Genomic DNA, 57,671 nt, shown 5'->3' with positions numbered 1-57,671 from the left:
TTTTTAATTTATTTAAAAAGTTTTTTAATTTATTGCTCATAAAACCTCCTACTTTAAGAATGTTGGAAAATCATTATCCAATTCTTCTTCTTGTTGTTCTTCATTGTTTAACAGTGAAGAACTTTGCATAGTTTGATGTGCATTAAATATTTCCTCTTCAAATGTGGTGGTTTTTAATGTTTCGATTGATTTTTGTGCCTGTTTTGTTAAATTTGAAGATCTAAGATTTGCAAAACTTGAAACAGTTGTTGGTTTAACAGAAGGTTTAATAATATTTTGTTCAATATCTTTGTTTTCATCAAATCCAGTTGCAATAACAGTTACAACTAATTCATCTTTTTCAGTTAATTCTTTATTAATAGCTACCCCAAAAACAATATTAACTTCAGGGTTATCAATTGCTTGGTTAACAACATCAACAACATCATATGCATCATTTAATGAAATACCTTCTCCACCAGTTACATTAACAATAACATCTCTAGCTCCATTAATTGAGGCTTCAAGTAGTGTTGAAGATATGGCATCATTTGCTGCTAAATTCGCTTTATCAGGCCCAGTACCTAAACCAATACCAAATAAAGCATTTCCTTTTTTAGACATAACTGTTTTAACATCAGCAAAGTCTAAGTTAATTAATGCTGGTACTGCAATCAGATCAGTAATTGTTTGTACTCCTTGTTTTAAAATTGCATCCGCTTCACCAAAAGCTTCTTGAATTGGTTTAGCCCCGATAAATTCTAAAAGTCTATCGTTTGAAATAACAATAGTAGAATCAACGTATTTTTTTAATTCAATAATTCCTTCTTCAGCAAATTGATTTCTATATTTACCTTCAAACCTAAATGGTTTAGTTACAATGGCTACAACTAAAGCTCCAGTTTCTTGTGCAATTCTAGCAATAACAGGAGCAGCACCAGTTCCAGTACCACCACCCATTCCAGCTGTTATAAAAATTAAATCAGCATCTTTTAAAGATTCTTTTAATTCAGCTTCACTCTCAATAGCTGCAGCTTTACCAACTTCTGGATTAGCTCCTGCACCTAATCCTTTTGTAGATTTTTCACCTAAAATTAATTTATTAGGTACACTTGAACCTGCTAAAACTTGAGCATCAGTGTTAGCTATATAAAAATCAACGCCATGTGCTCCATATTCAAACATTCTTGTGATAGCATTATTTCCTCCACCACCAACACCAATAACTTTTATCTTTGCTCTTTGACTAAAGTCTTGTTTACTACTCATACTTTTGCTCTCCTTCATTAGGCTTAACTTTATCTATTATTATACCATCTTGTTTTAAAAATAAAGCTTGCATATATCCATTTTCAGAAGGGTGATTGAAAAAATCAAATGACAAGTTTGCCTCTACTTTTTTAGGTTGTAATTTATCAAATGATTTTTCATTTTTAATTAAGGTATCAATTGTATTTCAAACACCATATGTTGTTGCTAATATACATTCATTAAGTGTCCCAATTAAAGAAAAAGAACCAAAAAAATTATTTGTTGTGGTTTTAGTTTTGAAGAATTTACTAATGTTTGTTATTTGGGTTAATATGCCATAATGATAAATAGGAAATCTAAATAATTCATTACCTAAACTTTGTGAAATAATTTCAGTTATTTTTTTTAAAACTTCATCGATTTGTTTAATAAACTCTTTTTTAAATATATAACCATTAAATTCATATTCATTTTTAAAGTTTTTAACTTTTAGAATTATATTTGATAAAAAGTTATTTGAGTTTAAGTCTAATGATTCAAATAAATATTTTCGACATAAATTTTCATCAATATTAAATTTTTTAGCCATTTTTTCAATTACTTTATCAAAACCTTGATTTAAAGTTTTAAAAGTTTGAATGCTATTTTTTTTGAAAACACCAAATTCAACTTTGTTATTTTCTCAATTAATAATAATTGCATTTTCTGGTGTTTTTATGCCAGAATTTGGTATGTTAAATAAAGCTTGAATATTGGGAACAATTTTGCTTATTTGTTTACCAAAACTTTTAACAATACTTGTGTGTGATTTATATACAGCTTTGTCAATAGTTTCATAGTTATAAATGAAAGTAACTAATGAGCCATTAATTTCTTCAAAGTTTTCTCATTTTTTATCATTTACTAGAATGTTTTCAAAATTTAAATTGAAAATTTCATTATGATCATTTTCTTTTAATTTCTTTTCAATTGATAACTTCAATTTATCAATCATTTCTTTATTAATTGGTTGATCTGCAGATAATCTAAAAGAATTTTTTATTGGTGTTTTAATATAAGTTTGACTTGGTAAAATGCAAATGACTTCTTTTAAGTATTCTTTAGAAAATTCAAGAGAACATTGATTAAAAATATTTCCAAGAGCTTTTTTCACCATAATTGGTTCTATAACAAGACCATTTGAGTTTAAAACAGGGATATCAAAAAATTTAGTTTCATTAAAAATACTAATTGGTTTATTTTTAAAAGTTTTAGTTGTTGCAATTGTAATACTTCATTCTTTTATTTCAATTGTTGTTAATGGTTTATTTTTCATAATATCTCCTTATTTTTTTTCTATAACTCATAGTTTTGCACTGTGGCTTCTTTTATTTTTTTCTAATTCAGTTTTACTTGGTTTTAATGGTTTAGTTATCACTAACTTAAATTGCTTATCTGATTCAAATGCAAATGGCAAGTTATTTAAAAAGTATTTTTGTTCATCTAATGTTTCTTTTTTAAAAACTTCTTTAATTATTTTTTCTTCCAATGAATGAAAAGTTATTACCACTATTCTTCCTTTTTGTTTTAATAAGACCAAACTTTGTTGAAGAGATTGTTTAAGAGATTCGAATTCATCATTTACAGCAATTCTTAAAGCTTGAAAAGTTTTTTTTGCTGGGTGTTTTGGAGAATTAAGCACTTTTGCAGGTAGTGATTTTTTAACAATGTCCACTAGTTCAAAAGTTGTTGATATTGGCCTTGCTTGAATAATGTTTTTTACAATTGATCTTGCAAATTTTTCATCAGCGTAATTTCATAAAATTTTTTCAAGTTCTTCTTGTGAATAAGTATTTAATATAGTTTCAGCTGTGACAGGATTGTTCACAATATCCATTCTCATGTCTAGCGGCCCATTAAACCTATAACTAAAACCTCTTTTTGGGATGTCAAATTGAGGTGAAGATACTCCCAAGTCATATAAAATGCCATCAACTTTCAAAACATTATTTAAAGCTAACATCATTGCTATGTCTTTAAAGTTAGATTGCAATATTTTAAACCTGCTACTAATTTTTGATAGATTATTTTCACCATCTTCAATAGCAGTAGCATCTTGGTCAATACAATATAACATCCCAGAAGTTAACTTTTTGAGAATCTCACTAGAATGACCACCTCTGCCTAATGTGCAGTCAACATAAACTCCGTCTTTTTTTATATTTAAATAATCAATTGATTCTTTTAATAAAACTGGTATATGCTTATTCATTAGTTATTTATTCCTTGATAAATTTTTTCTGATATCTCTTCAAGTTTATTTTCATTTGCTTTTTGATAGTTATTAAAGGTTTGACTATCTCATATTTCTATACGATCACCCATCCCCAAGATAAAAACAGACTTATTAATATTTGCTAGTTTTAAAAGGTTAGCGGGTATATTAATTCTTCCACTTTTATCTAATTCGACTTCGTGGGTGTTAGCGATAACTTCACGAGTCAACATTCGAGTGTCTTTATTAAAACTTGATAGACTTAATATTTGATTGCTTCACTTTTGAAATTCAGTTTCAGTTCTCATTTCTAAACTTCCTTCAAAACCTTTAGAAACGTATAGTATAGTTCCTTGAACTTTTCCACGTATCTTAGAAGGAATGGTAAGTCTTTGTTTTTCATCTAAATTATGTTCATATGTTCCATAAAATAACATACCACTTTCCCCCATTTCTTCCCACTATCATGTTAATATTATAAAACTTATTAATAAAAATGTGTAAAAAATAGAAAAAAAATGAGCTCAAAGCTCATTTTATTATTATTTTAAATTAATCTTCAATAGATTTAACTTCTTTACCTTTATAAAATCCACAGTCTCTACATACTCTATGAGATTTTATCATTGCTCCGCAATTTTCACAAGAAACTAAATTAGATGCTACTAAAGCTAAATGACTTCTTCTTTTATTCTTAACGGATTTACTAGTCTTTCTAAATGGTACAGCCATTTGGTACCTCCTTTTTACTTTTTCTTGTTAAACTGGTCCAATTGATTTCATCTTGGGTCCAGTTTATTTTGTTCATTTTTATTATACTCTTCTTCTGTAAAAAAAACATCATTAGAGCATACTTTTTTTATTATATCATTATTGTTATTGGATAAGTTATATGGCAAATTTATGTTTATTTGTTCTATAGCGTAATTTAATACATTAAACCTATCACCCAAAATAATATTAGAATTTGAACTTGCGTTTGAAGAAAAACAATATTCTTCACTTCAATCAATAGAATTTGAGTATTCTTCTTCTTTATTAGTGAATTCATTTACAAAAAGTAAACTAAAATTAATTATGCCATTAACACTTAAAATAGAAAGCGATTTACTTCAATCTAAATCAACATCAATTTCAAATTTAGATAATTTAGTAACTGAAGGATGAAATATTTTAAAATCCTCAAGTGTTTTAATTTCTTTAATTATTTCAGTATGTAAATTATTTTCAAAATAATTAATATCCATATTATCTTATTTTAACCTTAGCATCTTTTACTCTATTTAAAATAATATTAAATTGAGAAGAAATTTCTTGTTCAGTTAGTTGTTTATCAATGCTGTTAAATTCAAATTTAAAAGTTATTGAGTATTTTTTCTCATTTTTCATTTGATCATCTGCATAAATATCAACTATTTCATAAGAAACCAAATGTTTAACACCATCAACTATTGATTTAACAATATCTTGGTAACTTTGCTCTCTAGATAATTCCATTGAAATATTTCTGTAAGATTTTTGAAATTTAGATAATTCATTAGTTTTATGAATTTTTTCAGAAACATCATAAATGGCATTAATGTTTATTTCACAAACAAAAGTTTCACCAATTTTATTTGCCTTTTCAAAAGCGGGGTTCAATTTAAATATGTAAGCTAAAGTTTTATTTTTATATTTAACTTCAATATTAATAAAAGGGTGGATATCTGAAGTTGTTGGTTCTTTATTAATAAAAGAAACTTCTTTTAAATTAACTTTATAAAAATTTAAAATAGCAATTAAATAAGATTGAATATAAGCATAACTTGATTTAATATCAACTTTTGTGATTGGATCTTTAACAATTTGATTACTAACAGCAAAACATAAATGATTTTCTCTAAATTCATTTAGTCCAAAAATATCTCCAACTTCAAATAATTTTAAGTTCTTATTTCCATTATTTGCATTAAAAATAATAGTTTCAACCATTGTTTTAGATAAATTAGTTCTATAACTTTCCCTTTGAATTGAAAGAGGACTCATTACATTAATAATCCCTTTAACATCAAACATGTTTCAAGCTTTATTAGTTGTCTTTTCAGTTAAAGAATATGATTTTATATTATTAAAACCATTACCTACAAAATATGAAACAACTTTATTTTTTAATTTTCTTTCAAGGTTGTTTGTCTTATTAAACATTGTAAATTCTAATGGTTTTTCATCAAAGTTGTCATAACCATAAATTCTTGCAACTTCTTCACATAAATCAAATTCACCGTAAATATCAGTTCTATTTTCATCAATATCAAAAGTTATTTCATCTTTTTTTGATGTGACTTTAATGTCTAAATGTTTGAATAAATCTATTATTTGAGGAACAGTAAATTCCATACCTAAAATTTGATTTATTCTTGATAATGTAGTTTTATATACATTTAAAGGTTGTTCGCCTTTTAATACAACTTCAATATTTTCAACAAAATCTAAAATTTTATATTTACTAAACACATTTAGTAAAGCTATTAGCCCTTGATTAAATAAATTTTTATTTAGCGGCTTAGCATATCTTTGCAAATCAATATTATTTATATTTAATTTTTTTAATTGTCCTCGCATTATAATTTGATCTATATTTAACATTAGAACTAATATTCTTTGTGTTTGATTAGTTACTGCAAATTCTTTTTCGGTTTTTAGACCAATAATGTTTACTAATCTTTTGTTATTTTTTAAAACTAGAATCTCTTTGTCATCAAATTTTTGATTAGTTATTTCAAAATCATTTGTAACTTTGTCAGCATCCATTAAAATAAAAGGTTGACCGGTTTTAAAAGTTGCTATATTGGCTAATTGTTCAAATTTATTATCATTAGATTTAATTTTTGATATTTTTAGTAAAATATCATCGTGAGTTGTTAAATTAAATTCATTTTCATTCAAGTGAACTAAACTGTATGATATGGTATTAATATTTTGTTCTACTTTTTTATTTATATTAATATTAAATTTTTGAGTTTGCTTACTATACTTAAACTCATTTTTATATTCAATTGGTTCTAAATCAAAATAGTTAGCTAGTTCTTTAACCAATTGATAGCCAGCTAAAGCATCGCTTCTATTAAGTGTTAAATCTAGATCAAAAGCATAATCATCAAGTCCAATTATTTCACCAATTGGATTACCTAATTGTTTTTCTAAATCTTTTGATAACGATGTTACAAAAACAATTTCCACAATTTCTGCTTCAGTTAAGTTATTATTTGAAAATGCTATTTCGTTATATGCACAAAACATCCCTTCTGAAACTATGCCTAACATTTTACGGTTATCTAATATGTTTCCATTAAACAAAGTTGCCCCAGGCAAAGCAACCACAACATAATTATTTGCAATAATATTTCTTGCAGTTGATAAAATAGTAACTTTTTTGTTAGCGCCAATTTTTGTGACAGTTTTTTTCAAATTTGTTTCAGGAATTTGTTCTACAGATTCTATGTATCCCAAAACTATTTTATTATTGCTAAACTTTGAATAGTCAATTTCTTCTTCTACTTCAAAGCCTAGTGAGTTGAAAGCAATAGCAATTTGTGCATTTGTAACATTTGTTAAGTCTAAGTATTTATTTAATCATTTTCTTGTAATTATCATATTTATCCTTATTCCCCATAGAACTTAAATTGTTCTAAAAATTTAATGTTATTTTCATATAAGCTTCTGATATTAGAAATACCAAATTTCAACATAGCTATTCTTTCAATACCCACTCCAAAAGCAAGAGCAGTATTTTTTGAAGGATCCATTCCATTTAATTTCATAACTTGCTCATTAATAATTCCTGATCCTAAAATTTCTATTCACCCTGAATATTTACAAATTGAACAACCTTTTCCTTTACATTTAAAACAACTTACATCAACTTCAACACTTGGTTCAGTAAAAGGAAACAAACTTGGTCTGAGTCTAATTTTTGCATCTTCGCCAAACAATCTTTTACACATATATTTTAAAATTCATTTTAAATTAGTAAAGTTAATTTTTTTAGATACGGCCAAAACATCCATTTGCATAAATTGGTGAGAGTGAGTAGCATCATCATCATCTCTACGATAAACATTCCCAATTGAAATATTTGCATAACTTCCTTCAAAATTTTTTTCTTCAGCCATTTTAAATAACATTCTAGCAGACATGTTTGTATTATGAGTACTTAGCACTAACTCTTCATTAATATAAAACGAATCTTGCATGTCTCTTGCAGGATGACCAACTGGTAAATTTAAATTTTGAAAGCAAAATTTATCAAACTCAACATCACGATTTGGTAATACATCAAAACCAATTTCGCTAAATATATCAGTTAATTCTTCCACAACAATATTTAAAGGGTGAATTGTTCCAAGTCTAATTAAAGAACTTGGAATTGAAGGGTCAAATTTCTCATTTTGTAATTTTATATTATTTTCAATTTTACTCAATTCATTTATTTTATTTGTTGTTTGTTCATTAATAAAATTTCTTAATTCATTACCTTTCATTCCAACTTCAGTTTTATTTTCTATTTCAGAGCTTCTTAATGATTTTAAAATTGCATTCAATTCGGAATCTTTTGATAGATTTTTTTTCTTAATTGCTTCTATTTCTGAAACAGTTTTAGCCACTGCTAATTCTTTTATTACTAAGGTTTTAATTGCTTCTATTTTATTTAACATGTTTCCCCTTTTATATTATTTCTAATTGTTCTTCATAAGCACTAATAATTAATTGCAATATTTTTATACCTGGATAGTTCTTATTTATAGATTTTAACCTTTTTAAAATAAATTTTTGAAAACATATTTTAAAATCTTGAAATATTGTATCAAAACTCTCAATAACTGGGTGATTTTCATGATTTAAAGTATATTCAATACCTTCGTTCATACAAATAATCATGCTTATAAAATGATTGTTCACTAATTTTTTGGATTTAGAATATATTTCTCTTAAAAATTCTTCATACATATTTAAGATTAATTTTGAATCATTTGTTAAGCATATGTAATCTCAAAAAGCACAATCTATAGATTTCAAAAAGATTCTTATTTGATCAATGCTTTCATTAACAAAATTGTTTGTTTTTCAGTTTATATCTTTTTTATATATTTTTTTTATATAAGCTAATAATTTAGGTTTTGAACATAACTCAAAAAGTGAGAGATACTCTCACTTAAAGTTGATATTAAAAATTTCACTTGATTGTTCTTTTTTAATATGCTTTTTTTCAAAGTCATTTATGATTTTTATTTTAATCGATTCCATAATATAAATATTATATATTGGTTATTTGTGATAGTGATAATTTTTCTACTTGTTTATTAGCTACAAATCAACCAAATATTAAAACAACAAAAACAATTGGTGCTGTAATTAAAGCCGACCTATAATCCACTCCTAAGAATATATAAACAGAAAATTTAACTGATACTCAATATAAAAGAACTTGCCAAATGATAATTGATAAAATAAAAGCTATTGCAAACGAAATTAGTAGACCTATAATATAACTTCCCATAATAGTCCAATTAACTCGCATTTTTTTATATCCTAAAGCTTTCATTGTTAATATTGTAGCTTTTGATTCATCAACTATTATGCCTATTACCACTAATAAAATAATAGATAAAATAATAGTTGATAGTAAAACAAACACAAACATAATTTTATTGGAAATTTCGATCGCAAAGTTTGCAGCTGATTTCATGATGTTAAATGGAACAGACTTATTTCAATATTTAGTTAAAAATGACGAATTGGTTAATAAAAAAGTATTTTGTGTTTTTGAAACATTTGTTGTTGTTGAAGATATTACTTTTGAAGGTTTTTCTTTAGTTTCATCAAATACACCATAAATCATTTCATAAAATACATTTGATTGCTTATCACTAGTTATTGTGATATTTTCTTCTTTATTTATTGTTTTTAAAAAGGAAGTGATAATATTTGAAAAAGACATTTCAGTTGATAACATTTCTTTATAAGAAAATAATTGATTAAACACTGGTTTGTCCAATAAATCACTATTAAAATACTGATTTTCAAAACTCTCTTTATTTAACATGATTGAATCTTGACCTAATGAAATTGTTTCAGCTTGATTTATGCCAACGACTTTAACTTTTATTTCTAACTTTTCAGAAGTATTGCTATGTAATGTTAGAACATCACCAATATTAATATTTTTATCTCGGTGCAAGAAATAAGGAATAATTGCGGGAATAACACCATCAGAAGGTTCTAAAAATTCATTCATTTGATTATTATTTATACCATAAAAATTAAATGTTTTTCTAAAGTCACCGTACTTTGATGTTTGATCAGACAATAAATAGGTTTGAATAAGACTTTCATCAGACTTATCACCTACATTCAAATATATTTTCGATGTCAAAGTTTCTTTATTTTTATCAAACATTATGCTATTAAAGTTTATCATTTTGTCAGTTAAAGTATTTTCGTTTGCATCACTTATTAATAAATTTGAAGATAAAGTAGAAGGTAATAAATCCAAACTTCCTTTGTACAATAGCGAAATTATTTGAGAATCATCAAACTGCTTTGTGTCGCTTAAAATTGATGATGTATGTTTAAACATCTCATTATTATCACCAGTTTTTCAAAAAACTGATTTAGCTGGATTATAATTTTTTAATAATGGCAAATTGCTTGTTATATTAATGAACTGATGATAGTTAAAATTAATTTTTTCATTTGATGCAAAAGCAGAAACTAATTCTTCAGTTGTAAACTTACTATTTGGTTTATTTAGCATTACAGGTAAATACTCATAAATAGCAGCTATTTGAAACATTTTTATAGCAAATAGTTGAGTTAATTCATTATAAAAAATGTTTTTAAGCTTAGCTTCTGTAATGTTTTTAAGAGTTACAGTATTTTCATTTTTTGAAGATTCTAAAGATTCTAAAGTAATTTTTTTATTAGTTTTTCCAGTTGTTTTAATCTCGAAAATGCCTTCTTTTAATGAATCACTGTTTAAGTCAAAATTTAAAATCGTTGATAAAAAATTTACATCACTAATTGTTTTACCATCAGGACTTGATGATAAATCAAATCCAAACGTTTTTTGTATAGTGTATTCTACTTCATTTTGAGGCAATATGAACTGAACTTTATCTTCATCACTTAAACTATTGAAATAGTTTATAGTCATTTGAGCTAAAGCAGAAACTTTATATCTATAATCATTGGTTAAATCTTCACTGGTTAAATAATCATTTGTGTTTTTAAAATCTGATATATCTTTATAGTCTAGTTCTATAGGATTTTGTTTTGATTGATCTCAATCATATTTTTTTTGCGAATTTATTACGTATTTTGAATATGAACCAGTTCAATCATAATAATGATCAACTTTTTCATTGTAAACAGCAAAACTTTGATTAATAATTTTTGTTGTTAAAGTTTGAGATCCAAATATTAAAATATATGAAAGTGAAGAAAAAGCAAAAAGAGTTTGAATCATAACGAACTTCCCTTTGGAATTTTTAATGAAAGCTTTTCTTAATCTTCAAGAAAAAAATATGTTATGTTTTTCTGAAATTTTTGATAATAAACTTTTTTTAGTTTTATAGGTTCTCTTTTTATCATTGTTTATTAAAGATAATGGTTTTTCATTTAAGTCTTTTAAAGTAAATAAGAAAGCAATAAACAAAAAGAATAAAGGTATCCCAATAACAATAACTAAAAACATAATTGGTGAAAAATAGACTTTATTAAAATAAATTGTTAAAGAGTTTTCAAAACCTCTAGCAGCAAACTTTTGAAATGGGAAAGAACAGAAAAAACCTATTAATATACTTGTGAAAAATAAAACAAAAGTTTTAAGCGCAAATACTCAACTAAGTTCTGTTGTAAAGTATCCAGAAGATTTAAAAATTCCCAGCTGTTTTCTTGTTTCATTTATTTCTTTTTTAATATTAAAGTTTATAAACAAAAAAGCTAAAAGTAATATTACAAAAGATATAACTATAAAAATAATAATTCTAATTTTTAAATTGGTTGACTGTTTGTCAAAGTTACTGTCACTTCATTTTTTTAAAAATGAACTTGGTTTTTGAAAAATTAAAAAATCTTCATCATTGTTTTTTTTAAATATAAAATCTTGAGCTTCTAATTTGTCACTTGTTTTTTCTGATTTAATTTTTAAAGATAAAGAACCTGTTGATTCAGAACTATTTAAAAATTTTCATTCAAAATTTTTATATCTTTGTGTGAAATTATTATTTGCATAAACTATAGCGTAATTGTTTTGTTTTTGATTAAAAGATGAATATGAGGGTCCCGGAAAAAAATCTTCTAAATTTTGACCTATGCCAACAACTTTAACTTTAAATGAGTTTGTAAAATACATTTCAGTTAGATGAATATTATTAAAAATTTCTTCTTTACTTAGGAAGTTTAAAAACGTTCCAAATTGTGATGAATTTGCTTCTGGTAAATCTATATAGTCACCTACTTTAATATTATTTAATTTTGCAAAAGCAGCAGAAATAATAACTTCAGGGTTATCATTTAAATCAGCTTTTCATTCGTGAGTATTTTCTGAGTTTTTAGCAATTGATTTGTCAAATAACACTTTTGTTATATCAGAATATTTCTTTTCTTTTGTATTTATAGCTCAACTATATTCACTTTTTAAGTCAGCTGTATTTTTTCCACCAAAAATACCTTGAGAGGGAGCTAATTTGAAAGACTGACTAACACTCAATTCATAATTTGCTTTTTTATTTTTTGAGATTTCTTCTATAATTTTTTCTAATACTATAACTCTATCATCATGTAGGTAATTTTTATTTCAAAGTTTTTTTGAATATTCTGATTTTATCAAAGCATAATTTAAAAAATAAAATTCTTGTGCTTGGTCTTGTGCTTGGCTTTTTTTAAAATTTTCAACCATTAATTTAATCAAATTTTCAGTCAAATTTTTTAAGCTATTTAGTTCTAAATTCTTTAATTGATCAATTAAAGAAACATCTGAAAAATCAATTAGTTTGTTCAAGTTTGCAAAAACAAAAATTTTATATAAAGCACCAAGAAGAGCTGAACTAATGTCTTGGCTAGTAACATCGTTGCTTGAACTTTCCAGTTCAAATATAGCTTCACTAATAGCCTTAGTGATATGCAAACATATAATCTTTTTTATTTCTTTATCATCTTTAAATATTGTTGAAAAGTTTTTTGTACTTAAAGACAAACTTCCTATGCTACTAGTTCTATAAGAAGCTAAAAATTTGTTAAAAACATTTGTTAAATTATCTTTTTCAGTTTGAGAATAACTAATTGGTTTCAAATCAATGTCTACATTTGCGTTTGATTTTAAAATGTTTATACCTTCACTCTCAATAGGACTTTCATTCTCAGTCATAAAATATTTTTCAATAAAATCATAACTATAGATTACGCTTTGAGAATTATCTAAATCTATTTTATTGTCATATTTAACAGTTTTATTTTCACTGGAATGCAATTTTAGATAAATTTGTATGGGTGAAGCTAAAATGCCTATAATTGCTGTTGTTAACGATGCTAAAAATACAATAATAAATAATGAAGAAACTCAATTTTTAATAAAGGTTTTCATATAGCTTTTAAGTATTTTTTTCATCTATATTTACTCCTTTAAACTGTATTATTTATAGTATAGCACCTTTAATAAATAATTGATTTTAAATTAAGGGGATATTATTTTGTAGATTTTGAATGCAATAAAAAAACATGAGTATTTAGATTCATGTTTTGATCTAAGGTTTGAAATATCAAAATTTTATCTTTTTTCATATTTACCTTTCTATGACATAAAATAATTACTGTCACTTAAATTTCTTAAAAGCTCAAAGAGCAAAAACAATTAATTGAATTATTGCTATCAAGTAAAAATATCAAGTTGAACTTAAAATTATTCCTTCTTTTAAATTAACAATTATCAAAATAGCCGAACCACTAGGTATCAAGATTTGAATGATTTTCACCCAGTTCGGAAATAGTTCAGCAGGTATTACAGAACCTGATAAAAATAAAATTATATAAAAGCAAATTAATGCAGTAAACGAACAATTTTTATAAGTCTCTAAACTACTAGAAATAATTACTGAAATAAAGAAAAAAGTTAGAAAAGCAATTGTTGTAATAAATAATAAAGAAATTATGATAAATAAAGTTCAATATATTTTAAAAATTAAAAATGAGAAAAAAGTAATAATAAAAAAATTAATAAGAAATAAAATGTAATTAAAAATAAGTTTTCCAAACATGTATTTTAAAATAGATAGTTGAGTTATTGAAATTTGCTTTGTTATTTTTGTAATTCTGTCATTAAATAAAGAATTTGTTAATATTGAAATAGTTAGCGTTGCAGCATTCATTATAATTAGGCCTGGACCAATATAATATAGCTTAACGCCAAAGACTGTACCTTCAAAAATTAATAATATAAAAGGCAATAGAAATGAAAAAAATAATGAAAAAGGATTTTTCAAAAACTTAATTAGTTCTAATTTAATTATTGCAATCATTATCATATACCATTTTTTTAATGATTAATAAAGATTCTTCAAAGTTACTAGATAATTTAAAATCTTTATTAATTACATTATCTTTAATAACTATAACTCTGTCACACAACTTAGCGACTTCATAAGAGTCATGTGAAATTAACAGCAAAACACACTCTTTAGTATCTAAATATTTTGTAACTAAATCAACTATTTTAATTTTTCATTCGTAATCTAGATGAGTTGTTAGTTCATCGAGTAACAAAAAGTTTGGATTATTTAAAAGTGCAATAAGAAATTTAAACTTTTGTTTTTGACCACCAGAAAGATTAGAGTATCTTAAATTTAATTGATTTTCTAGTTCGAACTTTTCAAACTTTTCAGATATTTTTTTGTTGCCACATTTAACCTTAAGTGCGGAACAAAAAAACTTGAAAATTGACTTTAATTTTAATTCTCCATCAAATGATACATCTTGAAAAACTGCATTTTTAATTACTATGTTGCTATTTGAAAAAATAATTTTTCCTTTATTTGGCTTTATAACACCAAATATTATTTCTGCTAAAGTCGTTTTTCCAGAGCCATTAACACCCATAATACCTATTTTTTCATTTTCTTTGATATTTAAATTTATATCTTTTAAAATAGGTAAACTTTTGTATTTTTTACTTATATTAACTAAACTTAGCATGATTTTAATTCCCCTTTCTATATTTAGAAGTAATGTTACTCTTAAAACAATTTGAATACAAGCAAAAAGCAAAAAAAAAAAAAAAAAAAAAGAACCTTTCGGTTCTTTAATTTTGAACTGGCAACGTGCTACTTTCTCACAAATGCAATATCATCGCCGCTATAGAGCTTAACTTCTGTGTTCGGTATGGGAACAGGTGTGACCTCTATGCTGTAATCACCAGATCATTATCTCAGAATTGTTCTCTGAAAACTAAATACTAGACTTGCATCATTCAATTGCTTTTTTCTCTAAAAATTCTCTCGATCTATTAGTAATGGTTAGCTTAATACCTCACGATACTTACACATCCATCCTATCAACCTCGTAGTCTACAAGGGATCTTACATTTTAAAAATGGGAAAATTCATCTTAAAGGAGGCTTCTCGCTTAGATGCCTTCAGCGATTATCCGTTCCACACATAGCTACCCTGCTGTGCCACTGGCGTGACAACAGGAGCACCAGAGGTGTGTCCATTCCGGTCCTCTCGTACTAGGAACAGCTCTCTTCAATTTTCCTACGCCCACAACAGATAGGGACCAAACTGTCTCACGACGTTCTGAACCCAGCTCGCGTACCGCTTTAATGGGCGAACAGCCCAACCCTTGGAACCGACTACAGCTCCAGGATGCGATGAGCCGACATCGAGGTGCCAAACCTCCCCGTCGATATGAACTCTTGGGGGAGATCAGCCTGTTATCCCCGGGGTAACTTTTATCCGTTGAGCGACGGCCCTTCCACTCGGGACCGCCGGATCACTAAATCCTACTTTCGTACCTGTTCGACTTGTAAGTCTCACAGTCAAGCACCCTTCTACTTTTGCGCTCTTTGCATGATTTCCAACCATGCTGAGGGTACCTTTGAGCGCCTCCGTTACATTTTAGGAGGCGACCGCCCCAGTCAAACTACCCACCAGACACTGTCCTTAACCCAGATAATGGGTCGAAGTTAGAAATCCAATATAACGAGGGTGGTATTCCAAGGACGACTCCACTGGCCCTAGCGGTCCAGCTTCAAAGTCTCCCACCTATCCTCTACACGTTATACCAAATTTCAATATCAAGTTATAGTAAAGCTCCACGGGGTCTTTCCGTCTAGTTGCGGGTAACCGGCATCTTCACCGGTACTAAAATTTCACCGAGTCTGCAGCCGAGACAGCGAAGGGATCATTACGCCTTTCGTGCGGGTCAGAACTTACCTGACAAGGAATTTCGCTACCTTAGGACCGTTATAGTTACGGCCGCCGTTCACCGGGGCTTCAATTCAAAGCTTCGCTTGCGCTGACTTCTCCTCTTAACCTTCCGGCACTGGGCAGGCGTCACCCCCTATACTTCGTCTTACGACTTAGCAGAGAGCTGTGTTTTTGCTAAACAGTTGCCCCTCCCTCTTCACTGCGGCTCACTAAAAGTGAGCACTCCTTCTTCCGAAGTTACGGAGTTATTTTGCAGAGTTCCTTAGCTACAGTTATCTCGCTTACCTTAGGATTTTCTCCTTGACCACGTGTGTTCGTTATAGGTACAGGCTACTAGTTATTAAGTTAGAAGCTTTTCTTGGAAGCGTAGGGTCATGTACTTCGTTACTAGGCGAACCGTTCACTCCTCATAACACTTCAGCGTTTAATACAACACGGATTTGCCTATGTTGCCGCCTTTGTGCTTAACCCAGGACATCCATCGCCTGGGATACACTACCTTTCTCCGTCACTCCATCACTAACTAGCAGGTACAGGAATATCAACCTGTTGTCCATCGACTACGCCTTTCGGCCTCGCCTTAGGTCCTGACTAACCCTGGGTGGACGAACCTTGCCCAGGAAACCTTGGTCAAACGGTATGAGGGATTCTCACCCTCAATCGTTACTCATGCCGGCATAATCACTTCTAAGCGCTCCACCAGTCCTCACGGTCTGACTTCATTGCACTTAGAACGCTCCCCTACCACTGTATTAAAAATACAATCCGTAGCTTCGGTATTAGGTTTAGCCCCGGTACATTTTCGGCGCAAAATCACTCGACTAGTGAGCTGTTACGCACTCTTTAAATGATGGCTGCTTCTAAGCCAACATACTAGCTGTTTGTGCAATTTCACATCCTTACACACTTAACCTAAATTTAGGGACCTTAGCTGACGATCTGGGCTGTTTCCCTCGCGAGCATGGACCTTATCACCCATGTTCTGACTGCCGAGTATCCGACAATGGCATTCGGAGTTTAATTCTATTCAGTACCCCTAGGTGGGGCCATCATAGATTCAGTGCTCTACCTCCATTGCGGTAAACCTCGACGCTATACTTAAATATATTTCGGGGAGAACTAGCTATCTCCGGGTTCGATTGGAATTTCACCGCTAGCCACAAGTCATCCGCGGTCATTTCAACGAACGTCGGTTCGGTCCTCCATTAGGTTTTACCCTAACTTCAACCTGCTCATGGCTAGATCACCCGGTTTCGTGTCTACTACATCGTACTAAACGCCCTATTAAGGCTCGCTTTCACTACGGCTCCACAGATTCTGCTTAACCTCGCACGATATAGTAACTCGCCGGCTCTTTCTACAAAAAGCACGATATCACCCATTAACGGGCTCTATCTTCTTGTAAGCACATGGTTTCAGGAACTATTTCACTCCCCTCTCGGGGTACTTTTCACCTTTCCCTCACGGTACTGGTTCACTATCGGTAAAATGGGAGTATTTAGGCTTGCCGAGTGGTCTCGGCGGATTCCGACAAAATTTCACGTGTTTCGTCGTACTCAGGATACATCTACGAGATCAATATATTTCGTATACGGGGGTATCACCCTCTATGCCACTACTTCCCAGTAGCTTCTACTATATATTGATTTTGTAACTCTAAAAGATGTCCTACAACCCCAGCCCGTAGACTGGTTTGGCCTTTTCCGCGTTCGCTCGCCGCTACTAACGGAATCATTATTATTTTCTTTTCCTCTTGGTACTAAGATGTTTCAGTTCCCAAGGTTCCCTTCTCATAAACTATGTATTCATTTATGGATAATATGAGATTAATCATATTGGGTTTCCCCATTCGGATATCACCGGATCAAAGCTTACTTCCAGCTCCCCGATGCTTTTCGCAGGTAATCACGTCCTTCTTCGGCTCCATTTTCCAAGGCATTCACCATGTGCCCTTACTATTTTTTTAGAAAAAATCTTAAAGCAATTGATAATTGATTCAGTAAAATTTATTAATTTGTTAAAATTGATTTGATTTATTTAATCTTTTTACAATGCTTATCTAATATTCAGTTTTCAAAGAACAATACTCTTTTCCAGAGATTCATTTTTAATGATCTCTGAAAACTAAATAGAACATATAATAGTCAATCTGTTTTTGTCATATCTCCATAGAAAGGAGGTGATCCATCCGCACGTTCCCGTACGGATACCTTGTTACGACTTAACCCCAATCGCTAGTCCTACCTTGGGACGCGCCTTCCTTACGGTTAGGCTACGTACTTCTGGTATTACCAACTCTCGTGGTTTGACGGGCGGTGTGTACAAGACCCGAGAACGTATTCACCGCGGCATAGCTGATCCGCGATTACTAGTGATTCCGGCTTCATGAAGTCGAGTTGCAGACTTCAATCCGAACTGAGACTGGTTTTTTGAGATTAGCTCCCCCTCGCGAGATTGCGACTCTTTGTACCAGCCATTGTAGCACGTGTGTAGCCCAGGACATAAGGGGCATGATGATTTGACGTCATCCCCACCTTCCTCTAGCTTACACTAGCAGTCTCGTTAGAGTCCTCAACTTAATGTTAGTAACTAACGACAAGGGTTGCGTTCGTTGCGGGACTTAACCCAACACCTCACGGCACGAACTGACGACAACCATGCACCACCTGTCTCAATGTTTACCTCCACTACATCTCTGTAGCTTTGCACTGGATGTCAAGCCCTGGTAAGGTTCTTCGTGTTGCTTCGAATTAAACCACATGCTCCACCACTTGTGCGGGTCCCCGTCAATTCCTTTGAGTTTCACTCTTGCGAGCATACTACTCAGGCGGAGTACTTAATGCGTTAGCTGCAGCACTGAGGTAATCCCCAATACTTAGTACTCAACGTTTACGGCGTGGACTACTAGGGTATCTAATCCTATTTGCTCCCCACGCTTTCGTGCCTCAGCGTCAATAATCAGCCAGTAAACCGCTTTCGCCACTGGTGTTCTTCCATATATCTACGCATTTTACCGCTACACATGGAATTCCGTTTACCTCTCTGATATTCTAGTCCCACAGTTTTCAAGGCGAACCGGAGTTGAGCTCCGGGCTTTAACCTCAAACTTGCGAAACCGCCTACGCACCCTATACGCCCAATAAATCCGGATAACGCTTGCCACCTATGTATTACCGCGGCTGCTGGCACATAGTTAGCCGTGGCTTTCTGGTAAGGTACCGTCAAGATAAGAGCATTTCCTCTCAAATTTTTTCTTCCCTTACAACAGAGCTTTACAACCCGAAGGCCGTCATCACTCACGCGGCATTGCTTCATCAGACTTTCGTCCATTGTGAAAAATTCCCTACTGCTGCCTCCCGTAGGAGTCTGGGCCGTATCTCAGTCCCAATGTGGCCGATCAACCTCTCAGTTCGGCTACGTATCATTGTCTAGGTGGGCCATTACCCCGCCTACTAACTAATACGCCGCATCCCCATCTTTTAGCGATCCAAACGGATCTTTGAATATCTTCTCATGCGATAATGATATTAATATGCGGTATTATCTTTCGTTTCCAAAAGTTATCCCCCACTAAAAGGTAGGTTAGATACGTGTTACTCACCCGTTCGCCACTGGAGTGCAAGCACTCCCGTTCGACTTGCATGTATTAGGCATGCCGCCAGCGTTTATCCTGAGCCAGGATCAAACTCTCATTTTAAAATTGTTTAATTCTGACTATTATATTTATGTTGTATATTAATCTGTACTCAATTGAATTGTTTACAGGATTGTACAATGTTGTTCTATTTAGTTTTCAAAGATCATTAGCATCTCCTGAGAGACACTTAAAAATAATATCATAATAAAAAATAAATGTGTGAAAAAAATAAAAAAAAATAAAAAAGTTTTTTTCTTCTTTATTTTTATAAATTTTTAATCAGTCTTGTTTGTAAATGTTTTATATATTTCTCAAACCCTTTTTTCATAATTTGCATCTTGTTTAGCAATGTAATATTTCATATTTTTTATTTTGTTTGGTAAATACTGTTGTTCAACGTATGCATTTTTATAATTGTGAGGGTACTTATACCCAACACCTCTATTTAATTTAACAGCAGATTTATAGTGAGCATCTTTTAAATAATCAGGAATATCATATACCATCCCTTTTTGAACGTCTTCAAATGCTTGATGAGTTGCATTAACTGCTGAATTAGATTTTTGAGATAGAGCCATTTCTATAACAACTAATCCTAACGGGATAATTCCTTCTGGCATGCCTAAAGTTCTAAAAGCTTCACAAGCAGTGTATACACGTGGCGGAAGACTTGGATTTGCTAACCCTATATCTTCATATGCCATAACTACCATTCTTCTCATCAAAGTTTCTATATCTCCAATTGATATTAGTCTTGAAAAGTAATGCAATGACGCATCCACATCACTTCCACGTATAGATTTGTGAAAAGCTGATTTTAAATCATGAAAATCATCACCAGCTGCAGTAGAAGGATTTTTAGCATTCATAAATATACTAGTTATTAAATCTAAGGTTAATTTTTCTTCTGCATATAAATTAATGAGAATTTCTAAATTATTAATTAAGCTTCTAATATCACCATTATTAATTTCGCAAATATATTTCAAACTTTCATCATCTAATAAAATATTAAGTTTATTTGAATTAATAAGTTTTTTGATATATTCAAATGATTCAAAAGGATCAACTCTTTTTAATTCTAAAATATTAGCTCTACTTCTAAGAGCTGGGTTAATTACAAAATATGGGTTTTCAGTAGTTGTTGAATATAATATAATATTTCCATTTTCCATATAACTTAATAATATATCTTGTTTATCTTTATTTAATCGGTGAATTTCATCGATTATTAATACAAATCTTTTTGAAGATAACGCTTTATTTAAAATACTAGTTAACTTTTCTTTTTTTTCAAAACTTGCATTAAAGGTATCAAATTCAATTTTTAAGTCATTACATAAAGCTATAGCAAAAGAAGTTTTTCCAGTTCCACTTGGACCATAAAAAATTAGTGATGATGTAAAATCATTTTTAATCATTCTTTCAACCAATCCATCTTTGGCCAATAAATGAGTTTGACCAATAATATCTTTAGTTGTTTTTGGTCTTAATAAATAAGCTAATGGTGTTGGCATAATACCTCTTTTTTATTTTGTTTTTAATTTTTTGTTTTTGGAATAATCCATTTTCATAAATCTATGTGGTGCACCATCAAACATATGTGGTTCTGAAGTTGATACAAACCCTAAAGATTCATAAAATCTTTTTAAATAATCTCGAGCATGTATTTCAAGTTCTAAATCAGGGTATTTTTCTAAACAAGCATCAATTCCTGCTTGAACTAACATTTTCCCATAATTGTTCGATCTAAACTTTAAAGGCACAACAATTCTTCCTAAAGTTGAATGTCCGTTTTCTAAATAAATTCTTAAGTATGCAATTAGTTCATCATCTTCATTTCTAAAAGTCAAGTGATGAGAAATCAGATCATTTTCGTCAATATCAGAAATTATAAATTGTTGTTCAACATTAAAGACTTCTGTTCTTAATTTAAAAATATCTCAAATTTCTTTTGGAGTTAACTCGTTATACGTTTTGATTTGTTTTTTCATTTTTCTCCTTTTTATAAAATAAAGTACAATCGCAATAATCATACTTTTATTTATTTATTTATTTAAAAATTATATCAAATACTTGCTCGTATTTTTCTGCAGGTATTATTTTTAAAATAGATTTTACTTCATCTGGAATTTCATCTAAATCTTTTTCATTTTTAATTGGAATTATAATAGTCTTCAATCCACTTCTAGCAGCAGATATCGATTTTTCTCTCAAACCACCAATAGGCAATACATTACCTCTCAAAGTAATCTCACCAGTCATTCCAAATTCTTTAGAAACAGGTTTATTTGCTAAGGCAGAAATAAGCGCTGTTGTAATTGTTATACCTGCGCTTGGACCATCTTTTGGCACTGCACCTTCTGGAACATGAATGTGTATATCGTTATTTTCAAAAATTTTGGAATCAATTCCATATTTTTTATTATTTGATTTTACGTAAGTTAAAGCAATTGTTGCAGATTCTTTCATAACATCACCTAATTTACCAGTTAATACTAAATTACCTTTTCCAGGATATAAACTTACTTCAATAGGTAAAATGTCTCCACCAAATTGAGTATATGCTAAACCAGTAACTACACCAACTTGTGATTCATTTTGTTTTTCAGTATGGTCAAATATTCTTTTTCCTAAAAATTCGTTAACTATTTTAGGATCAACAATCAAGTTTGTAAGTTCTTTATTCAATAGCTTAACAATATATTTTCTTGAAATAGAGTTAATATGTCTTTCAAGTTGTCTAACTCCGGCTTCACGAGTGTAGTATTTAATAATTTCTTCTAAAGCTGAATCTGTAAAAGTTAATTCTTCTTTTGAAAGCGAATGTTCTTTTACTGATTTATCTACTAAATAGTCTTTAGCAATTTTCATTTTTTCGATTTCAGTATAACTTGATAAATCAATGATTTCCATTCTATCATATAGAGCTTCAGGGATATCTTGAGCATAATTAGCAGTAGCTATAAACATAACTTGGCTTAAATCATATGGTTCTTCAATATAATGATCTGAAAATTCTTTGTTTTGTTCTGGGTCTAAAACCTCTAACATCGCACTAGCAGGATCACCTCTTTGATCAGATGCCATTTTATCAATTTCGTCTAGTAAAAATAAAGGATTTTTAACTTTGGCTCTTTTCATAGTTTGAATAATTCTTCCTGGCATTGAACCTACATAAGTTTTTCTATGACCGCGAATTTCAGATTCATCTTTAACCCCACCCAAACTTACCTTAACAAAAGTTTTTCCAATAGCTTCAGCTATTGATTTAGCAAGTGAAGTTTTTCCAACTCCTGGGGGACCCACTAAAGTAATTATTGGTGCTTTTAAAGAACTAGTTTTAGTTTTAACAGCCAAATATTCAATAATTCTTTGTTTAACTTTTTTCAAACCATAGTGATGTTTATCTAAAATATCTTGTGCAAATTGTAAATCAGTTAAATCTTCAGATTCTTCTCATCAAGGAATAGACATCATTCAATCAACATAATTTTTTTCAGTATTTCATTCAGGTGTGCCTGATTGCATAGCCTCGATTCTTTTAATTGAAGCTAATATTTTATTTTTAACTTCAATAGGGAAAGGTTCTTTTGCTAATCTGTTTTTATATCCTTCAATAGAATTTTTATCATTTTCAGAGTCTTCTTCATCTAATTCATCTTTGATTATTCTCATTTTTTCTCTTAAATAATATTCTTTTTGTTGTTTATCCATTTTATCTTTTAATTTTTTGTTGATAACATGTTCAACATTCGCTCTGGCTTGTGCTTCTGAAGCTACATTGTTTGGTTGAACAATCATTTCATCCTCATCGCTTGATAAAATGTTTTTCAAAATAGCTCATCTATTTTTTAAAGAAGGACTTAAAATAAAATCTGGGTTTTGAACAATTTTTCCTGAAGCAAAGTCATTAACTATAGAATCTAATAATAATTCATAGTTAATTTCATCATTATTATTTTCTAAATTAACATGTAAATACTTTTCTCATTCTTTATTATCTTTTGCTTGATCAGTTATATAACTTGCTATTTCTTTTTTATCTTCTTCATTTAAGTCAAAAATTGTGTTTACTTCTTCAAATTCACACATTCAAAAATCATTTTCACTATCTTTTCAGACTTTATTTATATTAACTCTGAATTTAGGACTTAGTTTTAGTGTTAGAGCATTATTTTCTCATTTTTTAATTACACTAAAATCTGTAATAGTTCCAAATTCAAGAAAATCCTTGACTTTTACTTCACCTTCTGAACTTTGTTTAATTGGAACAATTACAACTGATGCTTCGGATTCTTGCGAAGCAAAGTCAACAGCTTTAAGAGTCGTTTTTTTACCTACTTCAATATTTTTTGTTATTAAAGGTAAAGCTACGTTCCCTTTAATTGGTATTATTGGTAATATGTTTTTTTTACTCATCAATTCAACCTCCTTAATTAGGTTATATATATATTACCATTATTTTTTAGCAAATGATAGTATAGAGTGCTAAAAAATAAAAAAACCTTTTCAGGTTATTTTTATCCATTGTTTGAATATAAGAAATCAACTAATAATTCGTTGATAATTTCGCCGTTTAATATTTCAGGATTAATCATAGTTTTAACTTGTTCAACATCAATCCCAAATTGAGAAGCAAACATTTCATATTTAGCATTTAAATGATTTTCACTAACTTTAAATTTTTCTTTAGCTCTAATTTCAGAAGTTATTAAATATGATTGTAATTTAGCAATTGCATCAAATTTTAACTCTTCGTTAATTTGTTCATCAGATAAACCTGTTTTCTTTTTATACTTTTTAATATCCATATTTTGTTTTTTAAGTTCTTCTTCGAATTGTTTTTTAAGATCGGCTGTTTGATTTTCAATTGCCGATTTAGGCAATTCAATAGTTGAATTTTTTGCAATTTCAACAATCAAATCATTAACAAATTGATTTTTAAGATTTGTCTCTTTTTGTTTTTGAATATCAGATTTAACTCTTGCTTCAAATTCTTTATATGTATTAACACCTGGTAAATTTAAATCTTTAACAAGTTCATCGTCTTTTTTTGGAAGCTCTCTTGTTTTAATTTCAGTTATGTTTAATTTAAATATTGCTTTTTTATTAGCCAATTCTGGGGTGTAATCATTTGGGAATACAACTTCAATTTCATGATTACCTAATTTCAAACCAATCATTGATTCTTCAAATCCTGGAATAAATTGCTTAGATCCAATAACTAGTCTGTGGCCCTTAGCTTCTCCACCTTTAAATGCAACACCATCTAAAAATCCTTCAAAGTCAAAGATAACAGCATCACCATTAACAATAGATTCTTTAGAATCTTTTGTTTTTTCCATTGTAAATTGTTCACAATATTGATCAATAGCTGCAGCGATTTCTTCATCAGTAACTTCAGTTTTAGGTTTTTCAATAGTTTTAATGTTTTTATATTGCCCTAATTTTATTTCAGGTTTTAAATCAAATATAAACTCAATAACCAATTCTTTTTCGCTAACTTTTTTTGGTAATGGGGTTGGTGAATTCATTGGTTCAACTTTAACATCTTGTGATCTGGCAAAATCAAATGCTGGTGAAATCATCATTCTGTAAGCTTCATTGTAAATTTTTGAAGGTGATGCGTATTTTTCAACTTGAGCTGGTGGAACTTTTCCTTTTCTAAATCCTGGAACTTCTAAATTTGAAATAACTCTATTTTTAGCTTTTTTTAAAACATCTGTTCATTCTTGTCCATCAATATAAACTATTCACTTACCTGTTCCTTGTTCTGTAAATTTTTGTTCTGTAAATTTCATTTATTCAATTCCTCTATTTTCTATAAGCGATTGCAATGTTTTTAGGTTTTAAACCAAGTGTTTGAAATATTGCTTCTTCAACACCTTTATAAATTTGATGTTCATCTAACATCATTGCATTGTCTATTAATTTTATCTTAATTAGTACATAAACAACATTGTCATAATAAATGTCAGTTCACACATCAATGTCTTTTATTTTTTTAGTAACATCACGTACATCTGATGTAACTGAATGTTCAATTAGTCTGTTCAATGCATTTATTTCAATGTCTAATGAACCCCTGTTATTTCTTTCAATTGAGATATACATAATATCCTCCTTTTTATTGAGCTCTTCCTGAATACTTACCATCTTCTGTAGAAACAATTATAACTGTTCCTACATTAACAAATAAAGGAACCATAATTTCATGCCCTGTTTCAAGAACTGCTTTTTTTTGAGCACCACTAGTAGTATCTCCCTTAACAGCACCTTCAGCTTGGGTTACTTCAAGTTCAACTTTATCAGGTAAAGATATTCCTAATACTTCACCATCAAAATCAGTCATTTTAATCATAAGACCATCTTTTAAAAATTTTGATTCTCATTCTAATCTTGACATTGGTATTTGAATTTGTTCATAACTTTCAATATCCATTAAATATGCATCATTACCATCATTGTATAAATATTGCATATCTTTTCTTTCAATCATGGCTTTTTCAACTTTATCTCCACCTGTAAATGTAATTTCAACACGTGCTCCAGTTCTTAAGTTTTTAGCTTTCACACTAACTTTACCTTGTTGTCTACCTGTTTTAGAAAAAGATTGTTCTACTACAACAAATAAGTTTTTTTCATAAATAAATGTTGTGCCTGGACGTAAATCATTAACTGACATTCTTTAATCCTTCTTTCATATAATCTTATTTTAATTCAAAATAAATTATAGCATTTTTTAATTTAGTATTGTTTTTGTATTTTAATAATTAGTTTTGTTTTTGTCAAAGTTAAGAACATAAACTCAAAAATTATAAAAGAAACTAACAATTGTATCGCATCAACAATTAGTTCACTAATTAATAATCCATACCTTTCATCACTGCTCAAACCGTTTCAATTAACATATCATTGGTAAGGGATATACAAAAAAACCAACACACAACAAAACAATGCTAAAATATGTTGAACAAATGTTTTATTAGAAATCTTAATTATTAAAAAAATTAATACATTAATAAAAATAGTAATAGGTATTGTGCTAAATGAATTTGCAATAGAATCAATCATACTTCCATAAACAACACCAACAATCAACATTCCAATTCCAGGAATAGTTAAACAAAATAAAATATATAATCCATTTGTGAATTGCACAACATATTTGCCTTTTCAAAATAGTGTGGTTGTTAATGAAACAGTTATTAACAAAGCGGTTATTAAACCAAGAATACAAATTTTTTTAATACTTAGTTTATTTTTATTCAAAAAAATCACCAACTTTTATATCATTTAAATTATTATGTTTATATAAACTAGCATTAATCATTTTTTTACCAGGTCTTTGAATATTTGTGATTATAATATCAACATCAGCAGTTGCTACTTGAATGCCTTCGTTTTTAATACCAACCACACTACCTTCTTTATATTTAGATTTAACTTTTGTAAGTTCAATAGATTTTATTTTATATCTTTCATTATTAATAAATGTGTGAGCAATTGGTGATGGTGAAAGACTTCTGATGTGGTTTCTGATTACCTCACCTTTATTATTTCAAATAATTCTTTCTTCTTCTGAAGAAATATTTTTACAATAAGTTACTTTTTTAGGATTTTGTTTAATTAATTGAAGTTGATTATTATAAATTTGTAATAAATATTTTTTAATCATTTTTTGACCAAGCAAAGTCATTTTTTCAAATAAACTTCCAGCGTCATCATTAACATCAATATCAATTTCTTCTTGAACATAATAATCTCCTGCATCCATTTCTTTAACCATCTTCATAATTGATATACCTGTTTTTTTATCACCATTTTTAATTGCATATTGAATTGGTGCTCCACCACGATATTTTGGCAATAAACTTCCATGAATATTGATTGCATCAATTTTTGGAATTTGTAAAATTTTGCTTGGAATAAATTGACCATATGCACAAGTTACAATAAAATCAGGGTTAGATTTTTGAATAATTTCATAAATTTCAGCTATTTTTAATGGCTGTTCAATTTTTAAATTATTTTCAAGAGCAACTTTTTTAACTGGAGTTTGTGTTAGTTGTTTTTTTCTACCAACAATTCTATCTGGTTGGCTAATAACTAACTCAATGCTCACACTTGTCATTTCTAAAAGTGATAATAAGATATTTGCTGCTATATTAGGTGTTCCACAAAATATAACTTTAATTTTATTCATAAATATTACCCATCAATTCTTTAATTCTTTTTAATATAACAACCATTGCTAATGTGTCACGATTACAATATTTCAACATTCCTTCTTTGATGCTTATGTTTCAAGCATCAATAGGTATTCTTTTATCAACAAAGTTTCTAAATGTTTCACTAGCCTTATCACCTTTATTAATAACAAGGTCATTATATGAAAAATTAGCATCCAAACTTGGTTGAGTCTTTTTAATAGAATAACTTCCCAAAAAGTTTGGATGATAAATTAAAAAATATGGTCTATTTTCTTTATCACTCCCATAAAAGAAATCCATTAAATCGATTGTATGTTCAACTATATATAATAATGGCTTGGCAAATTCAGGGTATAGTAAAGCTAATTTTCTTAATACACCTTTTTCAAAACTTTCATTATAAGCTACATAAACTCCAGGTCCATGCTTGAAAGAATCTTTAATAAAGTTTTCAATAAACTTTGGTCTTGGATCGACATTAACTTCATTAGATAAAAAATCATAATGAGGCATAGTGGTTGAATCATTGTAATCAAATTTATCATTAGTGATTACATCAATTGAATATTGAAATGGAACTTGATAATAACTATTAGTTTTATTAAAGCGTGGAATAGCTCATTTTGACGTTTCAAAATCATACATATATATTGGGGTATGTAAATAATTTCCTAATAACCCTTTAATTAAATCAATGTTATTAGGATCAATTATTTTTCATTTATTAATGTCATTTGGGTGTTCTTTTTGAGCTTTGTATACTTCAAACATTCTTAGAGCTTTTTGATTAGTTTCTAAAAATGAAACTCGCTTTTTATTTAAGGGAATTGAATGATCTGAAAGTGTTTCATAGTCTTTAAAATATGGGGATTTTGAATTATTTATAATATATGATTTATTTTTTTTAGCTAATTTAGTTATATTTCAAAAACCAGGAGTGTACTTATCAAACCATTTCATTGCATGAAAACATGAATTATATGCTTTATTACCACCAGCATAATTAAAAATGCCTGATCTTGATTTTTCTATTTTAACTTGACAAGTTAAATTACTCAACATTTCTAAAGCTTCTTCACTATTTGAATCTATGGTTAAAAAGTTAGAGATTGTTGAAAAAATAACATCTAAATCAAATGTTGACTTAAAAGTTTTATAATCTTCAAAAAGAGTTTTTCTTGTGGATTTTGTTCCTCAAGTTAGTTCATCAATAAATACTAATGCTTGCAAATCTAAATCTGAAAGTTCATTATCTGATAATACAACAAAATCACTATTAACCATTTCTTTTATTTCATCATATTTAATTGGTGGTAATGATGAATGAACTAATTTAGCAAAGTCACCAAATGATTGATTATCATGAATTTTATTATAGTCTCATCCTCTAACATAGTTACCATTAACATGAACAATAAAAATATTATCAACAATAAATCCTAATTTTTCTAAAATGTAAGCTTGATAGACTATGTCAAAAAAGTGTTCTTTTTTAACTTTTGATGTTGCCTTTGCTTCATATATTTCAACATGTTTATTTGGTTTAATCTTAATAACATCACATTTAGTTTTTAACATTTCATTATTGTATGAAAAACCTGCTTCATAAATATATTTAACTTTATCATCTAATAATGCTTTTTGAGTTGCATCAAGTGAGTTAGCAAAATTTAAATCAGATAAATTTAATGTTTTGAAATTAGTTTGATAAGTTTTGTTTTCGAAAATATTTAACATGTCAAAATATTCTTGAACTTTATGTCCAAATGCTAAACCATCTTCAATAGATTCACCTTTAAAAGAATCAATATCAAATCCCTCTTCATTTTCTCAAGCTTGATTTCATGCACTTAAAAATTCTTGAGCTTCTAATGGTGGCAGTTTATCAACATTAGCATATGCTTCAAATAAGTCAATTGCTACTGCTGATTCATCAAACTCTTCTTGATCTTCAAGCAAGGCACCAACATCAAAAGTTAGTTGTTTACTTTTATACAAATTAACTGCATATTCAAAGTTATTTTTGTTATCTCACACTCATGCTTTTTTAATACATTCACTAAGAGCTAGTTTAAAAGTTTCTTTATTCACAGGTGTTTTTAACTTAATCATAATTCACACCCTTTCTTTAAAATATATTTTACTAAATATTATTCAATTATAAATATTAAACATAAAAAAATAAAGTTTAAAACTTTATTTAAATTTTTATTATTCTGAAATTAAAATTTTGGATCATTTTTCTTTATTGTTTAAAATGTCTATTTTTTTGACATATATTTCATTAGTTGTAATTGGTATATTTCTTAAAAATAAATGATTTGTTTTTGAAAAACCTATGCTTTTTAAAACGTCTTTCTCTAAATAGTCTTTAAAAAATATTTGCAATATTTCATTAGAGTTTATTTTTTCATTAGGTAAATGCAATCTTAAGTTTTTTGTTTCTTTTTTATTATCACTAACTTGAACATCAATAAAAGAATTTTTAGTATTGATATTTATTTCAGTTTCTTCATAAGCATTTGACATATTTTTGTATGAAAATTCACCAACGTTTAACTTAAATTTTTTTACTTTTGGTTTTATGCCTAATCCAACAGAAGCTATACCTTTATCAGTAGGTATTATTTTAAATTTTAATTCAACTCAATCATTATTTTTATTAACTTTATAACTAACTTGAATTTTATCACCATTAGAATCTCAAACCAACGGTTTTACTTCAGCTAATAAATCAATGTTTGATAAAGATGACAACTTATATTTAAAAGTAAATTGAGTTTCAAATTTCTTTTTTAAATTAGTCCCAAAAATTTTTCAATCATAAGTTTTATTTTCATCTCAAACAGCATCTAATATTTTTCCATCATTATCATCAAAACCAGATCCTAATGCAATTGAGTTACCTTTTAAATAAGGTTCATAATAATCATAGTATCCAGTGATATTACTTGAAGCTATTTTTTTATTAGACAAACCATCATTACTTTCAGAAATATTTCATTTATAAGTTGGTTGTAAATCACCCATTCTTCTATCACTTCATAAAAAGTCATTTAAAGTTTCTCTTTTGTTTTCTGAAATAGTGACAAATTGATTACCGTGACCTGTTGAAAAATTTGTGAATATTTGACTATTTTTATCATTAATAATAGTGTTTTGTTGAACTATGTTTCCAACACCGAAACTCAATTCTTTATTATTTGATAGCTCATCATAGTTTCTTGATAAACTTCCTTTGTCATTATCAGAAATGTTTTTGTTGTATCCAGAATATATTGCCTCATCAAAATACTCACTTTTAACTGTAGCTAGTGTACTAACATCAATAAAATCTTTTTTAGATAATATTGGTTTTTTATATCTCATTGTCGTATCACCAAATTTATATGCGTTTTCAGCTGAAAAAATAGAAATTGAATTTAGCGGATTTTCATCTTTATAAGTGAAATCATTATTAAAATAATCTTTGAGTTCTTTATCTAAGTCATTATGGCTTCTAGAATATTGGTTACCATTTTTATCATAATGTTTATAAGCTAGATTTAATAAGTCCGCTTTACCTAAGTTTTTCTCATCATATAACAGTTTTCCAGGCTCATAGTCAATTCCCATGTTATACATGTTAAATATTTTAAACTTTTCATCATTAGATAATTTATTTTTTTTAATGTATTGCTCAGATGAATTTGGTCACTGAAAAAAATCAGATATAAAACCACTACCGTTTTTTTGCAAAAATTCAGATTCACTCCTATTTGCTTTAGATGTAGTTTCATTGATTTCTAAAGTTCCCATATTTTCATAACTTATTAATTCAATATCTAAATTACTTTTTGTTATTTTAGTATTTAGTTGACGAATGAATTCTTGAATAACTTCTTGTCTAACAATAAAACCATTTCCTACATACCCATTAGGTTCATTATTTCAAAATCATCCATCAAAACCTAAACTAAGAGTCAAGTTAATAATAGTATTAACATTAACAAAGTTCCCATTAACATCTCTTTTTAGAAAATCATTAAGATCAGATTTAGTTAATCCATGCGACCCATCTAAAAAAACATTCCCTAATACTTTTACACCATTAGTGTGACCATATTCAACAAGATCTGTTGGTGGTGGCACTACAAAACCTTCAGATGATGAACCTGCTCAATTAACAAAATAATCTACATATGCTCAATTGTTAAAATTTTTTGAAAACATTTTGTTTTGTTGTAAAATGCTATAAGTTGACTCAGTTGATTTTTCAGAAACAAACATAATTGTAGATTTCACATCAGATGATTGTTTAGCAATTTCTTTAGCTATTGTCTTAGTTGATTTAATTAATTTTTGATTTGATTTATTATATGCAAAATCCTTATCAAAAATTGTGTTTCAATCTGACAATTTATTTGTATAGTTAAATAAATCTTTTTTATTTTTAGACCCCATTTCTGTCAAAACATTACCATTTGGTAAAAATTTTGAATTTAAAGGTATTCCAGTAGTGGCTTGTAACGCTATTTCATTTTTGGTTTTATGCCCTGTATAAAAATCTTCTTCAAAATAATTAATTATTTCTTTAGGTTTTGATATAATTTTTGCTTTATCTTCATTAATTTTAAATAAAGGCATTTTGTAAGCAAAATCATCGTAGTTTATAATTTCTTCATTTTTTGAAAAATCAAATTTTTCTAACTTATCATAATCAATATAAAATCCTCTTGATAAAGAACAAGATGTTACAAAAGAAAAAGTTAAAGAACTTATCATGACACTGCAAAAAGTTAATTTTAATATTTTTTTCATCTTCTATCCTTTATTGTTTCATCTAAAAGAATAAATAGAACTAGTAAAAAACAAAGCACAATAACCAGCACCAACTAAAAATGTATAAATTGAATTCATCTGAAAGCTTTTGTAAGATTTTGCATAATCTTGAATTATAGCATTATAATTATTTTCACAAGAATTTAACATTGTCAATCAAACTCATGGTTTGAATGGAGAAAAATAACTTGTGTAGAACATGTTTTTATATCCAGAAGTTATTTGTGGTTCTAAAAATATATCTGAAAACAAAATAAAAAAGCTTAGCAATAAAATTGTGACACTTTGAGTTACAGCTATGCTTTTAAAAAAACCTGATATTGTTGAAGCAATAAAAATCGATGTAAGGTTTGCAAAAACTAAACACAGTACAAATATAAACCACCCTTTAAAGCCTATAAAAGCCATTTGAAGCCCTATTGGCATCGTATTACTAAGACTAAAAAATTGTGAAGTTATAACTATTGAAATTATTGACAATAAATTGCCAATCATCCCTACAAACAAAAAAACTGTTCAAACAGAAATCAAAAAATTGAATTTACTTACACCTGCTGAATGTATTCTTCTTAAAAAAACAGAGTTCTTTCATTCAGATATTGTTATATTAACAATTAATATTAAAAATAATGATGGTGCAAAAAATATAGCAAATAAAAGTGGAGGAGTAATTAAAGTAGAACCCATATATATTTTAAAAATAAAAAGTAAAACAGATACTAATGAAGGCAGTATGAAACAATAAACATAAGTTCTTAAATTTTGAAAAATAGATAATGAAACGATAGAAACATTTCTTAAAAAGTTATTTTTTTGCATTTTTTTATTTCCCATTCCATTTAAAACTAAAAATACTTAAAAATGTTAAAAGTGTTAAATATATAGCTGATGAGAAAACTGGTAATCACTCTTTCAATCCAAAAGATACTCCTAACACTCTCCCTTCTGCTGCACCATGATAAATTCATTTAAAATTAGCATCAGAAGATAGTAAAATACTAATTCAAACAGAATGTTTATAAGGCGATATATAACATAAATTTACTAAAAAACGACTAACTGCAATTATTTCAGGCGATATAAAAACATCCGAAGAAATTACTGCAAATATCATTAGAATAGAAGCTATAGATTGAGAAAGCGCTACACTTTTAAAAACACCTGAAACTATAGTTCCAATGCATATTGATATAACTATACAAAAACTAACCCCCATAATTAAACCCATAGCTGTTTTAAAAGTCATCATCATAAAAAGCATTTCAGCAAAACCCATTTGTTTTCCACCTTGATTAATTGGAAAAAAACTAGAAGTTAATCAAAACGAATACAAAGATGTGAAAATAAATGAAACGATACCTAACATAAAATTAAAAATAAACATTGAGAATAAAAATGAGTTTCTTGATATACCAGCTGAATGTATTCTTTTTAAAAAAACAGAATTTTTTCATTCAGAAATAGTTATATTAACTAAAAAAATCACCATAAATGAGGGTAATATTAAAATCGAACAAATGTCATTAATATAAATGGCATTTTCAGTTTTTACAACTTTATAAGCAATAACAAGAGTGACTATGCAAATAGGGAATATTATTAAATAAAGATAAGTTCTTAAGTTTTTAAGAACTGATGTTGAAAGAAGCTTTATATTATTTCACATATTTAAGAATTGGTTCTTTTTAAAACTACTTTGCATTTGAGACTAAAACTCCTTTGTAATAATCTATCATTAAATTTCTTATTGTCCCAAATTCTTTTATAGCTTTTTTAACAGTATTTTGATAAAAAATATTTCCATCTTTTAAAATAACGAATCTATCGCATAATCTTTCTACTTCTTCTGGTATGTGAGAAACAATAATTATTGTTTTATTTAATTTTTTTAAATTTTCAAAATAATCAAATAACTTAAGTTGCATTTTTAAATCTAATCCAGTTATCATTTCATCCAAACAAATATATTTAGGATCGTTAACAACAGCTAATAATGTATTCAGTCTTTGTTTTTGCCCACCAGATAAACTATTTAGATCTTTGTTCAAAAAATCATTAATTTCAAAAATTTCAATTAATTTTTTTACTTCAGGATCTTTAATTGAGTTACGTTTTTTTTTAAAATAATTAATTATTAATTTAGAAGTTACTCCTTTTGGTCATATACCCTCTTGAAATTGAATCCCTATTTTATCATATCCATTTTTTTCGTTGTCAATAAATACTGTTCCTGAAGTGGGTTTGATTTGGCCAATTATTATTTCAAGCAAAGTTGTTTTACCCGAACCATTAGAACCTAATAAAGCTACAGATTCACCATCTTTAATATTTAAACTTATATTATTAAGAACTATGTTTTTACCAAATTTTTTTGATATGTTTTTAATTTCTATCATATGGTTATCCTTTCTTTATTCTATATACTAAATTGAAATCATGATATGTCTTCGTAGCTAGTATTATTTGGAATTTTTTTAATGTAAATACTTGATGTATTATTATTTAAATCTTTTATGTAAAAATTATTAGTTATGTTTTCTGTTAGTCTTACTAATTTATTGTCTAAATTTTTATAATAAATTTCATAATATGCATATTTATCATTTTCATCATAACTACTATCGTTAAAAGAAAATCTTAAACTTGTTTTATTATTTTTTTTAATTAAAGATTCTATTTTTATTGAACTTTTATCTTCAGCATTATTTTCTTTTTTAATTTTTGAACCTTCATTTTTAGTAACTTTTATTTCACCACAACTAATTAAAAATTTTTGATCTTCACTATTGGTTTTTATTGTAATACCAATTTTTGCAATTTGTGAGTTTGTTTTTGCAACTAATTCAATTCAATTATAATTTGCATCAGATTCATAGCTTAGTTTTTCAACTGATGTATCAAGAGTTATTTTTTTTCCATTATTATCAATTATGTGAATAGAAGTATTTTTTTGATCAAATGATTTAGGAACCCTTAAAACTGCTGAAATATTTTTTTCACTTGTTTCTTTATAATTTGACCCCATAATATTTCATGTGTACTCAGAATTAGCATCTCAAGTTGATTCTTGAATTTCGCCCTTTTGATTATATCCAGATCCTAAACTTATTGAATTTCCTTTTAAATAAACATTCTTGTAATCATAAAATCCAGTAATAGGGTTTTTTGAATTAGCATTAATTACAACTTCTTCTGAAGATTTTTTAGTTAAATCTCATTTGTATGTTGGTTGCACATCAGCTATATTTGTATTACTTCATGGGTAATTTTCAATAGTTGAAAAATTTTTTCCAATATTAGCAGTAACAAACTTCTTACCTTGTCCTGTTGAAAAATTTGTTTTAAAAAAGTTGTTACTATCAATAAGAACAGTTTTTTCTTGTATTAGATTACCAATACCATAACTTTTGTCTTTATAAATTTTAGATCAATCTTGATTTCATGAATGCGGATAAGCAGCAACTCCTTTGTCTAAATCAGACAAGGCTTTGTTAGCACCAGTGTACATCATGTCATCATAGTTATTAGCAGCAACCATCCCATAAACGTCTAAGTCAACATTTTTAGTTTTATTATTTCCTGCTATTTCGTCCATTTCTTGAGAAGCAATATCATAAGGAACATGGGCTGCAAAAAATGAAATTGAGTTTTTAGAGCCTTTAATTTTTTCATTTGTAGATTCATCATCTTTTTCTTTAAAAGTTATTGTTTCTAATTTTCCATCTTTAGGTTGAGCTAAATATGCTTCTTCCATTAAATAGGTATTAGTAAATGGTTCACCGTTTTGATCTAATGGTATATAGTTTAAATCTCTTAAATCTCTTTTACCAATTTTATTTTTGTCTAATCAAATTTTTGAATCAACTCAAGCCCCAGCGTTATACATATTAAAAACTTTAAAGCGATCATTTTCAGAAATATTGTTTTCTTCAAAGTAATTTTGTAGGCCATCAGAAAAATTTCAAAAATCTTGAATAAAATAGTCGGTATTATTATAGATATCTTCGGCTTCAAGATCTACTCTTCCATCTTCTTTTGCAGATAATCTTCCGTAATTTTTGTAACCATAAACTTCAAGTTTTTGAACTTGTGAATTACTTGATAGTTTAATTTCATCTTTTAATTGTTTCATTATTTCAGTTGTGATCTTTGTATCAACAACAGTAGAATTAGGACTTGCCCCATTTGGTTCATTATTTCAAAATCAACCATCAAAACCTAAATAAACAGCCATTTCAATAAGCACACTTGTTACTTTGTATTTACCCATATCATCTTTGTCTAAAAAACCTTTTAAGTTTTGTTTAGTTAAACCATGATAACCATCTAAAAAGATGTTACCTAAAATTTTTGTTCCATTTAAGTGTGCTTTTTCAACTTGATTTTTTGCAGGAGGAACTATAATCCCCTCATCAATAGCCCCAGCTCATGAAACTAAAATGTCATTATACTGATAGTTATTAAATGATCTTTCATATACTCTTTTATTTCCAATATTAGAATTTGAAAGCGAAGTAGATTCCATTATGGTAGACATATTTAATTCTTTTGTTTGAGGATCTTGATATTTAGTTCATGCTAACATAGTTTTTTCAGTGTCTTGAAGTTTAATTTTTGATTTATTATACTTAGCATCTAAATCAGCTAAAGATGTTCAATCAACTAGTTTATTTGTTTCATTATAAAAGTCTTCTCTTTTCACTTTTTTAAAATCTGAAACATAATTACCATTAGGCAAGAACTTTGAATTAAGAGGCACTCCAGTTGTTGCTTGTTTTTTGATTTCTAATTTTGTTTTAAACGCAGTGCTTTGTGTACTTAAATCAAAATAACTGTTAGGCAATATTGTATTTGATTCAATCTTTTGAACATTTTGAACTGGTGCTTTAATTGGAGAAACTTCTTCATAACCTTTAAAATAAGGTTCTTCTTTAATTCAATCATAGTTTGCAAAAGAAGAAATATCTGTTCCAAACACTTTATCTACGCATGAAAAAACATAAGTAGACATTGAAGATGTTACTATTGTAGATAAAAACAAAATTGTTAAATTTTTCTTTTTAATTTTTGCCATTTATTTATTTTCCTTTTTTGTAAAAATATTTTGCAAGCAAAAGTTATTTTTTTTAATAAGAACTAAAGTATGCAATCATATTAGAACACAAAAAAAAAAAAAAATCAAGTTGAAAACTTGATTTTTTAGTCCATTAATCCGGCTTCGTATAATTCTTTAAAATGACCTTTTTTAGTTTTAAGTTCATCAAATGTTCCTATTTGAACTATTCCTTTTCCATCTTTTCCTAAAACAATTATTTGGTCTGAATTTTTAATAGTTGATAGTCTATGTGCAATTGATACAGTTGTTCTTCCAATCATTAAAGCTTCCAATTTTTCTTGTATTTCTTTTTCAACAATATTATCTAGTGCTGAAGTTGCCTCATCAAGAATTAATAGTTGCGGATCTTTTAAAAACATTCTAGCAATAATTAATCTTTGTTTTTGACCACCAGATAACATAAATCCACGTTCACCTAAAATTGTTTTATATCCATCAGGTCATGACATAATTAACTCATCTAGTTCTGCTTTTTTACAAGCTTCAACAACTTGTTTATCTGAGGCATTAAATCTACCATATTTAACATTTTCATAAATATCACCATATAAAATTTGTGGGTCTTGTTCAACATAACCAACATTATCTAAATAACTTGACAAGTTTACATCTTTTAAATTAGTATTACCATTAATTAAAACATCACCAGTTGTTGGGTCATAAAATCTTAATAATAATCTTGAAATTGTTGATTTACCAGATCCAGTTTCTCCAACAAAAGCATATGATTTACCTTTTTTAAAAGTGAAATCAAATTCAGGTAATATTTGTTTTTCAGGTTTTTCAGGATATGCAAAACTTACTTTTTTAAAATGAATATCGCCATCAACATTTTTTACAATAATTCCATCATTATAATGAGGATCCATTATTGATTTAGCATTAACTGTTGTAGCAATTCTTTGGGCTGAAACAGATGCTGATGCAACTCCTACTGCAGACATAACAACTTGAAATAAAGGACCCACCATTATTCCTTGAGCTAACGAAAATGAAGCAAAAACTGTCGAGAAAAACAATGTTGATTCTGGACCTGGTGTACTACCATATTTAATCATAGCAGTTGCAATAGCTACAAATTGAATTAATGATATCCCTGAAAATAATACAGTAATCGCAGAAGATTGAACTTTTGCTAATTTAGTGATTTGCTCATAATATCCTTTGTGTTTTTTTTGAAAAAATTCTTTTTCATAATTTTCTGTTCCAGAAGCTTTAATTAATCTAATATTTGAAATTCTATCAGTAACCTTGCCATTTATAGTTGTTAGTACTTTTCTTACTCTTGATATTGAATTTTTCATAAAACCGAACATAACTAATAAAATCATTAAAACAACCACAAAAGTTACTAAAACAGATGTTGCTAATGTTCATTCAAAATAAAGCATCATTGCAGAAGCACCAACTATAGTTAAAAAAGCTGTAAATAATGTGACTGGCACTTGTGCTAATTGGTCACCCACTATTTGAGTATCAGATATAACACCTGTAATAATTTCACCAATTTGTTTATCTGAGTAATATGATATGTCTTGTCTTACTAAAGCTTCTAAAGTTTTGTTTCTTAAATCTATTTCAACTCTTTTTGAGAAAATAAATGAAAAGTAATTACTAAAAAATTGAGCTATTGAACTAAAACCAACAACGCTTAAAGCAATATAAAGAATATGGTATCATGAAAAACCTCATCATTCTTTTTTAAGCAATGAAATTTGTCCAGCTTCAGCATTATTAGCAACAGCATTTTTGATTGAAATATCTATTGTCATTTGTCTTGTTAGCAATGGTATCATAACTGAACAACCAACCGAAATTATAGCTAACATAACTATAATAATTCCCAATCTTCATTCTTTTTTAAAATATCTTTTAACCAAAGATGAAAAACTATCTTCTTTATTAATAGTTTTGTTTATTTTTGCTTGTTGTTTTTCATTATCCATTTCTAATTGAATTCTTTCTAATTCAGTTTTTGAAATGATTGTATCATCTGATGTTTTTTTTAATTTTTTTCTCATCATTTGCTCCTTAAAATTTTTAATGCGTTATTAATATTTAATAATAATTATACTCTTAAAAAATAAAAAAAGTAGGTTTTAATCTACTTATCTCTTCTTGCTCTAACGGGTACAAATTTTTGCTTGTTTTCAGTGGTTTTTGTAATTGGTTGATCTTTTTTATGGTGTTTTTGTATTTCTCTAATTTTTTTAATTTCATCTTTTTCATACTTAGCTAATTCACGTTCTTTAAGTCGATCTGCTGTTTTCATTGCTTTAATTTCTTCTCTGGATAGTTTAATTTCTTTTTGACCAATGGCAACTCTTTGTTCAGTTGCTTGCAAATCTAATTTATTATTAACAATTCAGCTTGTTGTATAATTTTTTTTGTCAACTTTTTGAGTAATACCTTCAACCTCGTATGCTCTTTTTTCAATTAACTTTTGAGTTTTTGGTTCGATTAACTCTATAATTACATCAAATACATCACGATATTTGTATTCTGGACCTTTTCTTGCAAAAACCTTTGTAAATTCTACTCTAATGTTTTTTTTGTTTTCTGTTTTTGCGATAAAAGTCTTAATTTCATCTCTAACAGCTTTATATCTTTGTGCTTTTTCTTTCTTAGCAGCTTTTCTTCCAGTAATAGTTGTAATAACAACAAATGCAATAACAACTATAATCATTATTAATAGGACTATCAGTCCTGCACTTCCACCCATATCTTAAAGCCCTTCTATTTTAACTATCTTATATTTATTATAAAGCATTTTGCATAACTTTATCAATAACTCCACCACCAATACATATTTCATTTAAATAAAATACCGCTTCTTGACCAGGAGTTATTGCTTTGGTTTTCGTTTCATATTCAACTAAATATTCTTCATCATTAAGTTTAATCAATTTTACACTAACATCATCTTGTCGATATCTAAATTTTGCACTACACTCAAAACTATTTTTATTTTTAAAATAATTATTTAATTCTACAGTTCAATTAATTTTGTTAACAATACAACTTGATGATAATAAATAACTTTCATCACTTGCAGGGCAAACATAAATAATTTTTTTATCAATATCTTTTTTAGCAACATAATAGGGTTCATTCATTCCACCTAAATTTAAACCTTTACGCTGACCTAAAGTATAATACATTACCCCAATATGTTTTCCAATAACTAAATTAGTTTTTATGTCAACAATATCACCTGGCTGATTTGAAATGTAATTTTGCAAAAATTTTGTGAATTCTCTTTCGCCAATAAAACAAATTCCAGTTGAGTCTTTTTTATCAGCTGTGACTAAATTTAAGTCATTTGCAATTTTTCTAATTTCAGGTTTAGTTAATGCTTGCAATGGAAATAATGTCTTTGATAATTGATTTTGAGTCAATTGACATAAAAAATAAGTTTGATCTTTATTTTGATCTACAGCTCTGATCATTTCATACTCTTTAAATTTATCATTATATCTAACACCAGCATAATGACCCATAGCAATATAATCTGCTTTTAAATTTTTAAGAGCATATTCCATAAATTTATCAAACTTAATATATTTGTTACATAAAATATCTGGGTTTGGTGTTCTGCCTTTTTCATACTCATCAAGAAAATGTTTAAATACATAATCTCAATAATCTTGTACAAAATCAACTCTATGTAACTTAATATTTAATTTTTGAGCAACCGCTTGTGCATCCATATAATCTTGTTCTTGAGGGCATATGTTATTATTAATTTCTTGATTACCAAGAACATCATTATTAATTGATGAATCTCAATTACGCATAAATAAACCTTCAACTTCATAGCCTTGCTGTATCAACAAGTGAACTGCAACTGATGAATCAACCCCACCAGATAATCCAACAATTACCTTTTTTTTCATACACCCTCCTTTCATAAAAAATTACTCTAATATAGAGTAATTATATTTTAACACTTTAATCTAAAATATTTTTTGGTTTAAAATCAGATAACTTTTCAACTTCTTCTAAAAGTTTTCTCTCATCTTTTGATATTGAAGTTGGTACAGCAATTTTTATTTTAAGAATTAAATCACCACGTTTATCAGAACTTTGATTTTTATATAAACCTTTATTGTGTACTTTAATGACTTCACCACTATTTATTCCCTTAGGAATTTTTAATTTAATTGGGCCATCTAATGTATCAATAATAATTTCATTTCCTAAAATAGCATCAATAAATGAAACATTATAATGCATAATTAAATCACTCGAACTTGTAAATTCGAATACTTTAGAATTTGCTACAGCAATATGAATATAAAGATCACCATTTTGTCCACCTTCATGTGAAGCATGTCCTGCATCTCTCATAATCATTTGTTGACCAGGTCTTAATCCATGAGGTAATGGCAGCTCAACATTTTCAACAACTTTTTGAATCCCTTTACCATGACACTGCTTACATGGGTTTGATATTTTTTTACCAGTCCCTCTACATTCATCACATGTTTGTTGATTTTGAAATTGCAAAGGTCCCATTTGCCTATTAACAATGATTTGCCCAACTCCATTACATTTTTTACATATATGGACGTCATTTGGATTTTCTGAACCAACACCTTTACATTTTCCGCAATTTCTTAATAAATTTAATTTAACACTTTTCTTAACCCCGAAAACTAATTCTTTCATTGTCAGTGTTACTTCAATTTCAATACTTTGCCCCTGTGAATTTCTTGATTTTGAGCGTGATTGTTTTGCTCCACCAAACATATCAGAAAATATGTCACCAAAATCCATTCCACCCATATTTGAAAAGAAATCACTAAAACCGCTAAAACCTTGACCACCACCAAAGCCATTATTTTCAAAAGCAGCATGACCATATTGATCATATTGCGCTCTTTTATTACTATCTAATAAAACACTTGCTGCTTCATTTATTTCTTTAAACTTTTCTTCAGCATTTGATTGTTTATTAACATCTGGGTGATATTGTTTTGCAAGTTTACGATATGCTGATTTAATTTCTTTTTCATCTGAGTTTTTACTTACTTGCAAAACTTCATAATAATCTTTTTTAGCCATGCTTTCCCTTCTAAAAATAAACTAACCAAAGTTAGTTTAGTTTTTTAATTATTGCTTATCAGTTTCGTCAGACTTAATTTCTTCATTCTCTGAAACTTCTGGCTCTTGTGCATTTGCAAATTGCGATGCCATTTGAATCATTTGTTCTAATTCATTAATTTTTGCTTCTAATGTTGCATAATCTTCTTTTTCAATTAATTCTTTAACTTCAACTAACATTGCTTCTGCTTGTTGTTTTTGTTCAGCTGGAACTTGCTCTCCACCACTTTTGATTGAAGTTTCAATAATCGCAACATAACTTTCAGCTTTGTGTTTTAATTCAATATTTTTTCTTTTTATTTCATCAGCTTCAGCATTTGCTTCTGCTTCTTTGATCATTCTTTCAATGTCAGCATCACTTAATGCTCCTGAATCTGAAATGGTAATTGATTTTTCTTCATTAGTTGCTTTATCTTTTGCAGATACACTAACAATACCATTAACATCAATTTTAAAAGTAACTTCAATTTGAGGAACACCTCTTGGAGCTGGTTTGATTCCTGTTAATGCAAATTGCCCTAATGATTTATTGTCACTAGCCATTGGTCTTTCACCTTGCAACACATTAATATCTACAGCTGGTTGATTATCTGCAGCAGTTGAAAATATTTGAGATTTTTCTGTAGGAATAGTTGTGTTTCTTTCAATAAGTTTTGTCATAACTCCACCCATTGTTTCAATACCAAGTGATAAAGGAGTAACGTCTAATAATAAAACATCAGTTACATCACCAGCCAACACACCAGCTTGAATAGCTGCTCCCATAGCTACAACTTCATCAGGATTAATTGTACGGTTTGGTTCTTTGTTTAATAAGTCTTTAACTAATTTTTGCACTGAAGGAATTCTTGTTGAACCACCAACCAACAATACTTCATTAATATCTGATGCAGATAATTTAGCTGCTTGTAAAGCATCTTTAACTGGTTTTGATGTTCTTTCAACTAAATCTTTAGTTATTTTATCAAATTCAGCTCTAGATAATTGAGTTGAAAATGAAACAGGCCCTGATTCGTTCATCGCAATAAAAGGTAAATTAATTTCAACTTCTAATTGACTAGATAAATTTATTTTTGCCTTTTCAGCTTCATCTTTTAACCTTTGCAATGCCATTTTGTCATTTTTTAAATCAACTTTAGATTCTGTTTTAATTTTTTCAACTAATCAATTAATTATTTTTTGATCAAAATCATCTCCACCAAGTTTATTATCACCACTTGTTGATAAAACTTCAAAAGTACCATCTGCTAATTCAAGCACAGAAACGTCAAAAGTTCCACCACCAAGATCGTAAACTAAAACTTTTTGTTCAACATCTTGTTTTTCTAAACCATAAGCCAAAGCAGCTGCAGTTGGTTCATTAATAATACGTTCAACTTCTAAACCAGCTATTTTACCAGCATCTTTTGTTGCTTTTCTTTGAGCATCATTAAAGTATGCTGGAACAGTAATAACTGCTTTAGTAATTTTTTCACCAACTTTATCTTCAGCATATTTTTTCATGTATCTTAGAATTTCAGCTGAAATTTGTTCTGGGGTATATTCTTTTGAATTTATATTTAATTTTTCTTTAGTTCCCATTTTTGATTTTACTGAAATAATTACATTAGGATTAGTTACTGCTTGTCTTTTAGCAGCACCCCCAACAATAATATCTTCATTTTTAAATGCCACAACAGATGGTGTTGTACGTTGTCCTTCTGGGTTTTCTAAGATGATGGGTTGCCCACCTTCCATAATTGAAACAACTGAGTTTGTTGTCCCTAAATCTATTCCTATAATTTTTTCTTTTGCCATATTTTGTTTCTCCTTATCTTCATACATACACAAGTATGTTTGCTTTCTCTCCACAACCACAAGTTGCTTCTGATTCTTTTTCTTCTTTTAATTCTATGTTTGCTTTAAAAAAATCTGAATATCCTTTTTCTAATGATGCACTAATATGAACACCATTATGGACTGGAATTATTAAAGTTTTACCTTCATTTAATAAACTTTCAATTTTCTTTGGATAAACACTATCCAGACTTTTAGCATTATAAATATTTTTTAAATCTTTTGCCATTATTCACTCACCTTTACTATTGCATGAACCAATACACGATCATGGATCATATAACCATCACTAATAACACTAACAATTTTATTTGAATCAAACTCTGTTGATTGAACCAACTCATTTGCTTCATGTATATTGGAATTAAACTCGTCTCCAGGTTTTACACCCATTGCTTTAATCCCATTATTTTCAAATGCATTTTGAATTTGATTAATAACCATATTAAATCCTGTTAGATAATTTTTAACTTCAGGATTATCATTTGGTGCTTCGACAACTTTTTTTAATAAATCAAAAGGCTTAATCAAATCTTCTGCTAAATTTGCTGAACCATATTTTCTAATAACAGATTCTTGTTCATTTCTTTTTTTAGTCAAATTAGCTATATCAGCATTTCTTAAACCTTTTTGAAAATAAATTTCTTCTTCGAGCTTTAGGATTTTATCTTTTAATTCTTTTATTTCCAATTTATGTTTCTTATCATTTGATTTGACTTTTACATTTGATACATTTTCTAAAATAGTTTCTGCACTATTTTCAATTGTTGTTTTTGCTTTTACAGCTTCATCAACTATTTTATCAACAACATCTTGAATATCTTTTTTATCTTTATCCATTTTCTTCTCCTTCTGAGTTTATAAATTCTGTAAATAATTTTATTAAGTGATTTGCTTGTGAATAATCAATTCTTTTTGGTCCAACTAAAGATAATGTTGTAGACCCTTGTTTAGTTTGAAATGTAGTTTCTAATATCGTTAGATCAGACAGTTCTTCAGAAATCTCTTCACCTATTTTAGTAGTTATGATATTTTGTTTTTGGCTTGCAGAATAATTTGCATCAAATCAATCAAAAGATGACATACCTTCCATCAAACTTATAACTTTTTTTAATTTATTAGTATCATTAAACTCCGGGTTTTCTAACATATTTTTTATACCAACAATTTCTTTTTTAGAACTTTGTTTTTCTAATATAGTTCCAATAAATGTCTGAAGAATATACTCATAGTTATTTATGCTCTGAGCTAAAATTTCTTTTAAGTTTTCCATATTGTTTTCAATTTCATTTAAAGGCGTATCTATTAAACAATCTGAAAATATTTTAATAGCTATTTTTAAATCATCAATACTTACATTAGAAAGGTTAAAAGTTTCAGTTTGAATGTTACCATCTGATAATACAAAAGTTACTAATGCTAAAGTTTTGCTTAAAGGAATCAAATCCATTTTTTTAACAGCTAAAAGTTTTTGATTGTTTTGATTTGTGACAACAACTGCACTCATTTTAGTGATCTCACTAATAATCTTTGCAGCTTCTTCTAAAACTTCATCAATGTTAGATTTTCTTGAATAAATAATTGCTTTAAGTTTTTCTCTTAACGTTTTGTCTTCTGTATCAAATGTCATCAAGTTATCTACATAATATCTATAACCCTTTGTAGAAGGTACCCTTCCAGAAGAAGTATGTTCTTTTTCTAAAAAACCAGTTTCTTCTAATGCAGCTGACTCATTTCTAATAGTAGCACTTGAAACACTTATAGTTATTAATTCTTGAATTGTTTTAGAACCAATTGGTTGATTGGTTTTAATATATTCTGAAACAATAATTTTTAATATTTCTGCTTGCCTTTGCTTCAACATTTTACCACCCTTTTATATATTTTAGCACTCTAATGTCTTAATTGCTATTTTTTTCAAAAATTAATTAAATATTGTATCTAAAGTGAAAATGTTATCTTGAATACTTATTGTATATTTAACATTTATTTTTATATGGTCATTAATTATATTTTGGGCAATTAAAGTTTCAATGTGTTTTTCAATATATCTTTTAATTGGCCTAGCACCATAGTGGACATCATAAGATTCTTTTACTATTTTTTCAACTGCATCATTACTAAAATTTATAAATATGTCTTTATCTATCTCTAAGCGATTTGATAATATATTCAATTCTTTAATTACTATCTTTTTAATATCGCTAACGCTTAAAGCATTAAATGTAACAATGTTGTCTATTCTATTTAAAAACTCAGGTTTAAAGAAATTATTTAATTCTTGATTGATTTGAATACTTAATTCTTTTGGTTCTAATCCTTGTTGTATTATATTACTTGTTAAGTTAGAAGTTAAAATAATAATTGTATTTTTAAAATCAACTAATTTCCCTAATGAATCAGTTATACGCCCTTCATCTAAAACTTGCAATAAAACATTAAATACGTCCGGGTGTGCTTTTTCAACTTCATCAAATAAAACTATTGAATAAGGATTTCTTCTAACAGCCTCAGTTAATCTTCCACCTTCTTCATAACCAACATATCCAGGAGGAGCTCCAATTAATTTTGCAACACTTTGTTTTTCCATATACTCACTCATATCGATTCTTATCATTTTTTTAGGTGAGTTAAATAATATATTGGCTAAACTTCTTGCAACTTCTGTCTTACCAACTCCAGTTGGTCCTAAGAACAGAAATGAACCAATAGGTTTATTTGGATCTTTAATTCCGCTCCTACTTCTAAGTATTGCTTCGCTTACAAGTTTTAGTGCTTCATTTTGCCCTTTAACTGTTTTTTCTAATTCTTTTTCTAAACTTAATAACTTTATTTTTTCAGTTTCAATTAATTTATCAACAGGGATACCAGTTCATTTACCAACAATTTCAGCAATATCTTTTTCAGTTACCTCTTCACTAACTAGTCCAGTAGTTTTTACATTTTCAATTTCAACTAACTGTTTTTCTAAACTTGGTAATAATGAATACTGAATTTCACCAGCTCTTTTATAATCACCATTTGCTTGAGCATAATCGAGTTCTTTTTTTAAACTTTCAATGGTTGTTTTAACATTATTAGCATTTTGCAATGAAGCTTTTTGTTTTTCTCATTCAGCAGATAATAATAATTGGCTTTCTTTTAACTTATTCAATTCATCAACAGCTTCTTCAAGTCTTTGTTTTGACTTATCATCTTTTTCTTTTGATAAAGCGCTTTTTTCAATTTCTAATTGAATCACTTTCCGATTAATTTGATCAAGTTCACTTGGCACACTCGATAATTCAGTTTTAATTGTAGATGCAGCTTCATCAATTAAATCTATTGCTTTATCTGGTAAAAAACGATCATTAATATATCTTGAAGACAAGCGGGCTGCAGTCACTATTGCATTATCATGTATTCTTACCCCATGATAAGTTTCAAACCTTTCCTTTAAACCTCTTAAAATTGATATTGTTTCATCAACTGTTGGCTCTTCAACCAAGACTCTTTGAAATCTTCTTTCTAAAGCTGAATCTTTTTCAATGTACTCTCTATATTCTTTTAAAGTGGTGGCACCAATTGCTTTTAACTCTCCTCTTGCTAATGCTGGTTTTAATAAGTTAGAAACATCCATTCCACCACCATTACCAGTTTTACCAGCTCCAACAATTAAATGAAGCTCATCAATGAATAAAATTATTTCACCACTTGTTTTGTTAATTTCATTAACTATAGCTTTTACTCTTGCTTCATAATCACCAAGATACATAGCACCAGCCATTAAGCTTCCCATATCAAGTTCCAAAATTCTTTTATTTTTAAGAATTGAGGGGACATCACCTTTAACAATTCTTTGGGCTAAACCTTCTACAACAGCAGTTTTTCCAACTCCAGGTTCACCAATTAATACGGGATTATTTTTTGTTTTTCTTGAAAGAATGCGAATAACTCTCATAATTTCATCTTCTCTACCAATTATAGGGTCAATTTTTCCTTCTTTAGCAATTGCTGTTAAATCTCTTGTGTACTTTTTTAAAGCATCACTATTGTCATCTTTTTGTTTTAATTCCATAAAATAAATCTCCTTTATTTTTTAAAGCCATTCAGGCTTATCAATATCTTAATACATAAAATTAGCAAAGTCAATAGTAGAGTGCTAAAAATTTAAATATTAAAAAAGTTACTATTTTAAACAGCAACTTCTCCTATTAACTTACCATGAGATTTATAATTAATAACTTCAATGTCTTCAAAGCTAATATCATAAATTGATTTATTTGAATTAATTTTTATTTGACATAAGGGCATAACTTCTCTTTTCAATTGTATTTCAATTTGATCCATGTGATTTAAATAAATATGTGCATCCCCAATAGTGTGAATAAAAAACCTTGGTTTTAAATTACATTCTTTTGCAATCAATACCATTAATAAAGCATAAGAAGCTATATTGAATGGGACCCCTAAAAATATATCACCACTTCTTTGGTAAAGTTGTAAATCTAATCATCCATCTTTAGATACATAAACTTGTCACATTGAATGACAAGGGGGTAATAACATGTCACCAACTTCAGCTGGATTTCAAGCACTCACTATATGTCTTCTTGAATAAGGATTATTTTTAATCCCTTCTATTAGCAATTTAAATTGATCAATTCCAAAAAAGTTTCTTCATTGTTTTCCATATACAGGACCCAAATCACCATATTGATCAGCAAAATTTTGATCTTCTTTTATCTTGTTTACAAATTCTTGTAAAGTTTCGCCTTTATAATCAATTGATTCTTTAAAATTTTTATAAGGTCACTCATTTCAAATCTTGACATCGTTGTCAACTAAATATTTGATATTTGTATCCCCTTTAATAAATCATAATATTTCATGAAAAATTGCTTTATAAAAAACTTTTTTAGTTGTTAATAAAGGAAATCCATTTCTTAAATCATATCTTTGTTGAACACCAAATTTTGATATAGTACCTGTTCTTGTTCTATCCTCACGTCTTTCACCATCAGTCAAAACTTCATTAATTAAATTTAAATACTGTTTCATATTTATAAATCCCTTCAGCAAAAATCATAATGAAATTATATAATATTAATACTATTGATTTAATGTATTTTTTAATAAAATATTTTTATTTAAATACTCTATTCCTTTATTTGTTAAGATCCTTCCTTTAATAGTTCTGGTTATTAATTTTTCTTTAATCAAAATTGGTTCTATGTTATTGATAATAGTAGCACTTGGAACATTTATCATTTGTCCAATATAATCAACCCCGAGACATTTATGCTCTTTAAGTTTTTTTAAGTATTCAAAATCTTTTTCATATAAACCAAATTCATATATTTGCATTTGACGAAATACATAATAAATACTTTTTGGACTAAAATCATTAATCTGATTAGTTGTATAATAATCATTAATCCTTTTAATAAGATTAATGATTATTCTTGGTGTGTTTCTACAATGATTAGCAATAATCAATTGAGACTCATAAAAAATATCAATATTTAACTTTTCAGCAGTCATTTTAACTATTTGACTAAGTTCTTGTTTTGTATAATCACTAAGTTGAAAATAAATAGCAAATCTATTTATAAAAGGGTGAGCTAATTTATCTACTTGAGTAGTGGCACAAACAATAGTAAAGTTTGGAAGCTTAATATCAACTATTTTAGAATTATAGTCTTTTCCAATAATAATAGATATTTTGCTATCTTCTATAACTGGATATAAAACTTCTAATATTTCTTTACTAACAGAATGTATTTCATCCATAAACAAAACTTCATTTTCCTTAATAGCAGTTATTATTGATATTAAGTCACTAGGTTTGGCTAAATTAGGCCCATTAATAATATGTATTTTAACTTTTAATACCTTGGCTATTAAATAAGCTAAACTAGTTTTCCCCATACCACTAGGACCACTGATTAAAATGTTATCTAAACTTTTTTTATTAGTTACACTTGCTTGTGTGTATATTTTTAAACTATTAATAATATAAGATTGTCCTAAAAAATCTTCTCATTTTTCTGGTCTAAAACTTTTATTCATTTATTAACTCCATAATAGCACTTATCATTTGTTCTATAGATAGTTTATTATCAATAGTATTAATAGCTTTTAATATATCTTTTTGCTTATAACCTAATTTTGTTAGACTTATAAGTACTTGTTCTTTTTTACTATTTAATTTATTTGCAAAAAGATATTGCTGTAATTGATCAATAATGAGTCTTGCTGTATATATACCTATATTTCTAATTGATGATAATAATTCAACATCACATTGTTTTGTAATCAGATACAGTTCTTCAAATGTGAAATTATTTAATAACAGCAATGTTGTTTTAAAACCAACTGTTTTTATAGAAATTAAATTATTAAACAAATTTCTTGTTTCTAATTTCTTAAATACTATTTGAATATCACTAAACTCATTTTTAAATTCACTTATATAAAACTTATATTCTTGTTTTTGGTCTAATTCACTTAATTTATCTGATAAAAGATAATAAAAGTAATATCCATATTCTTTGTTATCTAAATAAATATATTGTTCATCTATACTTTGTATTTTAGTTTTAATGTAATTTATCATTTATACCTCATTATGTTATTAAACAAAAAAATAGAATCATGCGATTCTATTTGATTAATTTAATTAAAACTAATTACTAAGCACCAGTTTTTTAATTTTCAGCACCATTTCCTTCAGCAGCAGCATCAGCAACAGTTACTTTAAAAGTTACATTTTCAGCATCTTTATAAGAAACAGTAATTGTTGATTCACCAACAGCTACAGGTGTAATTTTAATTTTTGATCCTTCAACTGCAACAGTTGCAGCAGCAGGAGTACCAGAAACGGCTGAAATATTTTGACCATCAATTGGATTTGTAAGTGAAACAATAACTTCTCTAACTTCTTCTCCAACTTTCATTGACACGTCACCAATTGCTGCAATTACAGGTTTTGTAGAAACAACAGCTTCAGCTTTAATAGCTCCAGCTATTTCAAAAGATTGTCCGCTTAATTTGTAACCATCATTGGCAAAAGGTGTAACTACAACATCAGTTGTTGATCCGTCTTTAAGAACAGCTGATAAAGATTTAACTCCTTTTAAAGTTGCATTTGTAGTGTCTTTTAATTTAGCAGCTAATTCAGAATTAACAGCAGCTAAGTCAGCCAAATCCTTAATGTCACTACCTATAGCAGTTTTAATGCTTTCAACTTTAATTTTTGTGTCACAAGCAACAACCCCAGCTGAAGCAGTTGCAGTTAAACCAACAGCAGCTAATAATGTTAATAATTTTTTCATATCTTTATTATATTTCCCTTCTTATAATTTTATAGATATTTAAATATGTATATTTCACAATATTGTTACCTATCTAAAAAAAGATGTTTCAATATTGCTTATTTAATTATAACTAGTAATTAAAGTGAAATGTTAAAAAATGAAAAAATATTGATTTAAAGTTAATTTATATTTAAAATTATAACAAGAAAGAAGAAAAAGCATGAAATTAAAAAATGAAAAATGAAATGAATCAAGAAATATAGTTTGAAATGTATTAGTTATTATTGTTGTTGGTTGGTTGTTAATTGGTGCAATTGAAGGAATTGGTTTTAGACATAAAATTAAAAATTATTATGAACAAGATCAAGAAGATTATTATTACACCATCTATATTGTTAATTTAACTAAACTAGGTTTATATAACAGTATTATAAATAATACACAAGTGAGCATTCCGAGTTCACTAAATGTTTTAAATCATGATACTTATGGACTAATGGTTGCTGGAATTGTTATAACTTTTATTTCAGCTTTAATTCCTTTAACTCAATTTTTCTTTGAAACTAACAAAGAAAATAAAACAAAGAAAATAAAAAAAGTTCTATTTTCTTAGTTAGTCGAATTATATGTTTAATCGGAGTCGGTCTAGTATTAGTTGCAATCATAGTATATTTAGTTAAATTCACAAACATAACAAATACAAAATTTGATAGCAATAATGACGAGGTTTATCAACCATCTAGTCAGTTGTTTGACATGGGGGCTTATCTTGGATTAATGATATTAGTTTCAACTTGTTTTATTATTCCCATCATTTCACCAATAAATTTAAAATAAAATTACATTTTACACTTACAAATATGAAAAATAATATTATTTAAGGTTATTTTGGTGCATTAATTGTAAAAGATATTTTCTTTTGTTTTGAATAAGAATCAATTTTTCTTTTTCTTCTATTAATATTTCTCTAATTTCTTTTTGTGTTTTATTAATATTTTTAATTTGTTGATCAACTTTTTGTAATTCTTTAATGATTGCTTGTCTAACTCATTTATATTTAGCTTTATTAGCTAACAAATAAATAGGCGTATTTTTTGCATAATATCTAATAGTTCATATAACTCAAGGAATAACTCCGATACATCAAGCAAACATAAAATAGAATATATCAACTCATTGTTCTGGTTTTATTGGGTCGTTTGGCTGAACATATTGAATATAAAATATTGTAATAGCTAAAGGATAATACAACAAACCAAAAATTAAAAATCCTAATTCACAAATCATTATCACACCACCAATAATAATTAAAGATGCACGATTGAACTCTTGAATATTTTTCTTGTGATTTACTAACATTTGCTTTTCAATAATTTTTTGCAACATTACACGCACTACAAAAATTCTTACTAATAACACTCCACCTACCATTACTAACAACAACGATATAATTCCAGTTAGAATTCAAGCTTTGGTTTCCATAAACACCTCAATATTCTTTCTTTTAATAAATTATAAAACTAATTAAATCATTATTAATAAAATAAAAATAAAATTTTTGATAGTTTTAAATAAATAAGATATAATTATTTTTATATGTTTTTATTAAATTACAATGGAGAATAAATAATTATGATATTAAATATTTTTAAAAAGAAAGTTTTATTTAAAGCTATTTTTGGTTTGACTGCAACAACAGTTGTTGTTATTACACCATTAAGCGTAATTGCATGTGTACCCACAAGTGATTTGAATGCTAGACCAATTAATTGATATAGTCCTGTAAATACTTTGGATCGAACACCAAATGCTTTTGCTAATGATTCATGTTCTATTCTTTGAGATGAAGACCAAAAATTATTTTATAGTTGAATGTTATTTAGAAATGGTAAAGGTTTTCCTTCTGGGTGAATCGAAATGACTTCTCCTGATTTAAACACTTGAACGCAAGGTGAATATCGAATTCAGCAAAAAAGAGAATTTGACACGATAAATGGTAAAGGTTCAACTTCAGCTTTGGGTGGATCAGTTTGAGTTGATACTGATGGTAATTTTTTTGAACCAGGTGATGTTGTTTTTGTTGTTTCAATGCAACCTTCAAGGATATTAACTCCAAAAAATGAACCAGAAGGTCAGATTTTAACTGGTGATAATTCTTCATCAAATGGTGATAATTCTTCATCGAATGGTGATAATTCTTCATCAAATGGTGATAATTCTTCATCAAATGGTGATAATTCTTCATCAAATGGTGATAATTCTTCATCAAATGGTGATAATTCTTCATCAAATGGTTTAGTTGGTATTGATAAAAATAATGGTGATGAGGAAATAATCAACAACTCTAACATAACTGATGAAAGCGGTATTGCTTATTTTGTTTCACATGGACTTGGGCAAGATTTTTATAAAACAGGTGTTTTATCCAAAGAAAATTTAAGCAAACCAACAGATAATACAAATTGAAGAGATACATTTGTATTTCAAACAGATGATGGAGTTTATTTTGCAATTTCTGCTCATAACCGTTTAGAGTTTTGAAAAATTAATTCTTTTGAAGACAATGAAAAGGGTGGTAAAAATAAAATTGAAAAAGTAAGTGAACTTTTTGTTAGAAATATTGGGGTTGAAGTACCAAATGTTGTTAAGATAGGTGAAAATTTATGGTATGTATCAGCATCAGTTCAAGACAACCCATTTGGTGGACCTTTTCAATCTGCATGATGAACGTTGTGTGAATGAAATGCTGAAAAAGGATTTATCCCAGTTACAATTGGAGATGATGGTAAATATCATCAAGTTGAAAACTTTAGAACTGCTGAAGCTGCTTTAAAAATTGAAGAAGAATTTCCAGATGATAAAGTTATAGACTGAGATAAAACTAAAAACGAAGATTATAAAAAAATGGTTAATATCTGACAAGCCAATGAGTATGGAACTGAAGGTTATGCACAAAGAGTTAGTGATCCTTATCAAACACAAAACCAAAGAGGAAAAAAGATTGCTGAATTTGCAATTTCACGTTCAATGGTTTCAAACTGAGCATATGATACAGACATTTGAGCATGAAAAGGTGGATCATACGGAAGTGAAAAGTTAACATTTAAAGATGGTAAGCCTAATTTAGTGATGAACGATAAAGTTGAAACTTTAGTAGATAACGGAACTGCTGTTTACAATTTGAAAGGATCAGACTTAGTGGACGGTTACAGTCTTGATTTTAATAATAAACTATTTTCTTTTTATTTAAAAGATAACATTACACAATGAGAAAATAATGTTTCTACAAAATTAAAAAAATGAAATAATAAAGGTGGTCCAACTGATTTAACTGATGATATCACTATTGTTTGAAACAAATGCACACTAACTTTTTATAATGAAACAAAAGGTTGAAATGCTCATTTTATGTTACCACAATGAACAATACATGAAATTAAAGAAGGAGCTAAATCAATTAGCTCTGGTAATTTGATTAAACCAGAGTTATAATGATTAACATAAAACATAAATGATGTTTTTTATATTTAAAAAAATAATGGATTTTGAAATGATCATGTTATTTTATTACAGGGTGTAATTCACTAATCAAATAAAATGCTTAGCTATAAAAGTCAAAAAATGAAAGATTCATTATAAAATCTTTCATTTTTTTATTCTTCACCAAATTCTAAAGTTCCTAATATATTAGTTAACTCGCTTGTTATTTTATTAAAGAATTGATTTTTAATCACATCTGCTGATTTTTTGATTTTATTAGAATTATTAATTAAACTTTGACTTACTTTATCTAAGCTCTCCATTTCAGCTTTTATTTTTTTATAAGAAGTAGGGAATGTTACGCTTCAGTAGTTATTTAACTTTTCTTTTTGTGCTTCTAGTTCTTTAATAATATCATTGTTAGATGAACTAGTTAAGATGTTAATCTTTTGATTAAGTTCATATTCGAATTCAATAAAACGTCTTAGCATTTGACCAACAAAAATAAAACTTTCTGAATCAGTGATTCAAATATTGTCATACTCATTTGATTTAATAAATGGTACACCACGATATTGGTCATTAAAACTAGTAGCTATTAAAATACCGTATTTAGTTTTATTATTAGCAACATCTTGTGCTAATTTATTAATTCATCCATTAGATCATTCAGCATTTTTTACTTCATATACTATTTTTCCTACAACTTCTTTTTTAGCGTTTTTTATTGTTTGTAAGTAATCAGCTTTTCTATCACCAGTAGTTAATTTATCTATTTGGTCAAATAGTCCAAACCCTTTTTGCAATTCTTCTTCAACTTCATGTTCAAAGTTTTCGCCTTTTCTTTTAGAATTAATAATTTTAAATTCGCGATTAGCTTGTGTTAATTCATTAATTCTATTTTCATATTCATTTTTAATAGTTAGTTCTTTTTTTTCTGATTCTAGTTCTTTAACTTTAACTAAATTATCAATTTCTATTTGTTTATTATTTAATTGTAGTTTTAAATCATTTAACTCTTGGTTAAATTGATTCATTATAACTTCTTTATTTTTTGCAACTTCAAGGTTGAATCTTTCTTCCATTGCCTTAATTTCTAATTCTTTATTAGCTACTTTAATTTCTAAACTATTTTTAGTTTCATTAAATTGATTAATTAATGTATTTTTCTCTTTATCTATTTCTAAAGCTTTTTGTTCATTTAATTGTTTTATTAAACTTTCTTTATTATTTAATATAATTTTAAATGATTGTATTTCATTGTTAAAATCATTAGTCATTGTTTGTTTAACTAGATTAATTTCTGATAAGTGTTTTTCATTTAATTGTGAAACTATTTCACTATTTAACTGTTCTTTAAGCTCTATTAGTTGTTGAGCTTTTAACTCACTTAAATAGTTTTCAATTAGTGTTCAATTTGAACCATGATTAGCAAATGATTCTTTTGTAATGTCCTTATGACAATGAGGACATTTAAATAAGATATTATTCATATAATATCTCCCTTCTATTTATATATTGAATGTTTAAAAAATAAGAATAAGATAATAATCTCACTTTCTGTAATTTTTAAGGTTTCCACCTATTTTTATTATACAATAAATATTAGTTAGAAAGACTAGGTATTGATATGGGGTTTGAAAGAAAAGAATTTAAAGGTTATGAAAAGAAATTTGATGACAAAAAAGGATTTGGAAATCGCAATGGTGGAAATAGAGGATTTGGAAATCGCGATGGTGGAAACAGAGGATTTGGTGGTCGTGATAAAAAACCAGATGGAATGAGTAATGGAAGAATTGATAACTTTGAAAAACCATTATTGTTATTATTAAAGGAAATTAGTGAAAAGTTAGATATTTTAATTAAAGATAAACAAGATGCAGAATAATTGTTGATTAATATAAAAAATGAGACCGCATGGTTTCATTTTTTTTGTAAATATTTTAAATTAATAATTAGTTAGAATAATTGTTTGATATAGTTTGGAAAGAATAACTATTTCCACCTTCAGTAGACTATTTTATTTCTAATTGATAATCACCACTAATTGTAGCATCACCATTTAATCTATAACCTTCAATAGCTTCAAGAACAACTGAATAAGTTCCTTTCGCAGATGAACCCTCAACAGCAGCACCAGTAGTTGTTACAACACCAGTTACTTTATCTTTTCAAGTATCTGATTTTAAAACACCTTCAATAGCTGTTTTAGCATCTTC

At 27.8% G+C, this 57,671-nt stretch carries 47 protein-coding genes and 3 rRNA genes (2 of these 50 cut by a window edge); 4 read left to right on the top strand and 46 right to left on the bottom strand.

The window, feature by feature from the left end; all coding sequences use genetic code 4:
• From sepF to MCORR_RS02890, 27 genes are all read right to left on the bottom strand, one after another.
• Positions 1–40, bottom strand: the beginning of a protein-coding gene (sepF, locus tag MCORR_RS03020; RefSeq protein WP_104208105.1) for a cell division protein SepF. It extends 335 nt beyond the left edge of the window; the window shows 40 of its 375 coding nt (coding positions 1–40); it begins with the start codon at positions 38–40; its stop codon lies beyond the left edge, outside the window.
• Positions 41–48: 8 nt separating this feature from the next.
• Positions 49–1,248, bottom strand: coding sequence for a cell division protein FtsZ (ftsZ, locus tag MCORR_RS03015; protein ID WP_104208104.1), 1,200 nt, complete (start codon positions 1,246–1,248; stop codon positions 49–51).
• Entirely contained in the window at positions 1,241–2,545 is a 1,305-nt protein-coding gene (locus MCORR_RS03010; protein ID WP_104208103.1) for a hypothetical protein, read from the bottom strand. Before MCORR_RS03010 ends, ftsZ begins: the two co-directional genes overlap by 8 nt.
• A 9-nt stretch (positions 2,546–2,554) precedes the next feature.
• Entirely contained in the window at positions 2,555–3,481 is a 927-nt protein-coding gene (gene rsmH, locus MCORR_RS03005; protein WP_104208102.1) for a 16S rRNA (cytosine(1402)-N(4))-methyltransferase RsmH, read from the bottom strand.
• A complete protein-coding gene (mraZ, locus tag MCORR_RS03000; RefSeq protein WP_104208101.1) occupies positions 3,481–3,936 on the bottom strand; it encodes a division/cell wall cluster transcriptional repressor MraZ in 456 nt (151 codons plus the stop codon). The genes rsmH and mraZ overlap by 1 nt, the downstream gene beginning before the upstream one ends.
• 100 nt (positions 3,937–4,036) lie before the next feature.
• Positions 4,037–4,216 carry a 50S ribosomal protein L32 gene (rpmF, locus tag MCORR_RS02995; protein ID WP_104205639.1) on the bottom strand — a complete coding sequence of 60 codons (180 nt, stop codon included), beginning with the start codon at positions 4,214–4,216 and terminating at the stop codon, positions 4,037–4,039.
• A 14-nt stretch (positions 4,217–4,230) separates the two neighbouring features.
• Complete coding sequence (locus MCORR_RS02990) at positions 4,231–4,731, bottom strand: DUF177 domain-containing protein (protein WP_104208100.1); 501 nt, start codon at positions 4,729–4,731, stop codon at positions 4,231–4,233.
• Position 4,732: 1 nt separating this feature from the next.
• The gene (pheT, locus tag MCORR_RS02985) at positions 4,733–7,117 is read right to left on the bottom strand and encodes a phenylalanine--tRNA ligase subunit beta (protein WP_104208099.1); all 2,385 of its coding nucleotides are present in this window, start codon (positions 7,115–7,117) and stop codon (positions 4,733–4,735) included.
• A gap of 8 nt (positions 7,118–7,125) precedes the next feature.
• Entirely contained in the window at positions 7,126–8,178 is a 1,053-nt protein-coding gene (pheS, locus tag MCORR_RS02980; RefSeq protein ID WP_104208098.1) for a phenylalanine--tRNA ligase subunit alpha, read from the bottom strand.
• 10 nt (positions 8,179–8,188) lie between these two features.
• A complete protein-coding gene (locus MCORR_RS02975) occupies positions 8,189–8,767 on the bottom strand; it encodes a hypothetical protein (protein WP_104208097.1) in 579 nt (192 codons plus the stop codon).
• A 10-nt stretch (positions 8,768–8,777) separates the two neighbouring features.
• Positions 8,778–13,130 (bottom strand): ABC transporter permease, encoded by a 4,353-nt coding sequence (locus MCORR_RS02970; protein WP_104208096.1) that lies wholly within the window; start codon positions 13,128–13,130, stop codon positions 8,778–8,780.
• A gap of 199 nt (positions 13,131–13,329) precedes the next feature.
• Positions 13,330–14,037, bottom strand: coding sequence for an ABC transporter permease (locus tag MCORR_RS02965; RefSeq protein WP_104205633.1), 708 nt, complete (start codon positions 14,035–14,037; stop codon positions 13,330–13,332).
• On the bottom strand, positions 14,021–14,710 hold the full coding sequence (locus MCORR_RS02960; protein WP_104208095.1) for an ATP-binding cassette domain-containing protein: 690 nt from the start codon (positions 14,708–14,710) through the stop codon (positions 14,021–14,023). Before MCORR_RS02960 ends, MCORR_RS02965 begins: the two co-directional genes overlap by 17 nt.
• 115 nt (positions 14,711–14,825) lie before the next feature.
• Positions 14,826–14,934, bottom strand: a 5S ribosomal RNA gene (gene rrf, locus MCORR_RS02955).
• A 65-nt stretch (positions 14,935–14,999) separates the two neighbouring features.
• Positions 15,000–17,908, bottom strand: a 23S ribosomal RNA gene (locus MCORR_RS02950).
• 206 nt (positions 17,909–18,114) lie between these two features.
• Positions 18,115–19,639 (bottom strand): 16S ribosomal RNA (locus MCORR_RS02945).
• The 16S, 23S and 5S rRNA genes sit together here, the layout of an rRNA operon.
• A 215-nt stretch (positions 19,640–19,854) precedes the next feature.
• The gene (locus tag MCORR_RS02940; protein WP_104208094.1) at positions 19,855–21,096 is read right to left on the bottom strand and encodes a replication-associated recombination protein A; all 1,242 of its coding nucleotides are present in this window, start codon (positions 21,094–21,096) and stop codon (positions 19,855–19,857) included.
• Positions 21,097–21,108: 12 nt separating this feature from the next.
• Entirely contained in the window at positions 21,109–21,573 is a 465-nt protein-coding gene (locus MCORR_RS02935) for a GNAT family N-acetyltransferase (protein WP_181021222.1), read from the bottom strand.
• A 58-nt stretch (positions 21,574–21,631) separates the two neighbouring features.
• A complete protein-coding gene (gene lon, locus MCORR_RS02930) occupies positions 21,632–24,001 on the bottom strand; it encodes an endopeptidase La (RefSeq protein WP_104208092.1) in 2,370 nt (789 codons plus the stop codon).
• Positions 24,002–24,102: 101 nt separating this feature from the next.
• Positions 24,103–25,383, bottom strand: a complete 1,281-nt coding sequence (gene tig, locus MCORR_RS02925) for a trigger factor (RefSeq protein ID WP_104208091.1) — start codon at positions 25,381–25,383, stop codon at positions 24,103–24,105.
• A gap of 13 nt (positions 25,384–25,396) precedes the next feature.
• Positions 25,397–25,696 carry an MMB_0454 family protein gene (locus MCORR_RS02920; RefSeq protein WP_104205627.1) on the bottom strand — a complete coding sequence of 100 codons (300 nt, stop codon included), beginning with the start codon at positions 25,694–25,696 and terminating at the stop codon, positions 25,397–25,399.
• A gap of 13 nt (positions 25,697–25,709) precedes the next feature.
• Positions 25,710–26,267 carry an elongation factor P gene (gene efp / locus MCORR_RS02915; protein ID WP_104205626.1) on the bottom strand — a complete coding sequence of 186 codons (558 nt, stop codon included), beginning with the start codon at positions 26,265–26,267 and terminating at the stop codon, positions 25,710–25,712.
• 62 nt (positions 26,268–26,329) lie between these two features.
• Positions 26,330–26,854 (bottom strand): ECF transporter S component family protein, encoded by a 525-nt coding sequence (locus tag MCORR_RS02910; protein ID WP_181021221.1) that lies wholly within the window; start codon positions 26,852–26,854, stop codon positions 26,330–26,332.
• Positions 26,847–27,788, bottom strand: a complete 942-nt coding sequence (gene fmt / locus MCORR_RS02905; protein ID WP_104208090.1) for a methionyl-tRNA formyltransferase — start codon at positions 27,786–27,788, stop codon at positions 26,847–26,849. The genes MCORR_RS02910 and fmt overlap by 8 nt, the downstream gene beginning before the upstream one ends.
• Positions 27,781–29,907 carry a DUF2779 domain-containing protein gene (locus MCORR_RS02900; RefSeq protein WP_104208089.1) on the bottom strand — a complete coding sequence of 709 codons (2,127 nt, stop codon included), beginning with the start codon at positions 29,905–29,907 and terminating at the stop codon, positions 27,781–27,783. The genes fmt and MCORR_RS02900 overlap by 8 nt, the downstream gene beginning before the upstream one ends.
• Before the next feature lie 99 nt (positions 29,908–30,006).
• A complete protein-coding gene (locus MCORR_RS02895; protein WP_104208088.1) occupies positions 30,007–32,595 on the bottom strand; it encodes an endo-beta-N-acetylglucosaminidase in 2,589 nt (862 codons plus the stop codon).
• Between the two features lie 3 nt (positions 32,596–32,598).
• Positions 32,599–32,817 carry a hypothetical protein gene (locus tag MCORR_RS02890; RefSeq protein ID WP_104208087.1) on the bottom strand — a complete coding sequence of 73 codons (219 nt, stop codon included), beginning with the start codon at positions 32,815–32,817 and terminating at the stop codon, positions 32,599–32,601.
• Between MCORR_RS02890 and MCORR_RS02885 the strand changes: the two genes are divergently transcribed.
• Positions 32,816–33,361, top strand: coding sequence for a hypothetical protein (locus tag MCORR_RS02885; RefSeq protein ID WP_104208086.1), 546 nt, complete (start codon positions 32,816–32,818; stop codon positions 33,359–33,361). The two genes, MCORR_RS02890 and MCORR_RS02885, sit on opposite strands and share 2 nt — an antisense overlap.
• A 78-nt stretch (positions 33,362–33,439) precedes the next feature.
• Here the strand turns inward: MCORR_RS02885 and MCORR_RS02880 are convergent, their stop codons facing one another.
• The 16 genes from MCORR_RS02880 to MCORR_RS02805 form a co-directional block, all read right to left on the bottom strand.
• Positions 33,440–34,318 (bottom strand): hypothetical protein, encoded by an 879-nt coding sequence (locus tag MCORR_RS02880; protein ID WP_104208085.1) that lies wholly within the window; start codon positions 34,316–34,318, stop codon positions 33,440–33,442.
• Positions 34,308–35,012 (bottom strand): ABC transporter ATP-binding protein, encoded by a 705-nt coding sequence (locus MCORR_RS02875; protein ID WP_104208084.1) that lies wholly within the window; start codon positions 35,010–35,012, stop codon positions 34,308–34,310. Before MCORR_RS02875 ends, MCORR_RS02880 begins: the two co-directional genes overlap by 11 nt.
• Before the next feature lie 20 nt (positions 35,013–35,032).
• A complete protein-coding gene (locus MCORR_RS02870) occupies positions 35,033–37,690 on the bottom strand; it encodes an endo-beta-N-acetylglucosaminidase (RefSeq protein ID WP_104208083.1) in 2,658 nt (885 codons plus the stop codon).
• A 125-nt stretch (positions 37,691–37,815) separates the two neighbouring features.
• A complete protein-coding gene (locus MCORR_RS02865) occupies positions 37,816–39,753 on the bottom strand; it encodes an ABC transporter ATP-binding protein (RefSeq protein WP_181021220.1) in 1,938 nt (645 codons plus the stop codon).
• Between the two features lie 83 nt (positions 39,754–39,836).
• Entirely contained in the window at positions 39,837–40,454 is a 618-nt protein-coding gene (locus MCORR_RS02860; RefSeq protein ID WP_104208081.1) for a hypothetical protein, read from the bottom strand.
• Between the two features lie 37 nt (positions 40,455–40,491).
• Positions 40,492–41,628, bottom strand: coding sequence for a tRNA 2-thiouridine(34) synthase MnmA (gene mnmA, locus MCORR_RS02855; protein ID WP_104208080.1), 1,137 nt, complete (start codon positions 41,626–41,628; stop codon positions 40,492–40,494).
• 55 nt (positions 41,629–41,683) lie between these two features.
• Positions 41,684–42,799 (bottom strand): molecular chaperone DnaJ, encoded by a 1,116-nt coding sequence (dnaJ, locus tag MCORR_RS02850; RefSeq protein WP_104208079.1) that lies wholly within the window; start codon positions 42,797–42,799, stop codon positions 41,684–41,686.
• A 48-nt stretch (positions 42,800–42,847) separates the two neighbouring features.
• The gene (dnaK, locus tag MCORR_RS02845; protein ID WP_104208078.1) at positions 42,848–44,635 is read right to left on the bottom strand and encodes a molecular chaperone DnaK; all 1,788 of its coding nucleotides are present in this window, start codon (positions 44,633–44,635) and stop codon (positions 42,848–42,850) included.
• Positions 44,636–44,648: 13 nt separating this feature from the next.
• Complete coding sequence (locus MCORR_RS02840) at positions 44,649–44,903, bottom strand: hypothetical protein (protein ID WP_104208077.1); 255 nt, start codon at positions 44,901–44,903, stop codon at positions 44,649–44,651.
• Positions 44,903–45,514: a nucleotide exchange factor GrpE gene (locus tag MCORR_RS02835; RefSeq protein ID WP_104208076.1), complete on the bottom strand. Its 612-nt coding sequence runs from the start codon at positions 45,512–45,514 to the stop codon at positions 44,903–44,905. The genes MCORR_RS02840 and MCORR_RS02835 overlap by 1 nt, the downstream gene beginning before the upstream one ends.
• Positions 45,507–46,538, bottom strand: coding sequence for a heat-inducible transcriptional repressor HrcA (gene hrcA / locus MCORR_RS02830; protein ID WP_104208075.1), 1,032 nt, complete (start codon positions 46,536–46,538; stop codon positions 45,507–45,509). The genes MCORR_RS02835 and hrcA overlap by 8 nt, the downstream gene beginning before the upstream one ends.
• 60 nt (positions 46,539–46,598) lie before the next feature.
• Entirely contained in the window at positions 46,599–48,731 is a 2,133-nt protein-coding gene (locus MCORR_RS02825; RefSeq protein ID WP_104208074.1) for an ATP-dependent Clp protease ATP-binding subunit, read from the bottom strand.
• A gap of 116 nt (positions 48,732–48,847) precedes the next feature.
• Positions 48,848–49,714, bottom strand: coding sequence for a thymidylate synthase (locus MCORR_RS02820; RefSeq protein WP_104208073.1), 867 nt, complete (start codon positions 49,712–49,714; stop codon positions 48,848–48,850).
• Between the two features lie 51 nt (positions 49,715–49,765).
• A complete protein-coding gene (gene ruvB, locus MCORR_RS02815; RefSeq protein ID WP_104208072.1) occupies positions 49,766–50,725 on the bottom strand; it encodes a Holliday junction branch migration DNA helicase RuvB in 960 nt (319 codons plus the stop codon).
• Positions 50,718–51,272 (bottom strand): Holliday junction branch migration protein RuvA, encoded by a 555-nt coding sequence (gene ruvA / locus MCORR_RS02810; protein ID WP_104208071.1) that lies wholly within the window; start codon positions 51,270–51,272, stop codon positions 50,718–50,720. Before ruvA ends, ruvB begins: the two co-directional genes overlap by 8 nt.
• A 91-nt stretch (positions 51,273–51,363) precedes the next feature.
• Positions 51,364–51,990, bottom strand: a complete 627-nt coding sequence (locus MCORR_RS02805) for a lipoprotein (RefSeq protein ID WP_104208070.1) — start codon at positions 51,988–51,990, stop codon at positions 51,364–51,366.
• A gap of 202 nt (positions 51,991–52,192) precedes the next feature.
• On the opposite strand from MCORR_RS02805, the gene MCORR_RS03795 reads away from it, so the two are divergent.
• A complete protein-coding gene (locus MCORR_RS03795; RefSeq protein ID WP_181021219.1) occupies positions 52,193–52,585 on the top strand; it encodes a hypothetical protein in 393 nt (130 codons plus the stop codon).
• A 260-nt stretch (positions 52,586–52,845) separates the two neighbouring features.
• Here MCORR_RS03795 and MCORR_RS02795 read toward each other — a convergent pair whose 3' ends face one another.
• Positions 52,846–53,454, bottom strand: a complete 609-nt coding sequence (locus tag MCORR_RS02795) for a hypothetical protein (RefSeq protein WP_104208069.1) — start codon at positions 53,452–53,454, stop codon at positions 52,846–52,848.
• Positions 53,455–53,604: 150 nt separating this feature from the next.
• Here MCORR_RS02795 and MCORR_RS02790 point away from each other — a divergent pair, with 150 nt between their 5' ends.
• Positions 53,605–55,464 carry a hypothetical protein gene (locus MCORR_RS02790; protein WP_104208068.1) on the top strand — a complete coding sequence of 620 codons (1,860 nt, stop codon included), beginning with the start codon at positions 53,605–53,607 and terminating at the stop codon, positions 55,462–55,464.
• 161 nt (positions 55,465–55,625) lie between these two features.
• On the opposite strand, the gene MCORR_RS02785 is transcribed toward MCORR_RS02790, so the two are convergent.
• On the bottom strand, positions 55,626–56,945 hold the full coding sequence (locus MCORR_RS02785) for a DUF2130 domain-containing protein (protein ID WP_104208067.1): 1,320 nt from the start codon (positions 56,943–56,945) through the stop codon (positions 55,626–55,628).
• Positions 56,946–57,082: 137 nt separating this feature from the next.
• Between MCORR_RS02785 and MCORR_RS02780 the strand changes: the two genes are divergently transcribed.
• On the top strand, positions 57,083–57,340 hold the full coding sequence (locus tag MCORR_RS02780) for a hypothetical protein (RefSeq protein WP_104208066.1): 258 nt from the start codon (positions 57,083–57,085) through the stop codon (positions 57,338–57,340).
• A 127-nt stretch (positions 57,341–57,467) separates the two neighbouring features.
• On the opposite strand, the gene MCORR_RS02775 is transcribed toward MCORR_RS02780, so the two are convergent.
• Positions 57,468–57,671, bottom strand: the 3' portion of a protein-coding gene (locus tag MCORR_RS02775) for a hypothetical protein (RefSeq protein WP_104208065.1). Its footprint extends 1,677 nt past the window's final position; only the last 204 of its 1,881 coding nucleotides appear in the window; the start codon falls outside the window, past its right edge; its stop codon occupies positions 57,468–57,470.

Origin of the sequence: Mesoplasma corruscae, from assembly GCF_002930145.1 — a bacterium.
Lineage (GTDB): Bacteria > Bacillota_I > Bacilli_A > Mycoplasmatales > Mycoplasmataceae > Entomoplasma > Entomoplasma ellychniae.
The sequence above is the reverse complement of the archived record's forward strand: the minus strand, read 5'-3'. Positions and strand labels throughout refer to the sequence as shown.